51 protein-coding genes and 11 pseudogenes (2 of these 62 cut by a window edge) are annotated in these 57,671 nt (G+C 47.4%); 43 read left to right on the forward strand and 19 right to left on the reverse strand.

Annotated features, from left to right (window positions below; all coding sequences use genetic code 11):
• The 13 genes and pseudogenes from cdsA to tilS form a co-directional block, all read left to right on the forward strand.
• A protein-coding gene (gene cdsA / locus ACMZI0_RS17605) for a phosphatidate cytidylyltransferase (protein ID WP_415673921.1) crosses the window boundary here: on the forward strand, positions 1–591 show its 3' portion. The gene continues 267 nt to the left of window position 1, outside the view; the window shows 591 of its 858 coding nt (coding positions 268–858); its start codon lies off the left edge, out of view; its stop codon occupies positions 589–591.
• A gap of 13 nt (positions 592–604) precedes the next feature.
• Complete coding sequence (gene rseP, locus ACMZI0_RS17610) at positions 605–1,957, forward strand: sigma E protease regulator RseP (RefSeq protein WP_415673922.1); 1,353 nt, start codon at positions 605–607, stop codon at positions 1,955–1,957.
• A 35-nt stretch (positions 1,958–1,992) separates the two neighbouring features.
• Positions 1,993–4,422 (forward strand): outer membrane protein assembly factor BamA, encoded by a 2,430-nt coding sequence (gene bamA / locus ACMZI0_RS17615; protein ID WP_415673923.1) that lies wholly within the window; start codon positions 1,993–1,995, stop codon positions 4,420–4,422.
• A gap of 123 nt (positions 4,423–4,545) precedes the next feature.
• Positions 4,546–5,034 (forward strand): annotated as a pseudogene (gene skp, locus ACMZI0_RS17620) (molecular chaperone Skp).
• Positions 5,035–5,037: 3 nt separating this feature from the next.
• On the forward strand, positions 5,038–6,057 hold the full coding sequence (gene lpxD, locus ACMZI0_RS17625) for a UDP-3-O-(3-hydroxymyristoyl)glucosamine N-acyltransferase (protein ID WP_415673924.1): 1,020 nt from the start codon (positions 5,038–5,040) through the stop codon (positions 6,055–6,057).
• Between the two features lie 194 nt (positions 6,058–6,251).
• On the forward strand, positions 6,252–6,707 hold the full coding sequence (fabZ, locus tag ACMZI0_RS17630; protein ID WP_195315614.1) for a 3-hydroxyacyl-ACP dehydratase FabZ: 456 nt from the start codon (positions 6,252–6,254) through the stop codon (positions 6,705–6,707).
• 4 nt (positions 6,708–6,711) lie between these two features.
• Positions 6,712–7,500 (forward strand): acyl-ACP--UDP-N-acetylglucosamine O-acyltransferase, encoded by a 789-nt coding sequence (gene lpxA / locus ACMZI0_RS17635; protein ID WP_415673925.1) that lies wholly within the window; start codon positions 6,712–6,714, stop codon positions 7,498–7,500.
• 3 nt (positions 7,501–7,503) lie between these two features.
• Positions 7,504–8,667: a lipid-A-disaccharide synthase gene (lpxB, locus tag ACMZI0_RS17640; RefSeq protein ID WP_415673926.1), complete on the forward strand. Its 1,164-nt coding sequence runs from the start codon at positions 7,504–7,506 to the stop codon at positions 8,665–8,667.
• Positions 8,660–9,256 carry a ribonuclease HII gene (gene rnhB, locus ACMZI0_RS17645; RefSeq protein WP_415673927.1) on the forward strand — a complete coding sequence of 199 codons (597 nt, stop codon included), beginning with the start codon at positions 8,660–8,662 and terminating at the stop codon, positions 9,254–9,256. Before lpxB ends, rnhB begins: the two co-directional genes overlap by 8 nt.
• A gap of 87 nt (positions 9,257–9,343) precedes the next feature.
• Positions 9,344–12,826 (forward strand): DNA polymerase III subunit alpha, encoded by a 3,483-nt coding sequence (dnaE, locus tag ACMZI0_RS17650; RefSeq protein ID WP_415673928.1) that lies wholly within the window; start codon positions 9,344–9,346, stop codon positions 12,824–12,826.
• A 12-nt stretch (positions 12,827–12,838) separates the two neighbouring features.
• Entirely contained in the window at positions 12,839–13,798 is a 960-nt protein-coding gene (accA, locus tag ACMZI0_RS17655) for an acetyl-CoA carboxylase carboxyl transferase subunit alpha (RefSeq protein ID WP_415673929.1), read from the forward strand.
• A 105-nt stretch (positions 13,799–13,903) separates the two neighbouring features.
• Positions 13,904–14,293 (forward strand): VOC family protein, encoded by a 390-nt coding sequence (locus ACMZI0_RS17660; RefSeq protein ID WP_415673930.1) that lies wholly within the window; start codon positions 13,904–13,906, stop codon positions 14,291–14,293.
• A complete protein-coding gene (gene tilS / locus ACMZI0_RS17665; protein WP_415673931.1) occupies positions 14,283–15,611 on the forward strand; it encodes a tRNA lysidine(34) synthetase TilS in 1,329 nt (442 codons plus the stop codon). The genes ACMZI0_RS17660 and tilS overlap by 11 nt, the downstream gene beginning before the upstream one ends.
• A gap of 72 nt (positions 15,612–15,683) precedes the next feature.
• Here the strand turns inward: tilS and ACMZI0_RS17670 are convergent, their stop codons facing one another.
• The 3 genes from ACMZI0_RS17670 to ACMZI0_RS17680 form a co-directional block, all read right to left on the reverse strand.
• Positions 15,684–16,649, reverse strand: a complete 966-nt coding sequence (locus tag ACMZI0_RS17670; RefSeq protein WP_415673932.1) for a hypothetical protein — start codon at positions 16,647–16,649, stop codon at positions 15,684–15,686.
• A 201-nt stretch (positions 16,650–16,850) separates the two neighbouring features.
• Positions 16,851–17,111 (reverse strand): Rho-binding antiterminator, encoded by a 261-nt coding sequence (gene rof, locus ACMZI0_RS17675; protein WP_415673987.1) that lies wholly within the window; start codon positions 17,109–17,111, stop codon positions 16,851–16,853.
• Complete coding sequence (locus ACMZI0_RS17680) at positions 17,098–17,298, reverse strand: YaeP family protein (RefSeq protein ID WP_415673988.1); 201 nt, start codon at positions 17,296–17,298, stop codon at positions 17,098–17,100. The genes rof and ACMZI0_RS17680 overlap by 14 nt, the downstream gene beginning before the upstream one ends.
• A gap of 313 nt (positions 17,299–17,611) precedes the next feature.
• Here ACMZI0_RS17680 and ACMZI0_RS17685 point away from each other — a divergent pair.
• Together ACMZI0_RS17685 and ACMZI0_RS17690 are read left to right on the forward strand one after the other, a co-directional pair.
• Positions 17,612–18,158 (forward strand): annotated as a pseudogene (locus ACMZI0_RS17685) (YaeQ family protein).
• Positions 18,159–18,204: 46 nt separating this feature from the next.
• Positions 18,205–18,773, forward strand: a pseudogene (locus tag ACMZI0_RS17690) (copper resistance protein NlpE N-terminal domain-containing protein).
• 58 nt (positions 18,774–18,831) lie between these two features.
• On the opposite strand, the gene mutS reads toward ACMZI0_RS17690, so the two are convergent.
• Positions 18,832–21,396, reverse strand: a complete 2,565-nt coding sequence (mutS, locus tag ACMZI0_RS17695; RefSeq protein WP_415673933.1) for a DNA mismatch repair protein MutS — start codon at positions 21,394–21,396, stop codon at positions 18,832–18,834.
• Positions 21,397–22,176: 780 nt separating this feature from the next.
• On the opposite strand from mutS, the gene ACMZI0_RS17700 reads away from it, so the two are divergent.
• The 7 genes and pseudogenes from ACMZI0_RS17700 (at position 22,177) to ACMZI0_RS17730 (ending at position 29,450) form a co-directional block, all read left to right on the forward strand.
• Complete coding sequence (locus tag ACMZI0_RS17700) at positions 22,177–22,797, forward strand: hypothetical protein (RefSeq protein WP_415673934.1); 621 nt, start codon at positions 22,177–22,179, stop codon at positions 22,795–22,797.
• A gap of 456 nt (positions 22,798–23,253) precedes the next feature.
• Positions 23,254–23,815 (forward strand): annotated as a pseudogene (gene ecpA / locus ACMZI0_RS17705) (common pilus major fimbrillin subunit EcpA).
• Between the two features lie 64 nt (positions 23,816–23,879).
• A pseudogene (locus ACMZI0_RS17710) lies at positions 23,880–24,550 on the forward strand (hypothetical protein).
• Between the two features lie 146 nt (positions 24,551–24,696).
• Positions 24,697–26,226 carry a TcfC E-set like domain-containing protein gene (locus tag ACMZI0_RS17715; RefSeq protein WP_415673935.1) on the forward strand — a complete coding sequence of 510 codons (1,530 nt, stop codon included), beginning with the start codon at positions 24,697–24,699 and terminating at the stop codon, positions 26,224–26,226.
• A 127-nt stretch (positions 26,227–26,353) separates the two neighbouring features.
• A pseudogene (locus ACMZI0_RS17720) lies at positions 26,354–27,037 on the forward strand (CS1-pili formation C-terminal domain-containing protein); the annotation flags it as partial.
• A gap of 102 nt (positions 27,038–27,139) precedes the next feature.
• Positions 27,140–28,783, forward strand: a complete 1,644-nt coding sequence (ecpD, locus tag ACMZI0_RS17725; RefSeq protein ID WP_415673989.1) for a fimbrial adhesin EcpD — start codon at positions 27,140–27,142, stop codon at positions 28,781–28,783.
• A complete protein-coding gene (locus ACMZI0_RS17730; protein WP_415673936.1) occupies positions 28,752–29,450 on the forward strand; it encodes a hypothetical protein in 699 nt (232 codons plus the stop codon). Before ecpD ends, ACMZI0_RS17730 begins: the two co-directional genes overlap by 32 nt.
• 58 nt (positions 29,451–29,508) lie before the next feature.
• On the opposite strand, the pseudogene gss reads toward ACMZI0_RS17730, so the two are convergent.
• Positions 29,509–31,391, reverse strand: a pseudogene (gss, locus tag ACMZI0_RS17735) (bifunctional glutathionylspermidine amidase/synthase).
• A gap of 642 nt (positions 31,392–32,033) precedes the next feature.
• Between gss and ACMZI0_RS17740 the strand changes: the two are divergent.
• From ACMZI0_RS17740 to ACMZI0_RS17765, 6 genes and pseudogenes are all read left to right on the forward strand, one after another.
• Entirely contained in the window at positions 32,034–33,320 is a 1,287-nt protein-coding gene (locus ACMZI0_RS17740; protein WP_415673937.1) for an inverse autotransporter beta domain-containing protein, read from the forward strand.
• 15 nt (positions 33,321–33,335) lie between these two features.
• Positions 33,336–33,635 (forward strand): annotated as a pseudogene (locus ACMZI0_RS17745) (hypothetical protein); the annotation flags it as partial.
• Positions 33,565–33,987 (forward strand): Ig-like domain-containing protein, encoded by a 423-nt coding sequence (locus ACMZI0_RS17750; protein ID WP_415673938.1) that lies wholly within the window; start codon positions 33,565–33,567, stop codon positions 33,985–33,987. The pseudogene ACMZI0_RS17745 and the gene ACMZI0_RS17750, both read left to right, overlap by 71 nt.
• On the forward strand, positions 33,933–34,673 hold the full coding sequence (locus tag ACMZI0_RS17755) for an Ig-like domain-containing protein (protein WP_415673939.1): 741 nt from the start codon (positions 33,933–33,935) through the stop codon (positions 34,671–34,673). The genes ACMZI0_RS17750 and ACMZI0_RS17755 overlap by 55 nt, the downstream gene beginning before the upstream one ends.
• A gap of 26 nt (positions 34,674–34,699) precedes the next feature.
• Positions 34,700–36,604 carry an Ig-like domain-containing protein gene (locus tag ACMZI0_RS17760; RefSeq protein ID WP_415673940.1) on the forward strand — a complete coding sequence of 635 codons (1,905 nt, stop codon included), beginning with the start codon at positions 34,700–34,702 and terminating at the stop codon, positions 36,602–36,604.
• Positions 36,605–37,613: 1,009 nt separating this feature from the next.
• Positions 37,614–38,333 carry a winged helix-turn-helix domain-containing protein gene (locus tag ACMZI0_RS17765; RefSeq protein ID WP_415673941.1) on the forward strand — a complete coding sequence of 240 codons (720 nt, stop codon included), beginning with the start codon at positions 37,614–37,616 and terminating at the stop codon, positions 38,331–38,333.
• 51 nt (positions 38,334–38,384) lie between these two features.
• Here ACMZI0_RS17765 and ACMZI0_RS17770 read toward each other — a convergent pair whose 3' ends face one another.
• The 10 genes and pseudogenes from ACMZI0_RS17770 to ACMZI0_RS17815 form a co-directional block, all read right to left on the reverse strand.
• Entirely contained in the window at positions 38,385–38,756 is a 372-nt protein-coding gene (locus ACMZI0_RS17770) for a hypothetical protein (RefSeq protein ID WP_415673942.1), read from the reverse strand.
• The gene (locus tag ACMZI0_RS17775) at positions 38,753–39,418 is read right to left on the reverse strand and encodes a type III secretion protein (protein ID WP_415673943.1); all 666 of its coding nucleotides are present in this window, start codon (positions 39,416–39,418) and stop codon (positions 38,753–38,755) included. The genes ACMZI0_RS17770 and ACMZI0_RS17775 overlap by 4 nt, the downstream gene beginning before the upstream one ends.
• Positions 39,387–39,956 (reverse strand): hypothetical protein, encoded by a 570-nt coding sequence (locus ACMZI0_RS17780; protein WP_415673944.1) that lies wholly within the window; start codon positions 39,954–39,956, stop codon positions 39,387–39,389. Before ACMZI0_RS17780 ends, ACMZI0_RS17775 begins: the two co-directional genes overlap by 32 nt.
• Positions 39,957–40,111: 155 nt before the next feature.
• A pseudogene (locus tag ACMZI0_RS17785) lies at positions 40,112–40,417 on the reverse strand (EscJ/YscJ/HrcJ family type III secretion inner membrane ring protein); the annotation flags it as partial.
• A gap of 100 nt (positions 40,418–40,517) precedes the next feature.
• Complete coding sequence (gene sctI / locus ACMZI0_RS17790; RefSeq protein WP_415673945.1) at positions 40,518–40,628, reverse strand: type III secretion system inner rod subunit SctI; 111 nt, start codon at positions 40,626–40,628, stop codon at positions 40,518–40,520.
• The gene (locus ACMZI0_RS17795; RefSeq protein WP_415673994.1) at positions 40,577–40,831 is read right to left on the reverse strand and encodes a hypothetical protein; all 255 of its coding nucleotides are present in this window, start codon (positions 40,829–40,831) and stop codon (positions 40,577–40,579) included. Before ACMZI0_RS17795 ends, sctI begins: the two co-directional genes overlap by 52 nt.
• A 100-nt stretch (positions 40,832–40,931) precedes the next feature.
• A complete protein-coding gene (locus ACMZI0_RS17800; protein ID WP_415673946.1) occupies positions 40,932–41,129 on the reverse strand; it encodes an EscF/YscF/HrpA family type III secretion system needle major subunit in 198 nt (65 codons plus the stop codon).
• Positions 41,122–41,496, reverse strand: coding sequence for a PrgH/EprH family type III secretion apparatus protein (locus ACMZI0_RS17805; protein ID WP_415673990.1), 375 nt, complete (start codon positions 41,494–41,496; stop codon positions 41,122–41,124). The genes ACMZI0_RS17800 and ACMZI0_RS17805 overlap by 8 nt, the downstream gene beginning before the upstream one ends.
• Positions 41,418–41,801 carry a PrgH/EprH family type III secretion apparatus protein gene (locus tag ACMZI0_RS17810; protein ID WP_415673991.1) on the reverse strand — a complete coding sequence of 128 codons (384 nt, stop codon included), beginning with the start codon at positions 41,799–41,801 and terminating at the stop codon, positions 41,418–41,420. The genes ACMZI0_RS17805 and ACMZI0_RS17810 overlap by 79 nt, the downstream gene beginning before the upstream one ends.
• Positions 41,802–41,887: 86 nt before the next feature.
• Entirely contained in the window at positions 41,888–42,376 is a 489-nt protein-coding gene (locus ACMZI0_RS17815) for a PrgH/EprH family type III secretion apparatus protein (protein ID WP_415673947.1), read from the reverse strand.
• A gap of 1,125 nt (positions 42,377–43,501) precedes the next feature.
• Here ACMZI0_RS17815 and ACMZI0_RS17820 point away from each other — a divergent pair.
• The 14 genes and pseudogenes from ACMZI0_RS17820 (at position 43,502) to ACMZI0_RS17885 (ending at position 55,490) form a co-directional block, all read left to right on the forward strand.
• Entirely contained in the window at positions 43,502–43,921 is a 420-nt protein-coding gene (locus ACMZI0_RS17820) for a helix-turn-helix domain-containing protein (protein ID WP_415673948.1), read from the forward strand.
• Between the two features lie 24 nt (positions 43,922–43,945).
• Positions 43,946–45,679, forward strand: a pseudogene (sctC, locus tag ACMZI0_RS17825) (type III secretion system outer membrane ring subunit SctC); the annotation flags it as partial.
• Between the two features lie 185 nt (positions 45,680–45,864).
• Positions 45,865–46,824 carry an HrpJ domain-containing protein gene (locus ACMZI0_RS17830; RefSeq protein WP_415673949.1) on the forward strand — a complete coding sequence of 320 codons (960 nt, stop codon included), beginning with the start codon at positions 45,865–45,867 and terminating at the stop codon, positions 46,822–46,824.
• Between the two features lie 45 nt (positions 46,825–46,869).
• A complete protein-coding gene (locus tag ACMZI0_RS17835; protein ID WP_415673992.1) occupies positions 46,870–48,921 on the forward strand; it encodes an EscV/YscV/HrcV family type III secretion system export apparatus protein in 2,052 nt (683 codons plus the stop codon).
• A gap of 10 nt (positions 48,922–48,931) precedes the next feature.
• Positions 48,932–49,339 (forward strand): hypothetical protein, encoded by a 408-nt coding sequence (locus ACMZI0_RS17840; protein ID WP_415673950.1) that lies wholly within the window; start codon positions 48,932–48,934, stop codon positions 49,337–49,339.
• Between the two features lie 16 nt (positions 49,340–49,355).
• The gene (gene sctN / locus ACMZI0_RS17845; RefSeq protein ID WP_415673951.1) at positions 49,356–50,651 is read left to right on the forward strand and encodes a type III secretion system ATPase SctN; all 1,296 of its coding nucleotides are present in this window, start codon (positions 49,356–49,358) and stop codon (positions 50,649–50,651) included.
• Between the two features lie 75 nt (positions 50,652–50,726).
• Positions 50,727–51,095 (forward strand): hypothetical protein, encoded by a 369-nt coding sequence (locus ACMZI0_RS17850; RefSeq protein ID WP_415673952.1) that lies wholly within the window; start codon positions 50,727–50,729, stop codon positions 51,093–51,095.
• The gene (locus ACMZI0_RS17855; RefSeq protein ID WP_415673953.1) at positions 51,076–51,663 is read left to right on the forward strand and encodes a hypothetical protein; all 588 of its coding nucleotides are present in this window, start codon (positions 51,076–51,078) and stop codon (positions 51,661–51,663) included. Before ACMZI0_RS17850 ends, ACMZI0_RS17855 begins: the two co-directional genes overlap by 20 nt.
• Positions 51,660–51,983, forward strand: a complete 324-nt coding sequence (locus ACMZI0_RS17860; RefSeq protein WP_415673954.1) for a hypothetical protein — start codon at positions 51,660–51,662, stop codon at positions 51,981–51,983. The genes ACMZI0_RS17855 and ACMZI0_RS17860 overlap by 4 nt, the downstream gene beginning before the upstream one ends.
• Positions 51,983–52,792 (forward strand): FliM/FliN family flagellar motor switch protein, encoded by an 810-nt coding sequence (locus tag ACMZI0_RS17865; protein ID WP_415673955.1) that lies wholly within the window; start codon positions 51,983–51,985, stop codon positions 52,790–52,792. The genes ACMZI0_RS17860 and ACMZI0_RS17865 overlap by 1 nt, the downstream gene beginning before the upstream one ends.
• A gap of 108 nt (positions 52,793–52,900) precedes the next feature.
• Positions 52,901–53,260 (forward strand): annotated as a pseudogene (locus ACMZI0_RS17870) (EscR/YscR/HrcR family type III secretion system export apparatus protein); the annotation flags it as partial.
• A 38-nt stretch (positions 53,261–53,298) separates the two neighbouring features.
• Positions 53,299–54,765: a hypothetical protein gene (locus tag ACMZI0_RS17875; RefSeq protein WP_415673956.1), complete on the forward strand. Its 1,467-nt coding sequence runs from the start codon at positions 53,299–53,301 to the stop codon at positions 54,763–54,765.
• Between the two features lie 274 nt (positions 54,766–55,039).
• Positions 55,040–55,219 (forward strand): hypothetical protein, encoded by a 180-nt coding sequence (locus ACMZI0_RS17880; protein WP_415673957.1) that lies wholly within the window; start codon positions 55,040–55,042, stop codon positions 55,217–55,219.
• A 4-nt stretch (positions 55,220–55,223) separates the two neighbouring features.
• Positions 55,224–55,490: an acyl carrier protein gene (locus ACMZI0_RS17885; protein WP_415673958.1), complete on the forward strand. Its 267-nt coding sequence runs from the start codon at positions 55,224–55,226 to the stop codon at positions 55,488–55,490.
• On the opposite strand, the gene ACMZI0_RS17890 is transcribed toward ACMZI0_RS17885, so the two are convergent.
• From ACMZI0_RS17890 to ACMZI0_RS17905, 4 genes are read right to left on the reverse strand one after another with little or no spacing between them, the layout of a single operon-like run.
• On the reverse strand, positions 55,475–55,603 hold the full coding sequence (locus ACMZI0_RS17890) for a hypothetical protein (protein ID WP_415673993.1): 129 nt from the start codon (positions 55,601–55,603) through the stop codon (positions 55,475–55,477). The two genes, ACMZI0_RS17885 and ACMZI0_RS17890, sit on opposite strands and share 16 nt — an antisense overlap.
• Positions 55,549–56,220 carry a sigma 54-interacting transcriptional regulator gene (locus tag ACMZI0_RS17895; RefSeq protein ID WP_415673959.1) on the reverse strand — a complete coding sequence of 224 codons (672 nt, stop codon included), beginning with the start codon at positions 56,218–56,220 and terminating at the stop codon, positions 55,549–55,551. Before ACMZI0_RS17895 ends, ACMZI0_RS17890 begins: the two co-directional genes overlap by 55 nt.
• Positions 56,184–56,930 carry a PAS domain-containing protein gene (locus ACMZI0_RS17900; RefSeq protein ID WP_415673960.1) on the reverse strand — a complete coding sequence of 249 codons (747 nt, stop codon included), beginning with the start codon at positions 56,928–56,930 and terminating at the stop codon, positions 56,184–56,186. Before ACMZI0_RS17900 ends, ACMZI0_RS17895 begins: the two co-directional genes overlap by 37 nt.
• The gene (locus ACMZI0_RS17905) at positions 56,921–57,211 is read right to left on the reverse strand and encodes a hypothetical protein (RefSeq protein ID WP_415673961.1); all 291 of its coding nucleotides are present in this window, start codon (positions 57,209–57,211) and stop codon (positions 56,921–56,923) included. Before ACMZI0_RS17905 ends, ACMZI0_RS17900 begins: the two co-directional genes overlap by 10 nt.
• A gap of 394 nt (positions 57,212–57,605) precedes the next feature.
• Here ACMZI0_RS17905 and ACMZI0_RS17910 point away from each other — a divergent pair, with 394 nt between their 5' ends.
• Positions 57,606–57,671, forward strand: partial view of an MIP/aquaporin family protein gene (locus ACMZI0_RS17910; RefSeq protein WP_415673962.1) — the beginning only. The gene runs 630 nt beyond the window's last position; 66 of the gene's 696 nt are visible here — the first part of the coding sequence; the start codon lies at positions 57,606–57,608; its stop codon lies beyond the right edge, outside the window.

The raw sequence follows: 57,671 nt of genomic DNA on the forward strand, positions 1-57,671 counted from the left end.
TGGGTCTCTCTGGTGTGGTGGTGTGCCGCGCTATTGTTAGTGCTCTCTTATCCCTGTTCGGCCGGTTTTTGGCGCGGTTCTAAAGCGCTGCGCCTGCTGTTCGGTGTGCTGACGATTGTGCCTTTCTTCTGGGGCATGGTTGCGTTGCGGCAGCACCATTACGATAGCGATCCCTTCTTTGGTGCCTGGTGGTTGCTCTATGTTATGTTGCTGGTCTGGGGGGCAGACAGTGGCGCGTACATGTTCGGTAAACTATTTGGCAAGCACAAACTGGCACCCAAAGTGTCTCCCGGTAAAACTTGGGAGGGCTTTATCGGTGGCTTGGCCACTTCTGCGGTTATCTCCCTTGTGTTTAGCGTCTATGCACCTTTGGACGTTGCGCCTTCTACGCTGCTCATCTGCTCTGTGATTGCCGCATTGGCGTCGGTGTTGGGCGATTTGACGGAAAGCATGTTCAAACGGGAAGCGGGGATCAAAGACAGCAGCCACCTGATTCCGGGTCATGGCGGCGTGCTTGACCGCATCGATAGCCTGACTGCCGCTATCCCGGTGTTTGCCTGCCTGATGTTTTTAGTGTTTAAAACGGTTTAGGATGACCTGACTGATGATGAATGTCCTTTGGAGTTTGGCTGCATTTGTTGTTGCACTGGGCGTGTTGATCACGGTGCATGAATTTGGCCACTTCTGGGTTGCTCGTCGCTGTGGTGTCTGGGTTGAGCGTTTTTCTGTCGGATTCGGCAAAGCGTTATGGCGCTGGCGCGATCGGCAGGGTACTGAGTTCGTCATTGCCGTCATTCCGCTCGGCGGCTATGTCAAAATGCTTGATGAACGTGTAGATACCGTTTCGCCTGAACAGCACCATCTCTCTTTCAACCGTAAAACCGTTTGGCAACGTGCTGCCATCGTCAGTGCAGGGCCGATTGCCAATTTTCTGTTTGCGATTGTTGCCTACTGGCTGGTGTTCATTATTGGCGTACCGGGTGTGCGGCCCGTCGTTGGCGAAATCGTGCCCAACTCCATCGCCGCCATGGCGCAAATGTCGCCGGGCATGGAACTAAAAGCCGTCGACGGTATCGAAACGCCTGACTGGGACACAGCGCGTTTAACGCTGATCGACAAGATTGGCGATAGCGAGGTAACGATTAATGTTGCACCGCTTGGTTCTTCGGTTGTGATACGTAAAACGCTGGATTTGCGTGACTGGCAGTTTAATCCTGAAAAGCAGGATCCCGCTTCCTCATTGGGGATGGTGCCGCGTATGCCGCAAGTCGATGCGGTGTTGACGCAGGTTCAGGATGGGTCAGCGGCGCAAAAAGCCGGTTTGCAAGTCGGGGATAGGATCGTTAAAGTCGATGGGCAACCGCTGACGCGCTGGTCGCTATTTGCCAGTACGGTGCGTGATAAACCAGATGCAGATATCGCGCTCGACATTGAACGAAATGGGGAGACGCGCTCTCTAATCTTGACGCCGGACAGCAAAAAGGCCGGTGACAGGGTAGAAGGGTTTGCTGGGGTGGTACCTAAACTTATCCCGCTGCCCGAGGAGTACCGGACGGTGCGGCAATACGGGCCGTTCAGTGCGATTTATCAAGCTGCGGATAAAACTTGGCAACTGATGCGATTAACCGTCAGTATGTTGGGAAAACTGATAATAGGCGATGTTAAGCTCAACAACCTGAGTGGGCCAATCTCCATCGCTCAGGGGGCCGGTATGTCGGCGGACTACGGGCTGATTTACTACCTGATGTTTTTGGCATTGATCAGCGTAAATCTGGGCATTATCAATTTGTTCCCGCTACCGGTTTTGGATGGTGGACACCTGCTCTTTCTGCTGGTTGAAAAACTGAAAGGCAGGCCGGTTTCTGAGCGTGTGCAGGACTTTTGTTATCGTATCGGCACGGTGGTGTTGATGCTGTTAATGGGGCTCGCACTTTTTAATGATTTCTCTCGCCTCTAGGCGGGGGAGTAGGTTAGGAAAAACGCATAACAACGATGGCGATGAAAAAGTTGCTCATAGCGTCGCTGCTGTTCATCAGCGCCACCGTATACGGTGCAGACGGATTCGTAGTGAAGGATATTCATTTCGAGGGCTTGCAGCGTGTTGCTGTCGGTGCGGCACTACTCAGCATGCCTGTCCGTGTTGGCGATACCGTTAGTGATGACGATATCGGGAATACCATCCGTGCTCTGTTCGCGACCGGAAATTTCGAGGATGTCCGGGTACTGCGTGACGGTGAAACCTTGATTGTGCAGGTGAAAGAACGGCCTACTATCGCCAGCATCACCTTCTCCGGCAATAAAGCCGTCAAGGATGAGATGCTGAAAGAGAACCTGGAAGCCTCCAGCGTGCGTGTGGGTGAAGCGCTGGACCGCACCACGCTCTCTTCTATTATCGAAAAAGGGCTGGAAGATTTCTACTACAGCGTCGGTAAATACAGCGCTTCCGTGAAAGCGGTGGTGACACCGTTGCCGCGCAACCGTGTTGACCTCAAACTGGTGTTCACCGAAGGGGTTTCTGCGCAAATCCAGCAAATCAATATTGTCGGCAACAAAGCCTTCAGCTCTGATGAATTGATCGCTCAATTCCAACTGCGCGATGACGTGCCGTGGTGGAACGTGGTTGGCGATCGTAAATATCAGAAGCAAAAACTCTCTGGTGACCTGGAGACGCTGCGTAGTTTCTACCTCGATCGCGGCTATACGCGCTTCAATATCGATTCAACCCAGGTGAGCCTGACGCCCGACAAAAAGGGTATCTACATTACCATCAACATCACTGAAGGCGATCAGTACAAGCTTTCTGGTGTGACGGTGCGCGGTAATCTGGCGGGTCACTCTGCCGAGATTGAAGGGTTGACCAAGGTTAACCCAGGCGAGCTCTACAATGGCGCCAAAGTGACACGTATGGAAGAGGATATCAAAAAGCTGCTGGGCCGTTATGGCTATGCTTATCCACGCGTGGTGACACAGCCTGAAATCAGCGACGGAGATAAGACCGTCAAGCTCAATATCAACGTTGATGCGGGCAACCGCTTCTCGGTGCGCCGTGTGCGTTTCGAGGGTAATGATACCTCCAAAGATTCCGTGCTGCGCCGCGAAATGCGTCAGATGGAAGAGGCGTGGTTGGGCAACGATCTGGTTGAGCAGGGTAAAGAGCGTTTAAACCGTCTCGGCTATTTTGAAAGCGTTGACGTAGAAACGCAGCGCGTACCGGGCACCGCCGATCAGGTGGATGTCACCTACAAGGTGAAAGAGCGTAATACTGGTACGTTGAACTTCGGTGTCGGCTTCGGTACGGAAAGCGGCGTCAGCTTCCAGGCGGGGGTTCAACAAGATAACTGGCTGGGCACCGGTAACTCGGTGGGGATTAGCGGCACCAAAAACAGCTACCGGACCTATGTCGAGCTGTCGATGACCAACCCCTACTTTACCGTAGACGGTGTCAGCCTCGGCGGTCGTATCTTCTATAACGACTTTAAAGCCTATGATGCTGAGCTTTCTGATTATACCAACCGCAGCTATGGCATAGGCACGACGTTAGGTTTCCCTATCAACGAGAACAACTCGTTGCGTCTGGGTCTGGACTACGTGCACAACGATGTGTCAGATATGTCACCACAGGTGGCGATGTGGCGTTATCTGCACTCGGTTGGGGTAAATCCTGAAGTGGTGGGCTCCAATAACCACTCCAGCGCTGATTTTAGCGCTAATGATTTCTTCCTCAACGCGGGCTGGGTCTACAATAGTCTGGACCGTGGTTTCTTCCCGACTAAAGGGAGCCGTGCCAGCTTTAACGCCAAGGTGACGGTGCCGGGATCCGACAACGAATACTACAAGCTGACCTTTGATTCAGCGACCTACTATCCGGTGAGCGAAAACCACCACTGGGTGTTGATGGGCCGTGCGCGTGCGGGGTATGCGGATGGTCTGGGTGGTAAAGATGTGCCGTTCTACGATAACTTCTATGCCGGTGGTTCCAGCACGGTACGTGGCTTCCAGTCGAATACCATTGGTCCAAAAGCGGCTTACTACCGGTGTGCCACACCGCTGCCAGGCAGTTACTCTGCTTGTCCGGTAGATAACTCGGATGATGCCGTAGGCGGTAACGCCATGGCGGTGGCCAGTGCGGAACTGATCCTGCCAACGCCGTTTGCCAGCGATAAATACGCCAGCTCGCTGCGCACCTCGCTGTTTGTGGATGCCGGTACGGTATGGGATACCAACTGGAAGAACACGGACAAAACCTTGGCAGTGGGTGTGCCGGACTACAGCGAACCGGGCAATATCCGTGTGTCAACCGGTCTTGCCGTACAGTGGATGTCGCCGCTTGGGCCATTGGTGTTCTCCTATGCCCAGCCGGTCAAGAAAATCAACGGAGACAAGTCGGAACAGTTTCAGTTTAACATTGGTAAAACCTGGTAATGTAACGGCAAATAAGCTGTCTCTCTGTGAAGTATAGGGCTCTGGTAACGCGCGCCATGCGCTGACCCAGAGCTTTATGCAAGTTAATGTGTGATAAAAAAGATCAGGTTGAGGACTAATAACGTGAAAAAGTGGTTGTGTGCTGCAGGCCTCGGTTTAGCTCTGGCTGCGTCCGCTAGCGTTCAAGCGGCCGATAAAATTGCCGTTGTTAACGTTGCCAGCAGTTGCCGCAGCGTGAAACCGTTGCCAAGCAGTTGGAAAACGAGTTTAAAGGCCGTGCTTCCGAATTGCAGAAAATGGAAGGCGATCTGCAAACCAAAATGCAAAAATTGCAGCGTGATGGATCTTACCATGAAAGCCAGCGATCTCAGCAAAGCAGAAAACGATCTGATGGCGCAGCGTGAGCAGTTCTCCAACAAGGCACAGGCGTTTGAGCAAGATAACCGCCGTCGTCAGATGGAAGAACGTAACAAGATCCTGAGTCGTATTCAGGATGCCATCAAAAGCGTTGCCAGCAAAGAGGGTTACGATATCGTGATTGATGCTAACGCCGTTGCTTATGTCGGTAACGCGAAAGACATTACGGCTGATGTGCTGAAACAGGTTAAATAACTCATGGTTTCAATTCGACTGGACGCCTTGGCAGCACAGTTGGATGCGCAATTGCACGGTGATGGCGATATCGTCATCACCGGTGTTGCTTCTATGCATTCGGCGCGCGCTGGACAAATCACCTTTCTTTCGGACAGCCGCTATCGTAAGCAACTGGCCACGACGAAGGCATCTGCCGTGGTGGTGACAGAGGCCGATTTGCCATACTGCCAGGCGGCGCTGGTAGTAAAAAATCCGTATCTGACCTATGCGCGTATGGCGCAATTGATGGATACCACACCGCAACCCGCGCACGATATCGCACCCAGTGCGATGATTGCCGATGACGCTGTCCTGGGGCGCAACGTCGCCATTGGCGCGAATGCGGTTATCGAATCTGGCGCAGAGTTGGGCGATGGCGTGGTGATTGGTGCCGGTTGTTTTGTGGGTAAACACGCAAAGATTGGCGTAGGTTCCCGCCTGTGGGCCAATGTGACGGTGTACCACCGGGTCGAACTGGGCGCGCAATGCCTGATTCAATCGGGTGCCGTGATTGGTTCCGATGGCTTTGGCTATGCCAACGAGCGCGGCAATTGGGTCAAGATCCCGCAGTTGGGGACGGTACGCATTGGCGATCGCGTCGAGATTGGTGCTAACACCACGATTGACCGCGGTGCGCTGGACGACACCATTATTGGTGACGGCGTTATCATTGATAACCAATGCCAGATTGCACACAATGTTGTGATTGGCGACAATACAGCAGTCGCGGGTGGCGTCATCATGGCAGGCAGTCTGAAGATTGGGCGTTACTGCATGATTGGCGGTGCCAGTGTGATTAATGGTCATATGGAAATTTGCGATAAGGTAACGGTTACCGGAATGGGGATGGTCATGAGACCTATCACCGAACCAGGCGTATACTCATCGGGAATTCCGTTACAGCCAAATAAAACGTGGCGTAAAACTGCAGCGCTGGTGATGAGTATTGATGATATGAGTAAACGGCTGAAAGCCGTTGAGCGTAAAGTCAACCAGGATTGATCTCTCAGCGTCAGCCTTGCCACAGCAGTATGCAGGCGGCTTGATGGATACCGGTTTATACGTGTTGGTTGTCGTGGATTGCCTGTTTACGCAGGCGTAAAAATCCTTATTTGCGGCCTGCCAGATGATCCTCCTTTTGGGATCTCGCAGGCCGTGTTGTTGATGGCATCAGTTTTACGGACAGGAAGAGTATTTTGACTACTAACACTCATACTCTGCATATTGAAGAGATTTTAGAACTATTACCGCACCGCTTCCCTTTCTTGCTGGTGGACCGCGTATTGGACTTCGAGGAAGGGAAATTCCTGCGTGCGGTGAAAAACGTCTCTTTCAACGAACCCTTCTTTCAGGGGCACTTCCCCGGGAAGCCGATTTTCCCCGGCGTGCTGATTCTGGAAGCCATGGCTCAGGCTACCGGCATTCTGGCGTTTAAAAGCGTGGGTAAACTGGAACCGGGTGAACTTTACTACTTCGCGGCTGTGGACGAAGCGCGTTTCAAACGTCCGGTACAGCCAGGGGATCAGATGATTCTTGAAGTTGAATTTATTAAAGAGCGCCGTGGTGTTGCGCGTTTCAAAGGCGTCGCCAAAGTTGATGGCGAAGTGGCTTGTGAAGCGTCAATGATGTGTGCTCGCCGTCGGGAGGCCTGATAACGTGATTGATCAAACCGCCTTTATTCATCCCAGCGCCATTGTTGAAGACGGTGCCATTATTGGCGCTCGTGTGCACATTGGTCCGTTCTGCTATGTCGGTTCTCAAGTCGAGATCGGCGAAGGCACGGTATTAAAATCCCATGTTGTGGTTAATGGGATCACCAAAATCGGCCGTGATAATGAGATCTACCAATTTTCCTCCATTGGTGAGGTAAATCAGGATCTGAAATACGCCGGTGAACCGACCCGCGTAGAGATCGGCGATCGTAACCGTATCCGTGAAAGCGTCACGATTCATCGCGGTACGGAACAAGGTGGTGGATTGACTAAAGTCGGCAGCGATAATTTGCTGATGATCAACACGCATATTGCCCATGACTGTGTTATTGGTAACCGCTGTATTTTGGCAAACAATGCCACGCTGGGCGGGCATGTTGAAGTGGATGATTTTGCTATCATCGGCGGCATGACGGCGGTGCACCAGTTCTGCGTGATTGGTGCACACGTGATGGTGGGCGGTTGTTCTGGCGTGGCGCAAGATGTGCCGCCATACGTCATTGCTCAGGGCAACCACGCGACGCCGTTCGGCCTTAATATTGAAGGACTGGAACGCCGTGGGTTCGAAAAAGAGACCCAGCAGGCGATTCGTAACGCCTACAAACTGCTGTATCGCAGTGGTAAAACCTTGGAAGAGGTTAAACCGGAAATCGAAGCACTGGCGAAAGATCACCAAGCCGTTCAAGCGTTTATCGATTTCTTTACCCGTTCCACTCGTGGCATTATCCGGTAATTCATGTCAACGCGTCCCCTTGTTATTGGTATTGTCGCCGGAGAAAACTCCGGCGACATTCTTGGTGCGGGCCTGATTCGAGCGCTGAAAAGTCAGATGCCCGACGCCCGCTTTGTCGGCGTTGCCGGCCCGCGCATGCAGGAAGCTGGTTGCGAAACCTGGTATGAGATGGAAGAGCTGGCGGTGATGGGCATTGTTGAAGTGCTGGGACGTTTGCCGCGCTTGCTGTCGATCCGTCGCGACCTCACGCAGCGTTTTACCGAACTCGTGCCGGACGTTTTTGTTGGCATTGATGCGCCAGATTTTAATATTACGCTCGAAGGTCGCCTCAAGGCGCGCGGTATTCGCACTATCCATTACGTCAGCCCCTCCGTATGGGCCTGGCGCCAGAAACGCGTTTTCAAAATCGGGCGCGCTACCGATCTGGTATTGGCGTTTCTTCCGTTTGAAAAAGCGTTTTACGATCGTTTTAACGTCCCTTGCCGCTTTATCGGCCATACCATGGCCGACGCCATGCCGTTACTGCCGGACAAGCTGGCGGCGCGCGCGCATTTGGGCATAGCGCCTGAGCGCCATTGCCTGGCGTTGCTGCCGGGCAGTCGCGGGGCTGAAGTCGAGATGCTGAGCGCGGATTTTCTGCGCAGTGCTCAGTTGTTACGCCAGCGTTACCCCGATTTGGTGGTATTGGTTCCGCTGGTTAACGCCAAACGGCGTGAACAGTTTGAACGCATCAAGCAAGAAATCGCTCCTGAACTGGATGTTCATTTGCTGGACGGTCAGGCGCGTGAAGCGATGATTGCCAGCGATGCGGCACTGTTGGCTTCTGGTACTGCCGCACTGGAGTGTATGCTGGCAAAATGCCCGATGGTTGTAGGCTACCGCATGAAACCGTTTACGTTCTGGCTGGCAAAGCGGCTGGTGAAAACCCCTTGGGTATCGCTGCCCAATTTGTTGGCTGGGCGCGAGCTGGTAAAAGAGTTGCTGCAAGATGAGTGTACGCCAGACAAGCTGTCGGCAGCGCTAAACCCGTGGTTGGAAGGCGGGGATGACGTGAAACAACTGCAAGAGACCTTTTTGGCGCTGCATCAACAAATCCGGTGTGATGCGGATGCGCAGGCAGCACAGGCAGTGCTGGAATTGGCTCGAGGTGAAGTAAACCATGTATGACGTTTTTGTCTATCCGGATGCTGAGCGCATTGCTGGTGTAGATGAAGTTGGGCGTGGCCCGTTGGTGGGGGCGGTCGTTACCGCCGCTGTGATTCTCGATCCGCAACGTCCGATTGTCGGGCTGGCAGATTCAAAGCAGCTCAGTGAAAAACGCCGTTTGGCGCTTTATGATGAGATCAAGGATAAAGCGCTGTCATGGAGTTTAGGACGCGCCGAGCCAGAAGAGATTGACCAACTGAATATCCTGCATGCGACGATGCTAGCAATGCAGCGTGCAGTGGCGGGGCTGCACCTGACGCCCGATTACGTGCTGATTGACGGCAACCGCTGCCCACCGTTGTCGATGCCTGCGTTGGCCGTGGTGAAGGGCGATAGTCGCGTTGCTGAGATCAGTGCCGCATCCATTCTCGCCAAAGTGACGCGAGATCGGGAAATGGTCGAACTGGATGCCCGCTTTCCTGAGTACGGCTTTGCGCAGCACAAAGGCTATCCGACTGCTTATCACCTTGAGAAACTGGCTCTGTTTGGCGCTACTGAGTTTCACCGGCGCAGTTTCGCCCCCGTAAAACGCGTACTGGGGCTGGCATAGAGCCTGTCAACCGCGCGCAATCTGGCGTTAACATCGGTGCCTCGCTTGTAACGTGGGGCTGTTTTCGACAACTTCTAGGATCTGGATATGGCCGAACCACGTTTTGTCCATCTGCGTGTGCACAGTGACTATTCCATGATCGATGGGTTGGCAAAAGTCGGGCCACTGGTAAAAAAGGCGGCCGCGCTGGGCATGCCAGCTCTGGCAATCACGGATTTCACCAACCTGTGTGGTTTGGTGAAATTTTATGGTGGCACACACGGTGTGGGCATTAAACCCATTGTTGGCGCAGATGTTCTGGTTGCCAGCGATCTGTTGGGCGATGAACTCGCGCAGCTGACGATCCTCGCCATGGACAACGAGGGTTACCAAAACCTCACCCTGCTGATCTCCCATGCTTACCAGCGCGGTTACGGTGCCGAAGGGCCAACTATCGATCGTGACTGGCTGGTTGAATACGGTAAAGGGTTACTGCTGATTTCTGGCGCACGGCATGGCGACGTGGGCAAATTTATCCTGCGCGGTAATCAGGCGTTGGTGGAGCAAAGCCTGGCTTTTTACCAGGAACACTTTCCGGGCCGCTATTATCTGGAGCTGATTCGTACCGGTCGCCCGGATGAAGAGAGCTATCTTCATCCGACGATTGAACTCGCCATTAAACATCATCTGCCGTTGGTGGCCACCAACGACGTGCGATTTATCAGCGCTGAGGATTTCGATGCCCATGAGATTCGCGTTGCTATTCACGATGGTTATACGCTGGATGACGCAAAGCGCCCGCGCAACTACAGCGCCCAGCAGTATATGCGCAGCGAAGACGAGATGTGCGAGTTGTTTGCTGACATCCCGGAAGCGCTGGTTAACAGCGTAGAGATTGCCAAACGCTGTAACGTCACCATCCTACTGGGGGAGTATTTCCTGCCCCAGTTCCCGACCGGTGATATGACCACCGAGGACTTTCTGGTAAAACGTGCCCGGGAAGGGCTGGAAGAGCGTCTTGCCTTCTTGTTCCCTGACGAAGAGGTGCGTAAGCAGCGCCGCCCCGAATATGACGAGCGTCTGGAAATTGAACTGAACGTTATCAACCAGATGGGATTCCCCGGCTACTTCTTAATCGTGATGGAGTTTATCCAGTGGTCAAAAGACAACGATGTGCCGGTGGGGCCGGGGCGTGGCTCCGGTGCAGGCTCGCTGGTGGCCTATTCACTGAAAATCACCGACCTCGATCCGCTTGAATTCGACCTGCTGTTCGAACGTTTCCTTAACCCGGAACGTGTGTCGATGCCTGACTTTGACGTCGACTTCTGTATGGAAAAGCGCGACCGGGTTATCGATCACGTTGCTGATATGTATGGGCGCGACGCAGTATCACAGATCATTACCTTTGGTACCATGGCGGCCAAGGCGGTGATTCGCGACGTGGGGCGTGTGCTCGGCCACCCTTACGGTTTTGTCGATAGAATCTCCAAGCTGGTGCCGCCCGATCCGGGCATGACGCTGGAAAAGGCCTTTGCCGCCGAACCGCAGCTTCAGGAAATTTACGACGCTGACGAAGAAGTCAAAGCGCTCATCGATATGGCGCGCAAGCTGGAAGGGGTGACGCGCAACGCGGGTAAACATGCGGGTGGGGTGGTAATATCGCCAACCAAAATTACGGATTTCGCGCCGCTGTATTGCGATTCCGAAGGCAATCACCCGGTTACCCAGTTTGATAAGAACGATGTTGAATATGCCGGGCTGGTGAAGTTTGACTTCCTGGGTTTGCGTACGCTCACTATCATCGACTGGGCGTTGGAGATGATTAACGCCCGCCGTGCCAAGCAGGGGCTCGAGCCGATTGATATCGCGGCCATCCCGCTCGACGATAAAAAAAGTTTCGATATGCTGCAACGCTCGGAAACCACTGCGGTATTCCAGCTTGAATCGCGCGGCATGAAAGACCTGATCAAACGTTTGAAGCCTGACTGTTTTGAAGACATGATCGCGCTGGTAGCGCTGTTCCGTCCGGGGCCCCTGCAGTCAGGGATGGTGGATAACTTTATCGACCGTAAACACGGACGTGAAGAAATCTCCTATCCTGATATTCAGTGGCAGCATGAATCGCTGAAGCCGGTGCTGGAGCCGACCTATGGTATCATCCTGTATCAGGAACAGGTGATGCAGATAGCCCAGGGGCTTTCTGGTTATACGTTGGGCGGCGCGGATATGCTGCGCCGCGCTATGGGTAAGAAAAAACCCGAAGAGATGGCCAAGCAGCGCTCCGCGTTTGAGGAAGGGGCGAAGAAGATGGGCGTCGACGGCGAATTGTCGATGAAGATCTTCGACCTGGTGGAAAAATTCGCCGGGTATGGGTTTAACAAATCACACTCAGCCGCTTACGCACTGGTGTCGTATCAAACGCTGTGGCTTAAGGCTCACTATCCTGCTGAATTCATGGCGGCGGTGATGACAGCGGATATGGACAACACCGACAAGGTGGTCGGGCTGGTGGATGAGTGCTGGCGCATGGGGCTAAAAATCCTGCCGCCGGACATTAATAGCGGGCTGTATCATTTCCACGTTAATGATGACGGCGAAATCGTATATGGCATCGGGGCGATCAAGGGCGTCGGTGAAGGGCCGATAGAGGCGATCATTGACGCGCGAAATCAGGGTGGGTATTTCCGCGAGCTGTTTGATCTGTGTGCCCGCACTGATATCAAGAAACTGAATCGCCGTGTGCTGGAAAAACTGATCATGTCCGGTGCGTTCGACCGGCTGGGGCCGCATCGTGCCGCGTTGATGAATTCGCTCAACGATGCGTTAAAGGCTGCCGATCAGCATGCCAAGGCCGAGGCCATCGGTCAGGCAGATATGTTTGGTGTGCTGGCGGAAGCGCCGGAACAAGTAGAACAGTCCTACAGCACGGTTGCTCCCTGGCCGGAGCAGGTGGTGTTGGACGGTGAGCGGGAGACGTTAGGGCTTTATCTGACAGGTCACCCGATCACCCAGTATCTCAAGGAAATGGAACGCTATGCTGCTGGCTTGCGTTTAAAGGACATGCACCCGACGGATCGGGGCAAAGTAACAACGGCCGTCGGCCTGGTGCTGGCTGCTCGCGTAATGGTCACCAAGCGAGGCAATCGCATTGGCGTGTGCACGCTGGATGATCGTTCCGGTCGTTTGGAAGTGATGTTGTTTACGGAAGCGTTGGATAAGTATCAGCATCTGCTTGAGAAAGATCGGATTTTGATTGCCAGTGGACAGGTCAGCTTTGATGACTTTAGCGGGGGCCTTAAAATGATGGCCCGCGAGGTCATGGATATCAGTGAAGCGCGTGAAAAATATGCGCGCGGGCTTGCTATCTCGCTGACTGACAGGCAAATTGATGACCAGCTATTAAACCGTCTCCGTCAATCGTTGGAACCGCATCGATCGGGGACGATCCCGGTACACCTTTACTACCAGCGGGAGGATGCCTGCGCCCGGTTACGTTTTGGCGCGGCATGGCGTGTGACGCCAACCGATGTGCTGCTAAATGATTTGCGCACGCTGCTGGGGAACACCCAGGTGGAACTGGAATTTGACTAAAATAGGAACACTATGAGTCTGAATTTTCTTGATTTTGAGCAGCCGATTGCAGAGTTGGAAGCGAAAATTGACTCGCTGACCTCAGTCAGCCGTCAAGATGAAAAATTGGATATTAATCTGGACGAAGAGATCCAACGACTGCGGGAAAAAAGCGTTGAACTGACGCGGAAAATTTTTGCCGATCTGGGTGCCTGGCAGATTGCGCAATTGGCTCGTCATCCGCAACGCCCCTACACGTTGGACTATGTCAGCCATATTTTCACCGACTTTGATGAGTTGGCGGGCGATCGCGCCTATGCTGATGATAAAGCGATTGTTGGCGGCATCGCACGTTTGGATGGGCGTCCTGTGATGGTGATTGGCCACCAGAAAGGGCGCGAAACCAAAGAGAAGATTCGTCGTAACTTTGGTATGCCTGCGCCAGAAGGGTATCGTAAAGCGCTGCGCCTGATGGAAATGGCAGAACGTTTTAATCTGCCGATCATCACCTTTATCGACACCCCGGGTGCATACCCTGGCGTTGGCGCTGAAGAACGTGGTCAGTCAGAAGCCATTGCGCGCAATTTGCGTGAGATGTCCGGCCTGAGCGTGCCGATTATCTGTACGGTGATCGGTGAGGGCGGTTCCGGTGGTGCATTGGCGATCGGCGTGGGCGACAAGGTCAACATGCTGCAATACAGCACCTATTCGGTAATTTCACCGGAAGGCTGTGCCTCTATCCTGTGGAAGAGCGCCGATAAAGCGCCGCTGGCGGCGGAAGCGATGGGGATCATTGCCCCGCGTCTCAAAGAGCTGAATCTTATTGATTCCATTATTCCTGAACCGCTGGGTTCTGCGCACCGTGATGTAGAAACCATGGCGGCATCGCTGAAAGCGCAACTGCTGTCAGATTTGCGCGAGCTGGATGAACTGGATAAAGAAGCGTTGCTGGATCGCCGTTATCACCGTTTAATGAACTACGGCTACTGCTGATCCCATTAGTATTACGCTGAATAAAGCCCGCTTTCCGCAAGGAAGCGGACTTTTTGCTATTATGCGGCTATTCTCATCACCGTTTTGTCAAAGCAAGGAGCACACATGCTGGCTTTAAACGCCATCCACCATATTGCCATTATTGCCTCTGACTACGGGCGCAGTAAGGCATTTTATTGTGATATTCTCGGGTTTGCGCTGTTAGCAGAAACTTATCGGGCGGAGCGCGATTCATGGAAGGGGGACTTGACATTAAACGGGCACTACGATATCGAGCTGTTCTCGTTTCCCTCTCCTCCGTCGCGACCCACTCAGCCAGAAGCGTGTGGCTTGTGCCATCTTGCCTTTGCTGTCGCAAATATCGATGAGGCGTGCGATTCGCTGCAACGTGCGGGCGTCGCATGTGAGCCCATTCGTATGGATGAATTTACCCAGCGCCGTTTCACCTTCTTACGCGATCCGGATGGATTACCGTTGGAGCTTTATGAGCAGTGAGCAGACATTCTTGGCAATGCTACTGGAAAATGTAGCGGCGCAACTCTCTGGTTTTCAGCGCGTGCTGGTCGCTTATAGCGGTGGGCTGGACTCCAGCGTGCTGTTGCATATGCTGTATCAATTGATGCAGCAGCGCCCTGAGCTTGCTGTGCGAGCTGTCTATGTCCATCACGGGCTAAGTGCACAGGCGGATCGCTGGGCACAACACTGTGTCCATACCTGCCAGCAATGGGGAATTCCCTGCTCGGTGCTGCCGGTCAGGGTGGATGCTCGTGAGCGCGGCGTTGAGGCGGCAGCACGCGATGTGCGCTACCAGGCGCTGCGCACGCATCTGTTGCCTGAAGAGGTTCTGCTTACTGCACAGCATCTTGACGATCAGAGTGAAACGTTCTTGTTGGCGCTCAAGCGTGGCAGCGGGCCCGCCGGGCTTTCAGCCATGGGGGCGACGGGGCAGTTGGGACAGAATTTATTAAAGCGCCCATTGTTGGGCGTATCGCGTGCGCAACTTGAAGATTATGCACATCATTACCGATTAACGTGGGTTGAGGACGAGAGCAATCGTGACGATCGTTACGATCGCAACTTTCTCCGTTTGCAGGTCCTGCCGTTACTAAAACAGCGCTGGCCGTCATTTCCTGATGCAGTAGCGCGCAGTGCGCGGCTATGCGCAGAACAGGAACAACTGCTGGATGAACTGCTGGCGGCCTCTCTTCATTCTGCGTGTAACGCTGAAGGCGCGTTGGCGGTTGATGCCTTGCTCCCCCTGAGCGAACTGCACCGTTTTGCTCTGTTGCGGCGTTGGCTGAGAGAGCGTGAGGTGACGATGCCCTCGCGTGAACAACTGCTTAGGTTGTGGCAGGATGTGGCGCTCAGCTGTCAGGATGCAGAACCTCTGCTCCATTTGGGCGCAGTGCAGATTCGGCGCTTTCGTCAACGGTTGTATTGTGTTGTCACGCGCGCCAGCGTCGTCAGTCTTGTTTTACCCTGGCAACCCGAGCTGGGCGCACTGAAACTTCCTCAGCAGTTAGGCACGCTAATGTTGGCCGACCAGGGAACGCGCATTCGCCGCCCACGTCCTGATGAACAGGTGAGTGTACGTTTCGGCTTAAAAGGGAAACTGCATATTGTTGGGCGAAGCGGAGGCCGTTGTGCGAAAAAACTGTGGCAGGAATGTGGTGTTCCTCCCTGGAAACGTGAACAAGTTCCCCTGCTGTACTATAACGAGCAACCGATCGCGGCGATTGGCGTCTTTGTGATGCGGGATGGCGACGTTCAGGATGATGCCACTGCGTGGCAGGTGGCGTGGAGCATGGCCTAGCGCTGATAGCGAGAATATATCAGCGCTAAATGGGTGACCCTACGAAGCGATGCAAAACGGCATCAATGAATTTTAATTCGTTGGATTATAAGTTAATTTTTGGGACGGGATGTGATGCTGAAGTTTCAGGCTATCCACTTCTTTTTGTAGTTGCTGCACTGTTTCTTGTAACTTCAGAATTTCGTCTGTAATCATTTTTTGGGTATCAAAGGGAAACGCGTTGTGGTCGCTCAGTGCCTGTGATTCTGTTTTTCTTGCGGCTAAACTTACCATACCGATGAGTTTAATATCATTCAAATAATCGTGTAGTTTAGAAAAAGTATCAGTGAATTCAATTGCTTCCATTTTTATCGATTTCTGTGTGCATTTATTTATGGCATCGCGAATATTCAGTGATCCATCGGTGCAGGAAATCAATAACCCCAATCCGCGCAGCGCACCCAGCAATAGTGGTGCTGAAATAACCAGAACAGGAATGGCGATGGGAAGAACAAATGCGGTAGCGGCCAGCGCTATACCGACAACTGAAAGCGCGATTCCGACGATAAGCCGCCTGGAGAAAAAGCATTTTTGAGTGGCTTCACCATGAATGATTCGATCGCTCTTCTTGATGTCTGACAATGTACTGGAGAACAAATCCGTAGTTGCTTCTATCTCTTTTATTTTTTCTTTCAACTCAGGGGTAATGTGATTTAACGACGATTTGTCATAGTGCAGTGCCAGGATGTCCCCGACAAAACACAGATCAATTTCGCGCAACGTTTTCTGGCACTCCAAAATTTTTTGATACGTGGCTGGGTCACTCTCAAAATGTCGGGAGTAATCCGTTTTGATCAGCGCATCCTGTAGGGCAGGAAATCCCTCCCATTTTTGTTTGATGAATTCACTGCTGATGTTACCGATGTGCTCTAGTTTTTCTGTCCACACCTTTTTACCGGGATTTATCTGGGATGATATCTGCGTGGAGGCTGAAGCCTGGCATTCGTTTAACAACTGGTAGTTGAATAGATTATCGTGACTTATTCCCGCGGTACACATAGAACCCCCTCGTACTGATTACCTGACTTGTTCCGTATATAGATTTATCTGAGGGCAGTCTTTTGTCACTCGGGTATTTACTGGGGGGTGTTTGATTTTTCGCTATTTGGAGAAGTTAAGGCATTTTACGTTGAATGCAAAACGGACAACCTGCGTTGTCCGTTGACTGAACGTTGTATCGCGTGCTGGCTATGTTATCGATCAGGACTCACTGACCACCACTTTGCCGATACCCGGGTTACTGAAGCTCACGATATGATCCAGACGCAGCTCTCGCAGCACGCCATTTTCTTCCACCACCAGATACTCCACTTGCTTGCGCGAGACAATATCGTTGGCCTTACCTGTGAGGGTTTCGCCGTTGCGTAACTCCAGAGTCAACGTTAAGTGCTGCTGGCACGTTGCCTCAAGGCTATCGTAATCATCACAGTTGATGGGTTGATATTCGTTACTCATTGATATAATCGCTCACCAATAAGTTAGCTGCGGCAAAGGCCGCTTGTTCCCTGACGGTGGACGGCAAGTCTCCATTGGCTGCGATTCCATCCAGGGTTTGCAAAACACAACCTAATGCATCGGGTATGTAGCCCAGATTGCCGCTGGCGATCTCCGCGTATAAACGACGAACCAATTCAGAACGTTGCTGCACAATATCCTCCCTTGGGAGCTCAACACCGCAGGCTTTTGTGCTCGTTGTCGCCGCGTTGGCCTCATTTTCTTGCTGAATAAGGGGAGATAATCCCATGAAAATAAGTATTCGTTATCAAAAGGACTATAGCATAGGCATCAGCAGGATATCAGCATTCCGATGTTAAGCAATGCTTCAGTTAGCGCACACTTTTCATCTTTATATCCGCCATACTTAAGATTGAGACTGGTCTGTTTTCCGAATTATTGTCGGTATGCTGTGCGCCTCGCCGATTCTCAAGGTACACTTGTCGCAGACGGAGAAGGGATATTGGATGGCATTAAAAGCTACGATTTATAAAGCCGCGGTGAATATTGCGGATTTGGACCGCTTTTTTTTCTACGATGCCTGTTTGACCTTGGCGCAGCATCCCTCAGAAACCGAACAGCGCATGATGCTGCGGCTGCTGGCATGGATCTGCCATGTGGATGAAAATTTACGTTTCACCAAAGGGTTATGTGCCGATGATGAACCGGAGATCTGGTTATGTGATGACACTCTGGCGCTGCAACTGTGGATTGAATTGGGGCTGCCGGATGAGCGCCGGATCAAAAAAGCCTGTAACCAGTCTCCTCACGTTGTCCTGATATGTCTACGGTAAGCGTGCAGCCCATGTCTGGTGGCAATCGATGGCGCAAAAGTTGCGGCCTTATCGCAATCTTACCGTCCGCTTTTTAGACGATCGCCAATTGCAGGCTTTGGCCGCATTAGTACAGCGCACCATGATCTTACAAGCGACCATTCAGGATGGTTCAGTATGGCTGTCTGATGATAAGAATAATCTGGAAATTACTTTTGCCGAGTGGCAACCAGCCCAATAATCGTCATGATCCTGGGTGACAGGAGAGGATGGGGGAGGAAAATCGCTTGAAAAAAATGGCGCTTGGCTTACTACTGGTTTTTGTGACGGCTGCGTTGATTGGTTGCCATACGCCAAAACCGGTGCGTGAGGAAGCATTGCAGCCCATGGTACAGAGTTATCGTGGCGTACTGCCTTGTGCAGATTGCGCGGGTATTGATACCTCATTATCCTGGCAGAAAACGGCACGTTTATACTGCAACATCACTATCAAACCGATCGCCCTGGCAATCGCGTGTTTGCGACCTATGGGAAATGGGCGCGCACGGCGGATAAGATAGTAACCAAAGCGCCATTACCGACGACCCCAATGGCGATGCGCGGTTTGTACCGCTATATGGCAGATGCTGCGGTATTCGCAGATTGTTTTACCGGTGTTACCTACCCGGTGGTAAACAATATCGTGATGGAAAAGCGTTATTTGCAGGTGCGCAGTGCACCGGGAGAAGCCGTGCTGCTTACCTTCAGTGCCCATTTTGCCGTTGTGCCTTCGATGGAAGAGGGGATGACGGTAAAAAGTCTGGTACCCAGCAGTGCGCCGTTTCAGATGAAAGCGCAAGCCCACTGTAACGAGTAACAACGCCAACGTTACGAGATTAAAAAGCGGCCTCCAGAGAAAGGCCGCTCATCAAGTGTTATACCATTGCTTTCAGTTTATAGAGCCATTCTAACGCCCGACGCGGTGTGAGTGTATCAGGGTCGAGTGCTTCTAATGCTTCAACAGCCGGAGACGGTTCTTCGCTGGTTAACAGCGCCAATTGTGCGCCATCAACGTGACTGGCAGAAGCATGATTGGAAAGTGACTCCAGCTCTTTGAGTTTTTGTCGCGCACGTTTAATCACCTCTTTAGGTACGCCCGCCAGCGCAGCAACGGCAAGACCGTAACTCTTGCTGGCTGCCCCTTCTTGAACGCTGTGCATAAACGCAATCGTGTCACCGTGCTCCAACGCATCCAGATACACGTTAGCTACGCCTTCCATTTTTTCCGGTAAAGTGGTTAATTCAAAATAATGGGTTGCGAACAGCGTCATGGCTTTAATACGTTGCGCCAGGTTTTCCGCGCAGGCCCAGGCCAGTGACAATCCATCATAGGTAGAGGTGCCGCGTCCAATCTCATCCATCAATATCAGACTGTTGGCGGTGGCATTGTGCAGAATGTTGGCTGTCTCTGTCATCTCCACCATAAACGTGGAACGCCCAGAGGCAAGATTGTCTGCAGCACCAATACGTGTGAATATGCGATCAACCGGGCCAATGATGGCCTTATCGGCAGGCACAAAACTGCCGATGTATGCCATCAGTACGATCAGCGCCGCCTGCCGCATGTAGGTGCTCTTACCGCCCATGTTAGGGCCGGTGACGATCAGCATACGACGCTGCGGTGAGAGCGACAGCGGGTTGGCAATAAACGGCTCGCTCAACACTTGTTCCACTACCGGATGGCGACCCCCTTCAATTTTTAAACCCGGTTGCTCGCTGAGCGTTGGGCAAACGTAGTTCAAAGTCTCGGCGCGTTCAGCCAGATTAGTGAGGACATCGAGCTCCGCCAATGCTGCGGCACTTTGTTGCAGAGCTTCCAGGTGCGGCAGCAACTTATCAAAGAGTTCGTCGTACAGCGCTTTTTCCAGCGCCAGCGCTTTACCTTTGGAGGTGAGCACCTTGTCTTCGTACTCTTTTAACTCAGGAATAATGTAGCGTTCTGCATTCTTCAATGTTTGGCGGCGCACATAGTGGATGGGGACCAGATGGCTCTGCCCACGGCTCACCTGAATATAGTAACCGTGCACCCCGTTAAACCCGACTTTTAGGGTATCCAGCCCTAATTTTTCCCGTTCGCGCACTTCCAGGCGATCGAGGTAGTCGCTGGCGCCGTCTGCCAGTGCGCGCCATTCATCCAGCTCGGCGTTATACCCGCTGGCGATGACACCCCCATCGCGCACCAGCACCGGTGGGGCTTCTACCACTGCGCGCTCCAGCAGTTCACGCAGCTCATCAAATTGATGAATATGCTGAGAAAGCTGTTGTACATAGTTTTCGCTGCTTTCTGCCAACAGCGCATGAATGGCCGGGTATTGATGAAACGCATGGCGCATCCGAGCCAGATCGCGCGGTCGGGCGGTACGTAACGCCAGGCGCGCCAGTATGCGCTCCAAATCACCAATTTGACGTAGCAGGGGCTGGAGTTCAGCGGCCAGCGGCTGCAATGCACCGATGGTGTGCTGGCGTTGAATTAGCGCTTGTGTATCGCGGGTTGGCATGTGCAGCCAGCGTTTCAGCATGCGGCTGCCCATGGGGGTCACGGTGCAATCCAGAATGGCGGCAAGTGTATTTTCGACGCCACTTGCCAGATTTTGCGTGAGTTCCAGATTATGACGGGTGGCGGCATCCATAATGATGCCGTCTTGCTGGCGTTCCATGGTGATGCTGCGGATATGTGGCAGTGAGGTCCGCTGTGTATCTTTCGCGTACTGCAACAGGCAACCAGCGGCACGCAGGGCCAGCTTAGCCTGTTCAACGCCGAAGCCTATCAGATCGCGTGTACCAAATTGCATATTTAGCTGCTGACGCGCCGTTTCCAACTCAAATTCCCACAGTGGACGGCGACGTAATCCATGGCGGTGTTCAATTAAATGAGACGCACCAAAGGATTCCGGATAGAGCAACTCAGCAGGATTGGTACGTTGCAGTTCTGCCGCCATGGTTTCTTCATCAACTGGCTCCATGACGCGGAAACGCCCGGAGCTGATATCCAATGTCGCGTAGCCAAAACCGCGGCCATCTTGCCAGATGGCCGCTAACAGGTTGTCCTGTTTTTCCTGTAACAGCGCTTCATCGCTGATGGTACCAGGGGTAACAATACGCACCACTTTGCGTTCAACCGGCCCTTTGCTGGTGGTGGGATCGCCAATTTGTTCGCAAATGGCAACAGACTCACCTTGCTGCACCAGCTTCGCCAGGTAGTTTTCAACCGCATGATGCGGAACACCAGCCATAGGGATGGGCTCCCCCGCAGAAGCGCCGCGTTTGGTTAGTGAAATATCCAACAGCTGTGACGCACGCTTGGCGTCATCGTAAAATAACTCATAAAAATCGCCCATACGATAAAACAGCAGGATGTCAGGATGCTGCGCCTTTAGCCTGAAATACTGTTGCATCATGGGCGTATGGTCGGTGAAATCCTTGTCGATAGGTTCATTCATCTCTGTTTTACTCATTTTTAACTATTGGGGATTCAATGGACGAGCCACTCATGCTGCAAGCATCTGATTAAACCGAAAGACCCTGCCAGCAACATTTCTAATCCAAGATAGCGCATATCTTACCACTTCCCCTCGCAAGGATTCACCCACAGAGGTTTGTTATCTAGAACGTTACCAAAGCGCTAGCGGGAAATGTATCGGATTCTGGCGCTAACATCTGCGTGCGCGAAGCGGTTCGTAAGTTTATGTGAACAAGCTGCAAGCCGTGGGCACGTGTACACAGTACCGCGATAAGAATGCGACGGGTACCTGCGATTATAAATACGCATGGTTTGTTTCGAGTATGGCAGGTAAAAACTGTTGGATTTGCTACTGCTAAAGTATTGTCAATTTAGGCCGTTATTGAATGTGTGATAACAGATTTTTATCTCCTCGTGTATTAAGAAACGCTCATAATTAAAAAATGTTGTTTTTTTGCAGTGTCTATTTTGGTGCAGTCTTGTCAATTAATATGGAAAATTCTTAATGAATGGTGGAGTTTTCTTATTTTAATTTCCGGGTGAAGATTTTATTTTTCTTATGACGTTGATTTGTAACTTTTTATATATAATCTATTATTATGTGTATAATTTGTTCTTAGGAAAATTAATCTTTTGTTTTTTGGGGTAAAAGTAAAAAGGTATTGCTATATTTTTCTGTTTGCATAAAATACGAACTAATTGTTATGGTCTGGTAACTTTATAGAGAGGTAACGGGTACGACAATTCGGAAAAGCGATCGATGAATGGAAAAACTACAAAAATATTTAATGGTTTGAATTGTGTCAGTTGTCAGTTTCGGTGTGAATTACTACCTTTTCCTTCTTTAAGAACAATTAATTGCATCAAAGAGCAGTTCTGTGTATGGCCTGAAAGTAACTATTATCTAAGCATCGGGTTAATCGATGTTGTTGCTAATAGCAAATATAACTACATGGGTGGCGGGTTTGTTTCTGTCGACTTCTCATTGGCGAATATAAGAATTTTCACCAATGCCCGTTGGCTGGATTACCTCGCGCATTCTGGGTTGCGTTTGGTCCTTGTTTCTGACAAGTTAATGGAGCCTTTGGCTGCCTATTGGAAAAAGCAGGATGATAGGATTTTTTCAGTCTTATACACCAGTGATGGTTATGCGAGTATCTTGAAGTCAATAGATAAAATCTATTTGAGAAAGATGAATGCAACAAAAGCTCGTGGGAAGATGACAGAAAAGGAAGTCTCTGTTTTATTTCTGGTGCTTAATGGGTTTTCGTTGAAAGAGATCGCAGGAAAATTACAAATAGACAGTAAAAGGCTATATAACATCAAGTACTCCATTGAAAGAAAATTGGGTATTAGATTGTTTTATGCTTTTCAATTTTAAAATTTAATTTTTTCTGGTTGATGTTTTATTTCATAGTCATAATTCATGTTTATGAAAGAAACATTACGGAGAAAATTTTTTGCACGCTTAAAAAACACCATTTCAATCATTGGGCAGTATGCTTCCCAATGATGATGTTGCGTGTGATTTTAGCTTAACTGCCATGAAGTTGACTTAAAGTTGAGTTTTAAATATAGCATTGTCATAGAATATGAAGATCTGGCATGGTTTTTTTGCTATACGAAATTGACAATGTGTTTTCAGGGCTGTCTTTTTTAAGATGAGTCTTTTTAGAGATGGGTCTTTTTAGGAACGTTGTAATGAGGTTTAGCTTATTGAGAAATTAATTTTTTAATCGATAACTACTGCATTTTATAAAATGCAGTAGACGTTTGTTTTCTTTATATCAAAAATAAGCAGTAATAATCTTAAGGATTTAAGAATGAAAAAAATATTATGATGTTCGCCTTGGCAGCTGCGGTTATTAATATGAGTGCGGCACAGGCCGCTGATGTGACAGCCCAAGCGATGGCGACCTGGTCAGCAACGGCTAAAAAAGACACCACCAGCAAGCTGGTTGTCACGCCGCTCGGCAGTCTCGCATTTCAATATGCAGAGGGCGTAAACGGCTAAAGGGCTGTTTGATGTTGCGGTAGAAGGCGACACCAGCGCGACGTCCTTTAAACTTGCGTCTCGCCTGGTCAACAATACCCTGACTCAATTGGATTCGTCGGGTTCCACGCTGAATGTAGGGGTCGATTATAACGGCACAGCCATTGAAAAAATGACTGATACTGTGCTGATCGATACCGCTAACGGTGTTTTCGGTGGAAATCTGAGTGCGCTGTCCAACGGCTATAACCAGACCGGCCGCACTACGGCACAAGATGCATTCACCTTTGCCATTATTAGAGGTACGAGCGATGGCACCACGCCTGTTGCTGATTACAGCATGCTGCCGGAAGGGATTTGGAGCGGCGATGTTAGCGTTCAGTTCGATGCAACCTGGACCAGCTAAGTTTTCTCAGTGAGAAAAAGGGCGGGGTAACCCGCCTTTATTCAATGTGAAAGACGGAAGAATCATGAAGCCTGTTATTTTCATTATTAGTTTATTCTTGGTGAATATTGCACCCGCTTTGGTATTAGACGTGGGAGATATTACCTCCTTTATTCACAGCAATAGTACAACGCTCAGCAAAGAAATTAAAAATACGACGAATGATGGTCACCTGGTTAATGTCAAAGTGGAAAGACTATCTTCCCCGCTTGAAGACGGCACGATTATTCCAATGGAAAGGAAAGATGAGCTGTTGCTCACCCCTGCGAGCTTACTGCTGCCGGCGCAAAATAGTGGCGTTGTCCGCTTTTTCTATCAGGGCTCCAATGATGATAAAGAACGTTATTACCGGATTATCTGGTTTGATCAGGCACTGAGCGATGCGCAGAGTGGGTCGTCAAACAAGAGTGCTGTCGCGACTGCCTCGGCCCGAATTGGCACGATCCTGGTTGTTGCCCCAAGGAAAGTGACCTTTGACTACCACTACGCGAATGGAAAAATAACTAATACCGGGAATGCAACGTTACGAGTAATTTTGCCTACGGCCCATGTCTGAAATCTACCGATGGCAAGGAGTGTAAGGAAAACTATTATCTTATGCCGGGAAAATCACGTGCTTTTTCTCGAGTCAATACTGAGGATAAAAAAGGCTGCGTCGCTATGTGGCAGGCTGAAAAATTCGTTTCCGTTAAATAATAAATGCGCCAGACAGAATTAATACTATGTACAAATTGCAAATAAATTTCGAAACCAAAAAAATTGTAATATCTATGATGGTGTTATTTTCTGTTGCGTTTGACGTACAGGCGGCGCAGAAAACCGTTCAATAGATTGGTGGTGCAATGATCCCCCAGGCTTTCCGTAATGCACTGCAAGACGGAATGAGCATACCGTTATTTATTCATCTGGATGGCAGTGCAGAAATGCAGAACGATCAACGTATCGGTAATGCGGTTATCTGGTTGGACGGTGATAATGTGAAAGTCAAATTAGTACATCTCGAGGAAAAAGATGACAATGCCACTGTGAATGAAAAAACACGTAACGCATTAGCGTCTTTAACCGATGCGCCTTTTAATGAGAACCTGGAAATAAAAATTGCTAATGATGCGTGGCTGAAATTCAATTTGAAACAATTGATTTTGCAATTGGTGGTTCGACAAGAAGCACTCGGGACGCTATTGCGCCCGCGTAGCGAAGATATTGGCAACGCCAGCGTCGATACGGTCAGCAGCACCCTGAATTACAACCTGGGTGTGTACAACAACCAGATGCGTAACGGTGGCGATAATACGTCGAGTTATCTTTCACTGAATAATGTCACGGCATTACGTGAGCATCACATGGTGCTCGATGGTGCATTTTATGGAATGGGCACCAGCAATCGAGACAGTACGATGTATAAAGCGATGTATGAGCGTGATTTTGGCGGATATCGCTTTGCTGCCGGGATGCTTGATACCTGGAATCTCCAGTCGCTCGGGCCGATGACTGCTCTCTCTTCTGGCAAGATTTACGGTGCGTCCTGGGGAAATGCGGCAAGTTCGACCGTGTTTGACAATTCGCAATCGGCTACGCCGATCATCGTCTTCATGTCTGCTGCGAGCGAGGTGCATATTTCCCGCGAAGGCCGTCTGCTAAGTGTTCAGAACTTTGGCATGGGCAGTCATGAAGTGGATACGCGTGGGCTGCCATACGGTATTTATGATGTGGATGTCGCCGTTGTCATCAATGGCCGGATGGTCAGTCGGCGTGTCGAGCGCGTGAATAAGTTGTTTACGCGTGGTCGAGCGACTGGCGCACCATTGGGCTGGCAAATGTGGGGCGGCAGTATGCATATGGAGCGCTGGTACGAGAGCGGTAAAAAAACCAAGTCAGCAAAAGATACCTACCTGCTCGGGGGGGGATCATTGTCGGGATCCGCAGGCCTGACCAATTGGTCTGCAACCGGGTATGGCTACGACAGCGCTCTGATTGGTGAAGGTCGAGTTTCTGTACCGATTACTGAATCAATCAGCGCCAACGTACAGCAAATGGTGGCCAATGACAGTTCAGTGAGCAGCATTGGCAACGTTACTGCTGCGCTGCCCGGTGGATTCAGTTCCTTATGGATCAATATGGAAAAAGCCTCCATTGGTGATGATTTGCGCCGTAACGATGCCGATAACCGCGCGATTGGCGGTACGCTCAATATGAATGTGCTGTGGTCAAAACTGGGCGTACTGAATGTTAGCTATAATAACGACAGGCATAATAACAGTAATTATTACAATCTGGATTACAGCCAGATGTTATACAGCGGCACCAGGGGGAACGTTGGGGCTGCGTATGGGGATCCAGCGTTATCAGAATGGCTACAGCAACGGTTATAGCAACAATGGAAGCAGTAATGGATACAGTGGTAGTAACAGCAATACCGGCAGGTATATCGCGCTGGATTTTTCCATGCCACTGGGAAATTGGTTTAGCGCCGGTACGATGCATCAGAACGGTTATACCATGGCAAACCTGTCTGCTCGTAAGCAATTTAATGATGGTGCGATCCGCACCGTGGGTGCCAATATTTCCAGAGCGATCTCGGGAGACACGGGAGATGATAAATCGCTGAGTGGGGGAGCCTACACGCAGTTTGATACCAAATACTCTGCGGGAACACTGAATGTTAACAGTAGCGCTGATGGCTATGTGAATACCAACCTGACAGCGAAAGGGAATGTCGGCTGGCAGGGAAGTCAACTGGCTGCAAGCGGACGCACCGATGGAAACGCAGGCATTATCTTCAAAACAGATGTGGCTAATGATGGCAAGTTGAGTGCGAAAGTGAATGGGCGAACCTTCCAATTAGATGGGAAACGCAACTATTTGCCACTTTCGCCTTATAGCCGTTATGAAATAGAAATTCAGAACAGTAAGGACGCGATTGATAGCTACGACATTGTAACGGGTCGCAAGCGGCAACTGACGCTTTATCCTGGCAACGTAGCGGTAATTGAACCTGAAGTGAAACAGCGAGTTACTGTATTCGGTCGCATTCGCGCAGAGGATGGCACATTGTTAGCCAATGCGCGCATTAATAACCATATTGGCCGTACGAGCACGGATGAGAACGGCGAATTTGTTATTGATGTTGATAAAAAATATCCCGTTATCGACTACAGCTATGGCAATAACCAGCGCTGTGAAGCGGAACTGGATCTGAGCAACGCCAGGGGTGCCGTATGGGTTGGCGATGTGATTTGTACCGGGCTGAGTAGCTATGCCAGCAATTGTCATCTGGAGAACACCATGAAGGGTAATGGATTGGTCTTACTCAGTGCTTTCAGCGCGCTGATATTTGCGGTATCAGCGAACGCAGCCGTGACAAAAACCAACTGGCCTGATGCGCCCGCGATGCAATATGTTTTTGTTGAAAACAACGCGGATGATAACTTTTTTGTGACCCCTGCTAGAGGATTGGATCCGCGTATGACGGGCGTAAACCGCTGGACCGGGTTGAAATCTACCGGGGCGGGCGGTTATGTTCAACAAAGCCTTGGCTATATCGATAATGGTTGTAATACGGGGTTATACGCTAACTGGAAATTTGATATGTGGCTGGATAACCCACCGGTATCAAACCCGCTGCAGGGGTTGCGTTGTATCAGTTGGTATAATGGCTGTAACTTGAATACCAGCCTGATTTTACCGCAAACAACCGACACGAAAGGTTTTTACGGTGTAACGGTGCCGAGCGGTGATCAAAAATGGATGCATGGCATGATGTCGGATTCATTTTATCACTATTTGCAGCAAGTGCCGGTGGGGGGCAGTTTCACCACGACGATAAATTCCTGCATGACGTCTATATCTTATGATGCAAACACGGGAGCGCGTTGTAAAGATCAGGCTTCAGGTTATTGGTACACGCGCAATGTGACACATACCAAAGGCGCACATCTGAAACTGATTAATACCAATGCGCTGGCAGAAGTGTTTATTAATAGTGATGGTCGGCCGACGCTTGGTGAGGGAAATTCTCATTGCCGCATTCAAACCATCGGTGCTTTAACTGGGGTTAGCTGTAAAATGGTTAACTATACTCTGGCCAGCAATGGGGTAAGTAATGAGTCAATCCATGTTTTTCCGTCGATAAACCATGCTGCACTTTCTGCTGGTATTACGTTATACGATATGCAGTTCAGCCTTGATGGGAATACCTGGCGGCCAGTGAGTGGGATCAGTTATTACTTTACCTTTAATCAAATGAAATCTTCAGATTCTATTTATGTCTTCTTCTCCAGTAATCTGTTCAAGAAGATGGTTTTTTTGGGTGTTAGTGATACTAACGGTAGCGATTTGTTTAATTTCAGATTTTACAATACGACGTCCCCAGAATCTGGTTGGTATGAATTCTCAACGTCAAACAGGCTGATTATCAAGCCACGGGATTTCAGCATCAGTATTATTTCTGATGATTATGACTTCGCGCCGTCAAAAGAAGGCAAGGTAGCCAGTGATAGCCCGGCGCTGGAATTTGGCTATATTGTCACAACCAGTGGGAAAACCGCTGCTGATGAAGTGTTGATTAAAGTTAACGGGCCCACGCGAACGATTGCTGGTCGACCCTATTGTATTTTCTCTTCACCGGACGGTGTGACGCAGGTGCCTTTCCCTGCATCGCTGGCCTTTACCTCCAGGTCGGGGACTGTGACATCCTACGATGTGGGGTGTGACGGCAACTGGCGTAACATGACCGATGCGTTATGGCTCAGTACGCCTTGGAGCGATGGCTCCGGAGATGTTGGCCTGCTGAATAAATCAACGGTAAAGTTTTCTATCCCGATGAATAACCCGATCTCGCAGAGAACGGTGAATAATGAGGGGTGGTTTGGCGAGGTGAGTGCCTCTGGAGAAATTCATGTGCAAGCAACCTGGCGTAACGTTAATTAGATATCTTTGTTTGATTGTTGCCTTGACCGTTTTTTACGGCCCACATACGGCTCATGCGGTTTACATTGGCAATCTTACCTTTTCTTTGCCACAAGATGGCGCCTTTACGGCTAAGCGATTGCTGAATAACAACGATTCGGCTCGAATCTATACGGTTTCTGTCATTGGTATAGACCGGCCTGGAGAAAAAGAGATTCGCACGCGCCCTGCTGATGGGGAAGTGCTTTATTCGCCGAAAACGCTGACATTGCAAAAGGGAGAAGGCGATTATTTTAAATTCTTCTATAACGGACCTCTCGACGATAAAGAGCGGTATTATCGCATCTCGTTTCGGGAAATTCCTGCCAAAGCGATTAATGCCAAGAGAGATTCTGGATCATCCATTACGCTTGAGCCGATTGTGGTGATTGATGCCATCTTTGTTGTTCGACCAAAGAAAATACATTTTGAATGGGCATTTGACAAAGGCAACGGGGTATTAAAAAACGTGGGGAATACCTTTTTCAAGTTTATTGTCAAACCCAACTGTCAAGCGACGAAGGATGAAGGGCGTACTTTTTATTTGCGGCCAGGGGACGTACTACGCGATGCCTATTTAAAGAAAAATGGGAGCAAGTTTATCATTTATAACGATAAGTTTATTAATATCTCTGAAGATTGCCTTTGATATTGCATTGATGAATGAGAGGAATGCCGCGAAGCGCAGCATCCCTCTTTTTTACGTATTATTGACTCAGTCGGATATCCTCTGCTGACAGAACAATACGCGGTTCGATATCACTTTCCTTTTTTATCACCAGGGTGTCATCGCCACGTAAACAAGCGCCGCCATAACTGCCTCCGATGGTAAAGGTACAAACCTGAAGATACTTTCCATCCACCTTCGGCAGACACCAGAGCTGCTGATAGATGTTTTTTCGGTCAACAAACTGGCCATGGGTTTGACCCAGCAGTTCATCGTGCCGATTGATCAGGTTGATGTTATTGCCACAACGACCTGAAATGGGTTTTACCGCATAACCTGTTTGCGCCAGTTCATCATTCACCACGAAATCGGTATCCAATAAGTAGCGATGATGGGGAAACAGCGACCACAAGACAGGTAGAATCGCTTTGTTGCCGGGGATCATGGTCCACAGGGGTTCAAAGACTTGCACTTCTGGGCGCAACAGCACGTCAATAAGACGCACCTTGTTTTGCGGATGGCCAGTACGAATCGGGAGCGCGGCATATTCGGTATCGCTCACTTCATTCACGAAGCTGCTCAATCACGGTTTCCCATGCCCAGGTTTTCCACACACAGTTAACGGGGCGATGTTCGCTGTCAATCAGTTGTCCTGCGCTATCCCAGCCCAATTCATCCAGACCGTAGATGATTTTGCTGTCAAAGCCTGCTTGCGTTAGCGCACGTTGCATAAATTGTGCGTGATAGCTCTCTTCCACATCTCTATCCTGCATGATGTGAACGAAGGGAGCGGCATGGCTGTGCTGCCAGGCGCCGGACAATTCATCAAGCAGGTCTTCCGAGGGGTTGTACCCCGCCGTGATGTTACCCTGCTTCAGCCATTGCTCAAGAATCAACCCGCCCTCGGTGTGGCATGATGCGGAATCGGCGTTGTATTCATAGACCTTGAGGCCACGTTCATCCATACAAAAATCCAGTCGCCCGGTGATCATATGATGACGTCGGCGTTGCCAGGAGAGTCGCAGGCACGGCCACAGGATTCTGGGAATATCAAACAGCGCCAGCAGATCGTCATCTTTTAAAACCTTATCCGTCGTATGCAGATACATTAAATGCAGTTCGTTGGTCGCCTTGATCAGTTCCTGTTCGGCGCGTTCCGTCATGGTGAAATAGCGGTAGGGGTCGGCATTGATTCTGTGGTCGTTTGCCTGTACATAGGCGTTCTGCAGCAAAGGATCTGCCTCATTGAGCCATTTGCCGTCATACTGCCCTTTGTTTTCAATCCGAACGCTGCCGAGTGCTAATGCAACTGGTGGAACAGTCGGTTGCGGCAGACTGTGCTCCGTGTTACTGGTTTGGATCATCCAACCCAGGATGGTGGTATTGCTGAAGGTATCTTTGATGGTGTAGTGACCCTCGTTCAATTCCAGCGTTAATTCTCGCGTCCACTGCTGGCCGGGCGGTAACGGTGTATGGTGAACGTTCTGCTCAGCAATCCTGACCTTATTGCCCAGCAACTGGGTAATTACGGCTACGTGACCCGTGTGCCTGAACTCGTCCCCTTTCTGCCAGATCAGTAATGCACTGGCCACGGGAGGACGTGGGGAACCGTTGGCGAAAGCCTGAAGGGGCGGTTGTCGTTAACCACTTGGCGTAGAAAGCGTAATGAGAAGATTTCATAGGCCATCCCGACATCGGTAAAAACGGAGCCATAGTTGAGGAATAAAAAACGACGGGCAAACTCCACGCACTGCCATTTATGCCCCATATATTCATTACCGATGTAGCTACGGAAGCTGGCATCACGGTGATCGTGTTTGGGTGGCAATGTGCTGTAATTCGAAGAATAAATCGCTACGCCACCGGGCGCATATCCTAATAGCGTGCAAACGGGGCATCGCTACCTGTTGACGCTGTACTCATTAGTCAGACCTCAGATGTATGCCTCTCTGGCCGCTGCGGTTGAAATCCCTCTTTGTCATTCAGCCAAAGGTGCATCTCAGACAGATGTAGCTCCATGATAGCACTGATTATTCCTGCAAAGAGGAAATGCTGTTTACCAAGTGTGTAACCTGATGATGCCGTGATGGTAAAGAGAGGGGAAAGTCAGTACGTGAAAACATACTGAAATGATATGCATTTTCTTTTTATCTATTTCTTTTATTTGAGTTGAATTTTTGTTTAGGTACTTGTTTTTTATTTTTAGGAAGAGATGTATCGAAATTAGGAAGATAGTCCATGAGGTTGTATGTTGAAATTATCTTCCTGATGTGGCATTAACCTATTCGTCTCTTTTTTGGCGTATTCCGCATTGTCGTATTCTGGTTTTTTTAATTTTTTTTAAATTGTTTTTTGATGAATAAATAGGCTTTCACTTCAGATGGCCATGTTTCTATTTTTTTGGATTTTGTGATTCGTTTTTTATTTTTTTACGGTAAATAAAGCATGCACATTCATTCCCAGAGAAAAATATCACTCTGTCTGAAACTATTTGCTTGGGCAAATATAGCCATTCAGACATGCCTTCCGATTTTCAGCACTTTTTTACCTTACCGTTCATTCGCGATGCCTGCCCCCACGGTTGTATCCGCTGATGCCCATGAGCAGACGGTGGCGGAATGGGCTTCTCGGGCAGGAGGATGGTTAAATGGCCGCCATCGGACCGACTCTGCTGATATAGCCCGTGATATTGCGGCTGGACGGGCCAGCGAGGCCATTACGCAATGGCTAAGTCCTCATGCATCTGTCAGAGCTCAGTTAGGCGTAGATCGGGATTTTTCGTTGAAGAGATCTCAACTCGATGTGCTTTACCCCCTACAGGAACATAAAGACCGGCTGATTTTTATGCAGGGAAGCTTACATAATAATGATGATACTCCTCAGGCGAATTTCGGGCTTGGCGTGCGCTATGGCTTAAATGGCCATCTTTGGGGAGGGAATACCTTTTTGGATTATGACCTGTCACATTCCCATGCACGTATAGGTTTCGGCCTGGAATATTGGCGTGATTTTTTTAAATTTGGCCTCAATAGCTACTTGCGTATGAGCAGTTGGAAAACGTCACCAGATGTTGTTGATTATCAGGCTCGCCCCGCGAATGGCTGGGATATTCGCGCCGAAGGATACTTGCCTGTTTGGCCACAGCTGGGCGGTAAACTGGTCTATGAGCAATATTATGGTGATGAGGTGGCGCTGTTTGGCAAAGATGACCGTCAACGTAATCCTTATGCTTTCACGATAGGGACCAGCTATACACCGTTTCCGCTTTTGACGCTGAATGCTGAGCAGCGTCAGGGAAAATCAGGCGAGAATGAGATGCGATGGGGACTGGAATTTAATTATCGCTGGAATGAACCGTGGCATCAGCAGGTTGATCCTGGTCAGGTAGCTGCTCTGCGTAGCGTTTCTGGCAGTCGTTTTGATTTTGTCGATCGTAATAATCAGATTGTGTTGGAGTATTGCAAATCGCACCTTCTGCATCTGTTTACTCCGTCTTTACTTATGGGATATGGCGGTGAACAGAAGACATTACCCATCTCAGTCAATAGCAAATATGCCCTGGCGCGCATTGACTGGTCTGCCCCCGCATTACTGGCTCAGGGGGGGGATATTATCAAAGAGAGCAAAGATCGTTTTAGCATCCAACTTCCGCATTTTCGTCCGCACGGCGAAAATACCTATAACATGAATGCTGTCGCGGTGGATATACAGGGTAATATCTCTCGCAGTGCGATGACGCAGGTGACCGTATTACAAGCAGAAGCGAGCGCATTAAACAGCACCCTTGAACCAGAAAATATTTCGCTACCCGCCAATGGTAAAGCGCAACAGCGCTTAACGCTTAACGCTTAACGCTTAACGCTTAAGGTAAGAGATCAGCGCGGAAATCCTGTCGATCTGGATCTTGAAGAGATTAGTGTCACCTCAAAAAGGACGAAGCGCAGTGCTGATGCCTCTACCGTGTCTGCATTTCAACGCCAGTCTGCGGGTGAATACGCTGCGACGTTAACGGCTAGCACGCAGCCTACGGTGTTTACGATTGAGCCTTCCGCGCGCGATATCACGCTCGCGGCGGCGCATGTCACATTGACGGCTGATGCTGCCAGCGCAGCCATCAGCCATCAGCCGTCTGGCGGTGGAGGCGAACAATGCCGTAGCAAACGGTGAAGCGGCTAATGCCATCAAAGTTACTGCCACGGATGCTGGTGGGAATCGGGTTTCTAATGTGCAGATACACCTTCGGGCTGACAATGGCGCAACAATAAGTTCCACGGTACTCACTGATGCCCAAGGAGAAGCGCGGGTATCACTGACCAGTACCCGTGCCGGCAACAGTACTGTGACAGCAAATATCAATGGTTCAGATGCTCATCAGGTTACGCTGGTTTTTCAGCCCGACCGCAAAACTGCACACCTGGTCTATTACCTTCCGCAGGGCCTTATGTCGCAGATGGTCAATCGCCGGTGCATTTTCGTGCGCAGATTAGGGATACTAACGGTAACCCTGTCCCGGGTGTGAAGGTTGATTGGTCTTCAAACAGAGATACCAGTGTGGTCAGGTTTAGCGAGGTTCAGAGCCTTTCAGACAGCGAGGGGAGGGCTGTGACATCCGTAACCAGCAGCCAGGCGTTTGGTGTTGCTGTAACAGCATCGATCCCACTTTCGCCGAGCATGACGGAGATGATCACCTTCACGACTGATGAGTTATCAGAGGCGCGCTCTTCTTTGCGCCTTCATCCTACTACCATTGTTGCAGGCAAAGAAAAAGCAGTCTTGATATTGGTATTACGCGACAAACACGATAACCCGCTGACAGGGCAGCGGGTTGTTCCTGTTAGCGACAAACCCGGCATAGTGTTTGGTGAAACGAAAGAATTACCCGAAGGACGCTATCAGATTGACGTGAGTTCGACGCAAGCACAAGAGCGGTTGCTTTCTGTGCGCGTCAATGAGGTGCCGCTCAGCTTTACGGAACGTTTGGTGGTGAGCGGCGATGGCAGCCAGGGGAGGATTGGCGCAGTGGGTGTCAACCGGACACAGATGATTGCGGGAGATCTGCTTGGGGTTACTTACAATGCAACTATCGTCGACCACAATGGCAATCCGCTACCGGGCATGATGGTATTCTGGCAGCAGGAGGGGAATGTTGAAGGTGGGGGCACATTACGAGTACGGATGCTAACGGGGTCGCTCATATCATCGTGAAAAGCCAGACGGCAGGTACGCTACGTATGACGGCGTATCTGAACGATCAGAACCGAAAAATGGCTCCCGATGTTACGATTGACCCTGCAGCCATTGATCCCAATGTTTCGTTATTCCAAGCGGATAAAGCTGAGATTGGCTCAGACGGCAAAGATGCGGCATTGTTGAGTGTGATGTTACGTGATGCCTATGGTAATGCAATTTCGGGTAAAACCGTGATGTTTCATGGTGCAGATTCACTGCCTGGATTCGCGATTACTCCGGTGCGTGATAACAACGATGGTTCCTATCAGACGAGAGCAACATCAATGGCAAAGGGGAAAGTGTCCCTGAAGGCGATCGTTGAGGGAAAAACTATCGGCAAGGGGGTGATTCTCTCTGTAGGTGCTGTGCTGCCAGAGTTACGGTTCGACAATGCGTTACAGCAAGTGACGTTTACTCACCAATTCCGTCACTCTCAGACGGTAAAAGGAGTCCCTGATAATCTGCAACAAATGTGGTCAAGCTCAGATCCTGCGATTGCATCGGTTGCAGGTAGCTCCGGGCAAATAACGCTGCACAAAGCGGGGCAAGTGACCATCACGGTGCAAACCGCCGAATACCATCCCGCAAGTGCGAGCTATCGACTTCAGATTGCGAAAGCCTCTCCTGGGCTACAAGCCAGCACGAAACAGATTGAGGCTGTCTGGGGAGAGATTGACACGCACTCTGTGCAAGGCCTTTTCACGAATCCGGATGTAGGCACATCGTTACCCTTGAGGTATCAGAGCGAGCGTGAGCAGGTGGTTCAGGTAACGGATAGCGGGGGACTCCGTCCGATCAAGCCGGGCAGTGCGATGATTGCTGTCCGGTCACCGGAAACGGAGCAATTTATCGCTGAGACGGTAAATGTTCCATACCTGCTAAGTAAGGGAAACGTATCTGTTCGTTTTGCATCGGATGTTGTAAACACAACCGATCAAGCCGTTTTCACGCTACAGAAACCGGCTAATCTGCCCACAGAGGCAAAATTTGATTGGAGCTCAAGCGACCAGGAGGTCATTGCCATTACTCCTCAAGGGCAAATTTCAGGGCGATTAAAAAAGGGCAAGACTCAACTTCGGCTAACGATTCGGGAAAATGAGTTTTATACAACGAGCACCAGGACTTACGATGTGCTGGTGTTCACTGCGCCGAAACCCAGCGTGTCGGGGGTAAAATATGGGAATAATGGCTCTCTTGTTGAATCGGGGCGTGTATGGGCTCCGGTTTTCACCGAGGATAAACTGCGAGTTACCTGGTCGGTCAACAGCAGCACGCCGTATGATAGAGCGCGTTATGTCGAAGTAAACTTACTTGATGAAGGAGGCCGCAAGCTAGAGCATCGGCGTATTGATTCGCCGACGGGAAGTGTCGAAACTGTTTTCAGCCCGCAAGAGCGTTATATCGGCAAACGCATACATGTGGATGTAATCGCTTATGGCAATGATGCTTTGCAAGGGAAAACATCCACTGCTGAGATAAGCGTCAATCCAACCAAACCGACGCAAATAGCTGGCAGTCATTTGGCTACGACCCATACCTTGCGCAGTATCATTACCAACACAGGAGAGTACGATGATGCTTGTCAGGGGAGCTATTTCGGCAGAACGCACCATATGCTTGTGCAACCTAACACTCGTTTTGATTTGGCCGGTCAAAGGAGGCTCATGGCGCCTTTGACCATCGAACACAAGATTGTTAACGCGCAAGGGGATACGCGTAATGTTGATTATCCTATTTCTGCGGGGGTCTTATCCAGTGCCAGCGTGGGCTATAGTGGGAAATCCCATGTCTATGCGCTTAAGGAAGAGTGTTGGTCAAGCCATTCAGGCTCAGGCGTATTGCAAACGCGCTTGACCTTTACCGGCGTGTCAGAGATCACCAACAAGGCTTTCCGGTGGCATGGATAAGTCCACGTTTGCGTCCTGGTTGCGATTGCCTGGACGCAATCATTGGTCTGCATGGCGTATAGGGCAAGGAATTCCTGCAAGAATCGTTTTTTTTTGCAAGAGCAAGTATGCCTGGAAGATTATAGTGCCATATCATAAATGAATCATATCTTGTAAAAACCGAGTGACTTATATATGCATGTCTAACTAGCATAATGAAATAAGCGCCATACTAAAATTGTGTTTTATTATTTTTATTGACTCTGCTGGCTTTTCAAAATTACAGGTATTCTGAACCGTCCATGATGAAGTATGCATTGGCTTGGGGGCAATAACACGCTTTTAAGAATTATTGTTGTATATGTATTTTCTTGTTTTTATTTGTTTATTATTTGCGCGTAAAGATTTTTACATGCTAGCATAGTGTTGAGAAATAGATTGGCCAGCGTTGGTCTGTTTGCAGGAATTTCGGTCAATGCTTTTGAGTGGAATACGTAGAAATAATGTAATGTGATTAGCGATTTCTTAGTCACGAGCTTCTGATATTTCAATGTGTTGGGTGTCATTCTTCTCCATGCATTGATCATTCAGAACAAGCGGTTTTTAGAAATGGCATTTTGTTGATATTTTATTGTGACGAGTATTTTCTTTTCTCTAAGAAAGTGAAAATAATAGTTACACTTGGTTATTAAATGCCATTTTTTTATGCTGGAAATGATTTGTCTCATCGATTGGATGCAATGTTATTAATAGTTTAAAACAGTTTTTAATTCCGTGCATTTACAATGATCATGTACGCATTACATTGAGAAAAAGCAATGCGTCAGAAACTAAAACATCGTTTTTATTATTTCAATTCGCGTTTTTATAAAATATTTTTTTTCGTTGCTGCATGTTCAAATCAAGGTGCATTTTTATGATGGATTATCATAAGGATGAATGATGATAATCTTGGTGGCTAAAATTTTAGGAGGAGTGGTAATCACTGCCACCATGGTCTGTTGCGAGAATTCCCTGATGGTGGATTCCTTTGTTAGATAAATATCAGGCGGATATGAAAATGAACATTAGCTTAATGAATGATGGCAATATCTACTTTCTTGGCTTCATTTTTAGCCCCAAGCTCAGGATATTAAGCTGTGGTGATACCCTATATCAATTAAGGAAAAAGGAGTCAGATGTTTTGGCTTTGCTTTGCGAGAGGTATCCTCACCCTGTATCTCAGGATGATTTTCTGTCATGTGTATGGGAGGGGGGCTATGTAACACCGCAAAGTATCGCACAGGTGATTCGTGCACTGCGACGTAATTTGCAGGATAAAGATAAGCAAATCATCGTGACTATCCCCAAACTGGGGTACCGTTTTGGGGTGACTCCGTCTTTTGATGAGCCTCAAGAGTGTGTGGTTGAGAATGTCTTCAGCACGCATTCTGAAGTAGAAACGATCTATACGGCTCAATATGACACCTCGTGTGGGCAGTTTGTCTATGATCGTATCTCATTGATCAATCTGACACCTATCTCTGTCAATTCATTGGCTATTTCTCCTTGTGTCCGGCCAAAGAAAAAAATATACGTTTTAGAAATGTTGTACTGGTTGTCGTATGTATCGTTACTGTTTACCTTTTATGGTATTGCACAAAAGGTTCGACTATTTCTACCTATTCCGTTGTTACAGAGCCGCATGGCGAAGCCCGGTCGTCGGAGTGGGAGGCTCAACGCTAAGCCACCGTTTCTTGCCACCTTTTAAACGGTGACGTTTGTCGAGTTTTTTATCGATTAACCAATGCATTGATTATTATTACCATTTCTCCGGTTTGATATTCTCCTCATCTGTAGGGAAAAATATTTCATTCATCATATTTGTGTAAAACATATTTGTACCTATAAGTTGCATGGCTTTTTTGTAGAGAATCTTATTAGCATATTCTTGATGTGCGGGATCATCCCGCATTTTTGCATTGATAGCATTCATCGCGTTACTGAGTGTTATTAATGTCAACGGCGAGTTCGGAGAGAGCGCTTTCAGCTTTTCCAGAATACTTTGTAGATTGCCCTCTGGGTGATTTGCCTTAAGGTAGTGCAACACTTTGGCATCGAAGTTATCATTTTCTGTCTTAGTCGCATTAACTGGAACGGTACCTATATTGTTGCTATCAGTGCGCGATATCATTCATCTTCCTCCTTAACTGTGTTTGTGAAAGTTAACATAGCCTGTTGCAGTATTTTTATAATGTCTTGTAGGGTCGCGGGAGTTAATGCATTCAGTTGCAGCGTGAGTTCTTGTGTTGCAGTATCAGCCTGCGCCATCCACTGCTGGCACGGAGCTTCAATGGGGAAGCGTAACGCACGTGTACCGCATTGCAGCGTAATGTGATTTTCTTGGGTAGATAGGTACGTTATGTGCGGCATCAGATCAGGTACAGGCAGAGCATCGGGTAAGATAAGTGTCATGGAGTCACTGTAGTTGCAGTGCTCTTTTAATTGCATAATTGCGTATTCAACGATGACCGGATCGTGCAAAGTTTGAGTTAGCGCCTCTTGTAAATGTTGACGTTGTTTTGTCCAGCGCTCATGTTGTAGCGCTTCATAGTCGTTCAGCATGGAAAGTATCGTGGTGAAGAAGAGTTGAAAACCGGTGGAGAAACCCTCTCTTTCTTGCTGCTTTTTTACCTCTGCTGACGCCCGCTTTTGCTCATCATGAATCTCCTGACAACGGCGTAACGTATGCTCAATGGCATCCTGTGAACGGCACAGCCGTTTGCGAGTATCGGATTTGATAAGTACAAGATTGCGGCAATCTTCAGGCAACTCTGCCAGAGAAACAGTTCGCATAGTGAATGGCCATATTGAATAAGTTGATATGTTCGGGGGCACGAGGCGCGCGTATCTTTGGGAGAACGATGTCGGTGGAGAACAGCAGCATAAATCGCTGTTGTAGCGCCAGCGGTAAAGAATTGCATTGGCTCAGGATAAAAGCAGCACCTAAGGCCTGCGTAGTAGGCTTTCCTGGCTTCTGTGGGGGAATTTCCACAAGGTGTGCCATTGGCAATGCAATAAAAGTACGCAGTTGTGGATCAGAAAATAGCGTTAAGCTTTGAGCTGACATTGCTGATTTGAATAGGTAGCCACCTAACAAATGCGCAATGTTCAGCATGCGATACCACTGCTGCATTACCGCTGTCACCACTGTGTCTGATGTTCTCCAGGACGTTGGTAGATCGGTAAGTTGGTAATGCCTATGAAGCCAGTAATTCAGTAATGGCTCACAGGTTCGCTCATCAGCTTGCCAGGTTTGCGGCAGATGAGAGCGGTGGGTGTAGGCTAATGGATGATACAGAATACGAAAGAGCTGTTCATGGCAAATGCTCATGCCGGCGGCTCCTTATCTGGTGTTGTTGCCATTGCGGCGCTACTACGTGATGAACGACGCATTATCCTTGTGATGAAATAAATCCCGACCATGAGTGCGATGAGCAAAACTAGCATTAATGCTCCTTGTCAAACGGAGAACTCGGCAGAACAGACTTTGGTCGGTGGAACATATTGAATGGATGGTGCGGAGAAGAGCACAACGGAAATATTTTCGTAGCGAATATTACTAAGACTGTTTTTTATCAGCGACTTTACCTGTGAAATAAATACACTTTCATCAATATTGCCCTTATGAGTAATGATCACACCAACATGATCGGTGGTAAATTTATTTGCTGTATCATTATTAAATAACGGATAACTGATGTGGACTTTCGCATTTACCACCTGGCTAATGATGCGCAAGGATTGTTCGAGGCGCTGTTCTTGCAGTGAGATTACCTTGGCTTGCTCCGCGTTACTTGGTTTGCTTGTTGCTGAGTTAAATTTTCAAGCAGTTGGTTCTCATTACACGCCATGAGCAACATGGCCAGCATCGCTTTTGCATATTTCCTAAACATTATTGCGCTTTTTCCAGAGTTTCTATTGTGGCCACCCCTTTACGCGCCAGTGTGCTAATTAATGAAACATAGTTACTGTACTCCCCAAGGTAGCTTTGAAGTTGTAACAATGCCTCGGGATTACTGGTAAACTACTTATGGCGTTTATCGCCTGTTTAAATTGCTCATCTGTCTCACCCATTTGTTTGAACATATTAGATACGAGCATTGTAAATGATTGATCGTGGATGCGGGTTGATGCTGTTTCTGTCTGAGATGTCTCTTTCGGCGTAAGTTGTGTCAACTCAAGTAACGCTTTGTTTGTCAGCTCCATGCTACTTCCTCTAATGTAATAAAAGGCAATCAAGACAGTGTTAACGGAAGTTCTGAATAATGGCTGCGCCGATATCCTTATAGGCTTTTATCGTGCTTGTTTATGCGTTTCTAAAAAGCGTATAAGCTTGTAATTTTGACTGGTATGCAGCTAAAACGGATGGGTTAGAAGGATCTGCGGTGAGAGCTTCCTTGGCTTCGTTCAAATAATTCATTAAGGTTTTTGCTCCGTTTTCAAACTCGCCAGACATCTTGTCGAAAAAAATATTGTCAATGTGTTGGGGGGTATAATCAGCCATAATTCATGTCTCTTTTGTTAAGTGGAAAATACCAGTATTGAGGGGATATAAAGAGATATCCCTCTTTTGCATTAAGGTAAGATTTGTTTTTTAGGATGTTTTCATTCATGTTGATCGAAAAGTCAACGATCTGATCTCCCCATTGATTATAAAAATCAGAGATAAAAATGTTTAGCGAGTTTATTGTATTGTCACTGAGATCATCTCTCACAATCAGCGCAAATCCGGTGTCAGTCGTAACACAGCGATAGGGAATCTGAATACGTTCAAGTCCATGCTGAGCTTGCTTTACGAGAGATTCCTTATCTTTAAAAAAACATCTATACGCTTTGCATAAGGTAGTATCTGATGTGCCTGTGTTTTCAATGACGTTTCCTGTTCACTATTTAGTTTTCTGTATGTATATAGCCGAGGATATTCGGGTTGGGTTAAATCTAATCGTAAAGCAGGAAAACCCTTGGAATGTAAATTCTTTACCACCTCTTTTCGTGTTTTTTGCGCCCAGATTGGTGTAACATTGTTGACTTCATTCAGTTTATAGAGTACCTCATGTAGCCAAGCGATCTCTTGATATCCCTCTCCGAAAACATAAATATTATTGTTGGACTTTATTATCTTTAACGGCACAGGGGAGCCTGCGAGTGCCGCGTTGAGCGAAAAAACCTTGTTAATCTGCTGTGAGTATTTATACTAAGCGATAAGACCGAAAGTAAATAGTATTGTCAGAGCAAAGCAATAACATAAATATGCTTTAAATTTTATTGGTTTTTTCCTTTTACAGCTATTTCAGATGTTGAAACTGTTTTATCGACTTTGGACCAACCACAGCTTAATATTTCCTCAGACCAAGGGGTGTCATGTTTTTTTAATGCTAATTGTATGTTTTTATGTTGAAAAACAATATTTTCTTCAATGAGCGCTGATTGTGAATCCTCGGGATTAAGTATATCAACCAGATATCCGGAGGTGCCATCAGTTTCCAATTCTTTCGTCAGGTGTAGCAGCAAATTGGGGGAGTTTATGTCGCAAGGTATGTATAACGTTTTGCAAGTAAAGGATGCCATGTTCGCAACTTCTTCTTGCGTATCTATACTTACGTTATGCTGGTTTATTCCAGGATGAATATTAAAAAAATAGTCATCAGCTGGCAGGCTCAACTCACAACCAAACATCGGGCTAAAAAGAATTTTTAGTGTAAACTGTTCTGTATTTAATACTGCATCATCATCAATGTATTTCTCATCCATAGGGTTACCCTAAATAGTTTGTTCTTTAATTTGATTAGTGGCGACGCTTAAGGTGCCTTACTCTTCATGCACAATAATGATGTCATGCGAGATAACAATGATGACTTTCTATGTGTGAAGAAAAGTGTTTTCTATTTCAGTTCTGCTATTCTTATTTTTCTCGGTATCATTTATCCAAAATATAATTCTGATGTTCTGCATGTTACTCGAGGTTTAGGCAAAAAACGTAGGAACATAGTAGCGAGATAATCTAATATGGCCATGATATACTGCTAAGTTTTTTTGATATTTTTATTGTTTGTTCTATTGAATTAATTATCAATTTTTAATTGAGTTTTAATGTGATGCTTTCTTATTTTTTATTTTAATATCAATTAGTTATTTCTGGCTATCATCCTGCTTATATAAATGTAAAATTTCATGATTACTGGATTTGGATGTGTTTTTATTGTATGGGTGGAAATATATTTATGATATTTATATTATCTTGATTAATTTATTTTTACATTTTTTGATGTCTCTTGACCAACTTTTTTTAAGTGAATATTCTCGCTCTACAGAACCGCACCCATTTCTGTCGTGGGCTCACTATTATTCTAGCGCGTATGAGCTGCGCCGTTCAGTATGGCTGACGCAATTTTCTATAAATGTCATGCGAATTAAACAGAGGTCACTATGTCTAGAGAACTTCAGAATAAGAGTATTGCTACTAATACAAGCTTCCCGAATTGTAAATACAACCCTGGGTATAATGCAATGGTTGAAGACTCGGTAATTACTGATGAAATCTTGAAAGTTAATGATTCATTATTCTTCATTAGACCATTATCACCGGAGTCATCGTTCACCTTTTCAATTATGAATGGTTGAGAAAGAGTAACCTTTACGGGGGAGCAATCTGCGGTGTTGGTGTCGAATAGTGCTATTGAGTTATCGCTTCATGGGAAATGGTTAGTCGGAAGATCATTGATTACACAACTGGCGACCTTTTTAGCTTTCACTGAGTATCGGTTCAAAGAGTCTTCACGACTATGGGGTGCTAATGTTGCGCCTTTACAACATAAGGTTTTATTCGAAACAGAAAAGAGCTTCTGCGCAGTCATTGACAACGCGTAAATGAGCTTTATGGATTTGGTGTTTTGCCGCGACTTTATCAGTGATACGGATGTTATCAATAAATTATGTCATTTTATTCGCAGTATTGAGAGTTATTGGGTTGCCCAGTTCTTATTGGATCAGGTTCTTGATAATAGCAAAAGTATGAAGTCACATAAACTCTACAACTCATGTAAGGAGTATGGGGTTTCCGAATCCTATTTTAGAAAACTTTGTTATAACGCTTTTACCTGTGGCTCGAAAAAACAACTCAGAATGTGGAGAGCTGCATACAGCGCATTACAACTGATTGAGAATGATGAATCCATTGCTACCGTGGCCTGGAATAATGGCTATGCGTCGTCATCTCATTTTTCAACGGAAATTAAAACACTTTTTGGTATTACCCCCAGGGAGTTCAAGAATTTAGAAGGCTTTCTTAATGAATAGAATGGGTAAAATGGATTTTTATGTATTGTTGCTGATTACAGGAATAAGTATCGGTTTTCCTGTCTCGGGGCACTCCCGGTAAAGAGTTCGGCGCTCAATGATGAACTGAACAGCAGGGACGCTTTTTCAGCAGATAATACAACGACCTATGTTGCTAATAATAATAGTGTGCAGCAGCTTTTCTATGTGCTTGGTGGTGTTCTGGAAAAACCCATTATTGTTAGCACTGAGGCTGCAAAAAAACGTATTTCCGGTAACTTTGATTTGACGAATCCGCGCCAGTTGTTAAATGAATTGTCAGCGCGTATTGTATTACTCTGGTATGACGATGGTAGTTCTATTTATATCTATGATGTCAATGAGATACAGAGTCGTGTCATTAAGCTTGCTTATGCTCCATTTAATCGTCTGGAAGCCTACTTACAGTCGACTGGATTGTATGACTCTCGTTTTCCTCCCCGCTCCCATAGTGGAGCGGGTTCATTTTATTTATAGGGGTCTCCCGTTTATGTTGAATTAGTGGCAGCAGCAGCAAAATATATTGATGGCACTTATTCTCAGCCAGGAACAGGGGCGAGTGTTATCCGAGTTACCACGTTGAGAAATACCTTTGTCAACGATCGAGTATTTTCACTGCGAGATGCACCGATAACTATTCCCGGTGTTGCTACAGTATTAAATCAATTGCTCAATAATGGAAAAAAACAAAATAGTGCTAATATAACCCTGTCCGGTTTTCCTGTTACTGCGCAAAGCGAAGTTCGAGACCTCCGTGAAGGAGAATATCTCCGTCGAATGGGGGATTTACTTCCTGTATCTAATGGTAGGGTGAATCCGCAGACTCGCCAGGATGACATGTCAAACAGTACAGAAGGAAATGCAATCAATATTGTTGCTTATACGGATACAAATAGTTTACTTATCCAGGGAACAGAAAAGCAGGTTGCCTTTGTTGAAGATCTAGTTAGTGCTATTGATATTACTAAACAGCAGATCCAATTGTCACTATGGATTATTGATATCTCAAAAGATGATATTGAAAACTTAGGGGTGGCCTGGCAAGGTTAAGCAAATATAGGAAGTGTTGGTATTAATTTTAATGGTGCCACGAGCGCATTGAATCCAACGAGCAGCATGAACTTTCTGACAAAGGTGAGTGCGTTGATTGCAAAAGGGAATGCCCAGGTAGTTTCTCGACCAGAGCTTTTGACTCAGGAGAATGTTCCTGCACTGTTTGATAATAACAGTAGTTTCTATACTCGCTTGTTGGGGGAGCGTTATTCATCCTTAGAGAAAGTGACTTTTGGCACCATGATCAGTATTATTCTGCGTTTGGGCAAAAAAAGCCAAGAAATAGAGATGATACTTAATATTCAAGACGGAAAAATACCACAGGTCAATGGGCTCATGGAGACTATCGATACGCTTCCTGTTGTGAACAATACGCAAATAAGTACGACTGCACGGGTTCCAATGGGATACAGCTTATTGATTGGTGGTTATAGCCTTGAACAGGATGAACAACACGGTATGGGAATCCCGTTGCTAAAAGAGATTCCTTTATTGGGAGAGTTGTTTGATTACACCTACATCAGCCATAGAAACATGGTACGGCTTTTTCTGATTCAGCCACGATTGCTGGCGCACGGTGAAACCTGGCAAGGGCGCTGGGAGAATAATCCTGTATTGGGCCGAAACCTTGCCGGTGAGGATACGGCAACATTGCAGTCAACCGTATCCATGCTGCGGCAATTTATGAACAGCACTAAGGAGTACCGATGGAGATTCCTTCCCTTGGACGCACTGGCCTCCCGCGCATGGATTTCAGGGAGGAGGACAGCAATGGTAAGGTGCCGGAGACCACCAGTGATGATGGTGAACACCTGCCCATTACTAATCTGTAAGAACAGATCAGTAATGCTGCGGAAGAGTTTGCCGATGTATTGAGCACATTCGGACGTTTCAGCCGAACGGGACGCAGAAATGACAATGTTGATAATGACTTTCTTTCTTCCATGTTAGAAGAAAAGGCCGACGAAAAGAATGATGCTTTGATTAAGCAAGTCTCTAAGTTGTCATTAAACCGTGATGGGCTGCTGATATATGGGAGAAGCCTTTTTCCAAATGACAGCGATCTGATGCTGGCATTACGCGAGTTGATGCTCAGCCGCCAACTCTCTGCCGTGCAAAAGAAAAGGATAAAAGAGGCGATGGCCGATCTCGAAAAGTTCGCAGATTGTCCTAAAATGCGTTCCGGTATGAACATTGGTCGTCTCGCCAAACGATTTAGCAGACATGACGGTCAACAACATCTCTTTGCTCGAGAGCTGCGTGCCTGTTACTTACGTTTCTTAGAATTGGATCTGCCTGGCAGCTTTGTTTATCAGGACTGGATAGAGCAATACGGGTGTCATAACAGGCAGCGCTTATTGGCTTTCACCATAAATGCACTTATTGCAGATATGAAATCAACCGAGCCAGGCATCCATTTTGATGAATTTGGCCCGCTAAGTGACAGAATATCTGATGCAAGAACCATTCATACATTGGATTTACTATTAAATGAAAAAATTTCTGTGCTGTCGTTTCGTGAAAGTTTAAAAAATGAAATTAGAATAATGGATGAAAATGATATTGTCATGCTTTATCTGAATGGCATTGTTGAAAGTCACAAATTTGAAGAGTCACTTTATTCATTTAACCATGATTTTATGCGAAGTTTGTTGTTAAAACAAAGAGCAACGGTGATACAGATATTGAGAGGGATCTATAATAAAACACCAGAAAGAATGTACATTGATCCTACATGTCGTCAGTACCTATTGAACTTTATTTCTTCTTTGCTCACTTCTTTTCACGAAAAAGAGCGGAGACAAGGGCCGTGGTCTGATTACTGTACCTGATGCGAATATCCGCTTACTTTAATACATTCATGGCGTTGAAAGATGATGCTATACAATTTTATTATCCAGATTAGAAATCGTCCTGAACTCATTATTTTATTGATAATGATTCTTGTAGTGGTTATGCTCATTATTCCTTTGCCTACATATGTGGTCGATTTTCTCATTGGTTTTAATTTGACCATGGCATTGATGATATTTTTAGGATCGTTTTACATCAACCGGGTTCTCGATTTCTCTTCGTTTCCTGCTATTTTATTGATTAGTACTATTTTTCGATTGGCAATATCTATCAGTACAAGCCGTTTAGTGTTGATGAATGCCGACGCGGGGGAAATCATTGCCAGTTTTGGTGAGTTTGTTATCGCTGACAACCTTATTGTTGGCTTTGTTATTTTCTTTATCGTCACCATTGTTCAGTTTATCGTTATTACTAAAGGTTCGGAGCGTATTGCTGAGGTTGCTGCGCGTTTTTCTCTCGATGCGATGCTTGGGAAACAAATGAGCATCGATGCCGATCTTAAAGCAGGAGTAATTGACGAAAATGAAGTGAGGCAGCGGCGAACAGTATTAGAGGCAGAAAGTCAACTTTATGGGGCGCTTGATGGTGCCATGAAGTTTATCAAAGGTGATGCAATTGCAGGGATCGTTATCATATTTGTTAACCTATTGGGCAGTATTTCTGTTGGGATAATGCAGCACGGAATGAGTATGTCGACAGCGCTCTCCGTCTACACTCTGTTGACGATAGGTGATGCGCTGGTTGCGCAGATACCTGCACTCCTGATTTCTATCAGCGGTGGTTTGATTGTTACTCGCGTCAACAATAACGAAGACAATAATCTGGGATCTAAAATTATCCAGGATATGTTTTCCAATAAATTTATCCTGGTCGTTACCGCTGTTCTCGCGATTGCGCTAGGTCTGCTGCCTGGTTTCCCATTACCCATATTTATATTATTGGCAGCACTGCTGTTGGGACTCTATATAAAACATAGACTGAATGAAAAACGGCGAGGAGATGTTACATCAAATTTAGATCAGAGAGATAACGAGGCTGAAGAGAAGGGTAAACCGGTTGTGATTGATGGCGAGTTTATACCTGAAACCATTCCATTGATTGTTACTGCGTTTTCTGGACATGAAAGGATATTGGATCAATATGGTTTTTCCTCATATTTGAAACGCCATTTTTTTATCGAGTATGGGGTCCGTTTACCTGACATTGTGATGAATTATAAAAGTGATACCCCGCCTAATACCATAGTTATTTCGATTAATGAGATTGAGGCAGCCACATTCCCACTCTTTCCTGGTATGCACAAGATCCTGTTGCGCAGGGATGAGTATCAGGTTCTGGACAGCAGTGTTCAGGTTAATGAAATTGATCAGGTGAAAACTTATTGGCTACCGGAAATGCAGTGCAAAAAAGCGCATAGTCTTGGGTTCTATACGCGTAACGCACAGGATGAATTTTACGTTTGTGCATCGACTCTACTGGCGCGAAATATTACCGAGTTTTTCGGCATTCAAGAGGCAAAAATGCTTCTTGACGATCTTGATAAGAAATATCCAGAATTACTCAAGGAGTGTTACAGGAATAATACTGTTCAACGTATTACTGAGGTTTTTCAACGATTGCTACAAGAACGTATTTCAATCAGAAATATGAGGTTAATTCTTGAAGCATTGGTACAGTGGGCACCGAAAGAAAAAGATCCCATAATGTTGGTAGAACATGTACGTGGTGTTTTATCTCGATATATATCGAATCGTTTTTCGACGGAAGGGAAAATTCGCACGTTTGTGATGTCGCATGAGATGGAAGCGGTAGTACGTAACGGTATCCGGCAGACATCAGGAGGGACTTTCATCAACCTGCCACTACTAGAAACCGAGCGAATTATGCATTGTTTGGAAGAAAGTATTCATGGCAACGGCGTCAATACCAGAGATATTATTTTGATGGTTTCTTTGGATATTCGACGATTTGTGAAAAAATTAGTTGAAGAACATTATCCTGAAATGGATGTACTCTCATTCGGTGAGATTTCACAAAGCGTGGACATTGATGTGATTGGTTTACTACAAAATTAAAAGGTGAATTATGCAATATGATGTTGTCGCGTTGCTGACCGAGATTTTAGCTAAGGTTGGAATGTCAGATGTTTTTGATAAAGATCTGAATAATCATTCAACGATATCGTTGCATATGAAAGATGATATTCCCACGATCCATATCAAGAACAATGATGAAGAAATTTGGGTTTGGGTACAATTGGGGGAAGTAAATCTTTCCACACTCAGTTATTGCAGCGCCAACTTGTTCCCATTGCTACTGGCTCATAACGAGGACATCTTTCATGCTGGGCATCCTTGTTTGTATCAAGTTGATAATGCTTTAGATCTTCGAGCTCAGGTAAAAGAAAAGCATTTTGAATCGGCATCGGCATTCATGGAGATGCTTGATAGCTTTTTAACCGTGCTGCAGCAGTACCGTACGGCACTAAATTGATAATGGGAGTGCAATCATGGTCGCTCAAAGCTTTGTCCATCTTGCTCACCCAGTAAGAATTCAAGGGAATGTGATAGAAGCCTATTTACCTGATACCTATATCGGTGAGGTGTGCGAGGTTCAGTATTCTCTCCAGGATTCAACGAAAGTAGGGCTTGCGCAAGTAATTGGGTTTAATCATGAGTACACGCTACTAAGTCTTCTAAATGACAATCAGGACTTTTCTCGTTGTAATGTACTCTACCCAACAGGTAAACCGTTCAGGATTGCGCTTAATGACGATATTGCTGGCGCTATTCTTGACGCTATGGGGAATGCCCGAGGTCGACTGGATGCAAAAGTATTGCGTGAACCTGTCGTGAATGACGTGCTGGCTGTTCAGGGAGAACCTAAAGATTTTACCCAGCGTTGGTCCATTGATACGCCGTTAGTGACTGGTATACGTGCTATTGATGGACTGCTCACTTGCGGCTTGGGCCAACGAATGGGAATTTTCGCCGCTGCGGGCTGTGGTAAAACGTCATTAATGAGTATGCTGGTTGAACATTCCGAAGCGGATATTTATGTTATTGGCCTTATCGGAGAACGCGGGCGTGAAGTTACTGAGTTTATTGAAACATTAAAACAATCCTCACGATGCTCGCAGATTGTGCTGGTATATGCCACATCAGACAGATCGTGTATTGAACGCTACAATGCTGCGCAGATAGCGACACGTGTGGCGGAATATTTTAGTGCCAAAGGAAAACATGTTCTGTTATTTATTGATTCAATTACTCGTTATGCTCGCGCTCTACGTGATACAGCGCTTAGTATGGGGGAAATGCCGGCCAGGCGTGGTTATCCTGCATCTGTGTTTGAAGCTTTACCCAAATTGCTGGAACGACCTGGACGTTTTCAATACGGTTCAATAACAGCATTTTATACAGTATTGATTGAAAATGAAGAGGAGCCGGATATTATTGGTGATGAAGTTCGCTCTATTCTTGATGGACATATCTATCTGAGTAATAAACTTGCCGCTCAAGCGCATTATCCAGCGATTGATATTTTACAAAGTGTCAGCCGAGTGTTCCTTAATATCATACAATCAAAGCAGCAGCGTGCTGCCGCACGTTTCCGAGAATTGTTGTTTCGGCAACGTGATATGCAATTGTACTTGGATCTGGGTGAGTACCAGCCTGGAGATAACGTTGAAAATGACACTGCGCTGAATAAAAAAGAAGGTATGGAAAATTTTCTTAAACAGGACATGAATCAGAAAACAGAGATAACAATCTGTTTGGATAATCTGTATGAATGCCTGGCGTAAAGGAAACGCTTTTCTGGCTTTGCTGGGACATAAACAGGAACGTGCCAGACATGATAAAAAAAGAGTGAAGTGCTATTGGAAAATGTTACTCAGGATATTTGTAAATATCAACAAAATTATAAGGAAATAGATAATTCGATTGCTCAATTGATGTCACCGGGGGTTCTAAGTCGTAGCGAAATGTATCAGCGTATTCGTCAGCAAGGTGTATTGCTGAGCTGTCAGCAAGATATTGCTCAACGCATTATTGATTTACAGAATGATGCGGAAATTGAAAAACAGAAAATAGAGAAATATCAGAATGCGATAGTCGAGTGTGAAAAAAGGCAGCGCAATATTGCACGTAATCTTCAACGCATACGGCGTGACGTGCTACGGCGAGCAGATATAAATGCTGAAAATGATATTGAGGAGATCGTGAGTTATGGAGATAAAAACAGGTGAAGCATCAATAGAATTACAGATGTCATCGGAAATAGCCTCTGAGAGCGATATATCCATTGAAAAGAGGGTCGAGAGTAAGAAGAAAAAGAAGGAAATACAAGGCTCAGAGAATGTTACATGCTTGCATTACTACACAGCAATTTTGCATAACAAGCCGTTGAATCTGAAGAAGGATGGCGTACTGGTGCAAGAACAGCAACAGAAGCACCTGGTGCAAGATTTGCGAACCCGCCAGTACGATATGCCCGATTCATCCATGGTACTAAATCACAAGGGAACCAAGGTAATAGCACCTTTAGTACAAGGCCTTCATACCGCAGATGTCGGTGCGCCTAAGCCTGCCACTATTGTAACTGCTGCGGCTGCAAGCGGAGACGAACAACTAAGGTCCGCTTCTTTTTTTAACCAACTGAATGGCAAGGCCCCAGAGATAACTGATGTTGCAGTGTTGGACAAGTCGTATTCTCGAATGTTTTTACCCAAGGGGAATCTGTGCTTGCTGTGCGTTCAATGCATGACATCACCGTGCAATATGATGTTTCTCGCCCTCAGCGTAATGAGCAAGTGACCACACCTTTTGCCTCGGTGACACAACAAGAAAGATTGAATGCACTGCGGCTTGGAGAGCGTAGTGACGAGCAAACGGTAAGGATCAATTATCCGTTCCAACGTTGGTTTGGTGAACATTCAGTCAAGGTGTCGCTACGACGTGACAGTCTGTATGAAGGCTTGATGACTCTACAACCGTCAGATGTGCGTGCGTCTGACGCATTATCAAGACAACTTGAGCACTGGCCAAAGCAGACACCGCACATTTTGCCCCCTGACTGTATGGGAGATGAACAGGGGGAACGACAGCAGCAACGAGACCAGGAAGAGGAGCAATAATGAATTTACGGGACCGGTTACGTCGAAGAGCACGGCAGGTTACTGTGGCCCGGGGAAATGCCATACATGTTCCTGGCAGTGAAATTGCGTTGCCTAGCTCCTCTCGACGTTACCTTAGCCTTGATTTGACTGACGAGGAACAAAATTACGCACAAGCATGGGTGGATGCTGACGACTGGGCTGCGTCGAGTGGGTGTGAATTGCCTGGTATTGCTTGGGGGCAAGTGCCACTTGGCTATCTTTCTCGTTGGCTATGCCATCACCAATCTGAATGGTGGGTTGCGGATAAACGTTGGGCAATTCAACAGGTATCGATCTCAGAATCGTTGTTGCCCATTTCACTCACGCGATTACCGGCTAAACCCTGTTCTTTACTTTGTTGTACCTGGTCTGAGGATCAAGATGAAGCGCTACGTATATCTCGACCCTGGCTTGAAAAACCCCCTTTTACACTGTGCTACATGTTGGGCAGTAGTCGCTTGGTGCTCACTCAATTGGTGGGAGTGGAGCAGGGCGATCTGATTCGTATTGAATATTACAATCCCATGTTGCTTATTGAGCGTTGTCCAATTGCCCATTTTTGTTTAACTCAGAACCTGGAGGTTTTTGTGGGGGAATATTACATCGCGGATTCAGATGATGCGCTGAGAGAAGACGATGAAATGACATTTGAATGGATGAACTTGCCTGTGAATATCGAGTTTGTATTAGACACCGTAACACTTACTGTCGGCGAATTGGATAGCCTGCAACCGGGCGCGCAGTTACCGTTAAATAATAATGCAGAAAAAAAATCAGAATCTACCTGAATCGCAAACTGTTTGCTCGCGGTGAGTTGGTTGTATTGGATGACGGCTCGTTGGCAGTTGAGGTAAATAGTATGCACGGCGCTGCAACGGGGCAACTGGATTCAACTTATGCTGAGTAATGATGTTTCATTAATTATACTTCTTTCCTTTTTTACACTGCTACCTTTTATTATCGCCGGTGGAATCTGTTTTATAAAATTCTCCATTGTGCTTATCATGGTTCGTAACGCGTTGGGAATTCAACAAGTTCCTTCAACGTTAACCTTGAATGGCATTGCTTTGATTATGACTGCCTTTGTTATGATGCCTGTAACACAGAATATGTTGAGGTTTGTCGAAAATAATAATATCAATTTTAATGATACATCGTCAGTCACCTTGTTTATGGATAAAGGGTTGGAAAGTTACAGGAGCTATCTGGTTCATTATTCTGAACGCGATCTTGTTCGTTTTTTCTACAAAGTCCAGGTTTCTGGCGATATATACAGGCTGATGTGTATCATCGAATGAATAGAGAATTATCCCAGCCTGAAAATATAACTGATAATATTGCTGGGTGTGCTAATGAAGATGTTGCACTAGCCGTGAAGGATTTCATTAAAGCCCCAGATAAAGTCGGATGCGTATATGGTTTCATCCATACTCAGTCGCAGGCCTCGCTTCCTGAAGAGTTACGTGATGCCAAGACGACAGTTGAATCTCGTGAGATTTTTAAAAGTATATTGGGTATGCTTTCTACTAAGGCTGAAAATTTCTCATCCACAGAAAAAGTGTGTTATCAAAAATTATGTGACCATCTTTCTTCCGAAATAAAAAATGAACAGAATGAAACAGACACAAAAATCAGTCTAAAAAAGCAGATAAAAAATATTAGCAATGATGATAAACAATTTTGGGTAGAGGTTTCTCCGCTGCTTCAAACCTACGGCAAAGAGATATTGGAAGACCTCACCGCGCATATGCTCAATCAATCGATCAATGCCTGGTGTGAGTATCATAACGTCACCGATCGTGACGAGGCACGCGAGAATATTGAGCAGATTTTTGATACCACTATCCGTATGTGTTTTAACATCATTGATGATGAGGTCATGGGGATTGCCAAAGAGGCAAAATCTGCTATTCAGGATCGCGAGGAAATCCATGGGGCTTTTATGCGCTTTGGGTGCATGAAGGTTTTTGATGCTGTCGCATCGATCCCATTGGCACTACGGCGGCAGGCTCCTATTGGTGCCGGAAAACCGAGTACTTCGGAAAAAGCGGCAGGAACGGCAGACGCAGAGAGCAACATAAACGGACACCAAACACCGAAAATGTCGTCCTCACCCGGAAATATTACTGTTTATGGTGGTAATGCTACGGCGACATCTTACGGTGGGAATACACCAACTACGCCGCCCGATCCTTGGAGTTCGATGACAGAAAAGCTTTTGGCATCAGATAAACTTAATAAAGATCAATGCTTTTTGTTTTTAAAAGATCTGATTGCCACGATGGGCGAGCGCCGCGAGGCCTCGCCGAGTTTTTTTAGTCGCTACCCGCTGCTAAGCCGCTTGAATGGTATCAGTTCGCAAGATTTACCGGCATACTCGACGCTGCCTAATGGGCATGGTGCTACTCACTCCTCATCGGACAGTCAGCTTGATGCGCAGCGCGTCCCCAACATGGTGTTACCCGCAGCCTATTCTTCATCATTGAACGCTGCTGTGGCACAGGCCTTCTCCCAGGAAACTGGTAACGTGGAGCCCTCAGCTCCGACGGTTGAAAGGGATTTTGTACCTGACAGTCAGGTCAAACGACGTCCTTCAACCAGTAGTTCTATTGGCTCCGGTATATCGACCATGTCGCCGCCGCGTTCGCCACTGGAGAATTTCAACATTGGTACGCTGTCGCGCAAGCAGAACATTAACCCCCTGGCATCACTGGGAACGTATCGTAGAATCAGGCACCGATCTTTCCGCTGCGATTGCTGAGAATGGGCACGCGGCGAATGATGACCTTCACCTGACAGAGACAGCGAGTCGTTCGGATTTAGCCTCTTCAGCGGGGAGTTCCTCATCAGGTATCAACATGACTGATTTAACATTGCTTAAACGCTGACTTGGCGAAGAAGTTAAGGAAAATGAAAAGGAAACGGCGAGCATTAATAAGCTGATCCTGAAGGCGGGCGGGCTGTATACCCAAACGCTGGAGCACTTCCTGGAACGGGCATTCCTCGCCGAGGCCGGTACTGAAGTACAAAGTGATATGCAGCAGGCCTATATCAATGAATCATTTCGTAAGATGCAATTGCATGAAGACTTTTTCCAACTGAGCCGTAGCGCTCAAGCGCTGGTCGAGAAATATGGGCTAAAACGCGGTTCTCGGGTTTTTACCACCACGCCGGGAGTAAGGCGCTCCTTATCAACGCAAATGTCACGAGGATGAGGGTGTGATAAACGGGAGTAACAATGAGCACCTGGTAAAGGAATTGATTTATCAGGTGAGCGGCATCCCTATTGACCGCATTGGGTTGGAGGACAGTTTACTCGTCACATTGGGATTGGATTCGGTCGAGATGATCGATTTATTGATGCGTCTTGAAACATTCAGGGTGACTATTCCGTCGACGCAGATTACCGCTGCGCTTAGGGTACGCAATATCGTTGAATATCTTGCAGCGGCTTCCTGCCCTGAGGGTGTTCAACGTGTCTTGTAATCAGCCAGATTGATACTAAACAGTTTGAGTTTACGCCACAGGGATGTGCGGCCGATTTTCAACGTTGAAGCCATTTGCGAGGCCTTATCCCGGCAGCGAACAGCCGCCTGAATAAGTGCATCTCGTTCCATATCTTGCAACGAATGGGGCTGAAGGTTGGTCTCTTGCGCTCCCGTAAAGCAGGCACATGAATATCGAACGATTGCAACTCGTACAGCAGATGACGGCGAAAGCGGTTTTCCTCAACAAACTGATTGATGTCCACATCTGTGGTGGTGCTCAACCTGACATCCAGTGGCACCAGCATCTGGTTCGCTTTGTTGAGCAGCCCGGTTTTCAACAATTGTAATAACGCCGTTTGTACTTCATGTGTCAGATACTCGACATTTTCTAATAGCAAGGTGCCGCCTTTAGCCAATTCAAATTTTGAAATAGACGGTTTATCCGCATAAGCCTGACTGCCAAGAAATTCGCTCGCCATTGCCTCACGCGGTATGGCCTTGCAGTTGATGGTAATAAAGGGCCTGTCCCGACGCTCGCTCGCATTATGAATGGCCTGCGCCAGATAGGCTTTGCCAAGCCCCTCTTCTCCATGTAGCAGCACGGAACCACGTCCCTTGGCTGCTGGTTGGGCAAGGCGTACCACACGCCGAATGGCGCTGGATGTGCCGACATAATCAAGATCGTCAAATGTCAGACGCGCATAAGCACCGCCGTGGCGATGAACCAATTCTCGAATGTGATCAATCGGGTGCAACAGCGCGATGTAACGATCGGGGTATTGGCAACGCCTTTAACAATTTTAAGCGACATCGCCAGCGCGATGAAAGCGCCCTGGAATTCAACGGCGGTTTCGAACAGGTAAACATCCCGGTTCTCTGTGATGGCATGGGTGATACGCTGCGGTAATGTCAGCGTATCTTGAATGTTTTTCCCCAATAACTTCTCACCCTTAACATTGAGCAGGTCGCTGCCATTTTTGTTCAGATAGAGGATTGTGCCCTTATGATCCCAAGCGAGAACGCCTTCTTCAACACCATCCAGTAAGGCGTGCACTTCACTTAAATGTTGGTTGGATTCCGCCAGAATCATATCAGCATGCAATTTTGCACTGATTTGCTGCGCGGTAGAATGCACCAGTGCCGAAACTGTGTCGCTTTCGTCCAGCAGAATCAGCCCAACCGCGCCCATCACAGCGCTGTAGCTGTCGAAAATTGGGGTGGCGAAACAGGCGAATTGGTGCAGGGACTGATTGAAATGCTCATATCCTTGCAGACTCACAGGTTCATGCAACAGAAGTGCCGTAGTGACGGCATTGTTCCCCATCATACCCTCCCGCCAGTAAATGCCCTCACCAATCCCTAACGCCATCAGCCGTTGGCTCATGGCGGGGGTTGCGTGAAAGCTCAGTGTGCATCCCGTTTCATCGGTCAGCAGCAAGGCACATTCCGTGGTAGTGAGATAGGCAAAATGTCCTCCAGTATCGGAGAAGAGATATTGATCATTTCGGCACGGTTACGGCACAGAGACTCGAAAGTAATGCCTTTGGCGTAGAGTGGCGTTGACCAATGATCATGGCGCTGTTGTCGGCGGCAACGCAGCCAGGATTCGGCGATGTAGGGTTTTAGCGTGAGATGTTCCATGCTGGCGGCATCGGCATATTTTATCGGATCGGGTGTGATGAAATCGTGCCAAAGGGTTTTCAATTCAGAGCGTGTCACAGGTATCTTCTTTAGCGCGTAGCCAGTGGAAAATATGTAGCGTATTTATGTTTCATTTTAGAAATATTTCGTTTGTTCTGTGACCTGTGTCGTCAACAACGAGTGACTGTTGCATAAAAACAATAGCTATGCTTAATTAATTAAATTTCATTGTTTTTATTTTTTACTCTGCAAGAGTGTGAGCCACTACACAACTTTTGTCACAGTTTGACTGGCATCAAATAAAATCGCGTTTCGCTCTTTTTATGTTTCTTATTGGAACGTTTTTATATTCAGGAATGTTCCTGAATTGAACATAAAAATATTTTTTACAGGCTAGATTCGGCTTCCTACTCTCATCGTGTTCGTTAAGTCACGTGGGTAACCCCTCAACCTAAAACGAAAGGAAACAGCGATGAACATTTTTCTTGCAGAATTGATTGGCACTATGGTGCTGATACTGCTTGGCAACGGTGTAGTG

The organism is Symbiopectobacterium sp., assembly GCF_047692315.1.
Taxonomy (GTDB): Bacteria; Pseudomonadota; Gammaproteobacteria; order Enterobacterales; family Enterobacteriaceae; genus Symbiopectobacterium.

Coding starts and splice junctions, on each gene's coding strand:
- dnaE (WP_415673928.1), top strand. CDS start 9,344: ATGGCCGAACCACGTTTTGTCCATCTGCGTGTGCACAGTGACTATTCC.
- rnhB (WP_415673927.1), top strand. CDS start 8,660: ATGTATGACGTTTTTGTCTATCCGGATGCTGAGCGCATTGCTGGTGTA.
- accA (WP_415673929.1), top strand. CDS start 12,839: ATGAGTCTGAATTTTCTTGATTTTGAGCAGCCGATTGCAGAGTTGGAA.
- ACMZI0_RS17815 (WP_415673947.1), bottom strand. CDS start 42,376: ATGGATGAGAAATACATTGATGATGATGCAGTATTAAATACAGAACAG.
- ACMZI0_RS17750 (WP_415673938.1), top strand. CDS start 33,565: ATGCTGCCAGCGCAGCCATCAGCCATCAGCCGTCTGGCGGTGGAGGCG.
- ACMZI0_RS17875 (WP_415673956.1), top strand. CDS start 53,299: ATGAATAGAGAATTATCCCAGCCTGAAAATATAACTGATAATATTGCT.
- tilS (WP_415673931.1), top strand. CDS start 14,283: ATGAGCAGTGAGCAGACATTCTTGGCAATGCTACTGGAAAATGTAGCG.
- ACMZI0_RS17880 (WP_415673957.1), top strand. CDS start 55,040: ATGCAGCAGGCCTATATCAATGAATCATTTCGTAAGATGCAATTGCAT.
- ACMZI0_RS17840 (WP_415673950.1), top strand. CDS start 48,932: ATGCAATATGATGTTGTCGCGTTGCTGACCGAGATTTTAGCTAAGGTT.
- lpxD (WP_415673924.1), top strand. CDS start 5,038: ATGGTTTCAATTCGACTGGACGCCTTGGCAGCACAGTTGGATGCGCAA.
- ACMZI0_RS17670 (WP_415673932.1), bottom strand. CDS start 16,649: ATGTGTACCGCGGGAATAAGTCACGATAATCTATTCAACTACCAGTTG.
- ACMZI0_RS17775 (WP_415673943.1), bottom strand. CDS start 39,418: ATGCGAACTGTTTCTCTGGCAGAGTTGCCTGAAGATTGCCGCAATCTT.
- ACMZI0_RS17780 (WP_415673944.1), bottom strand. CDS start 39,956: ATGAGCATTTGCCATGAACAGCTCTTTCGTATTCTGTATCATCCATTA.
- ACMZI0_RS17800 (WP_415673946.1), bottom strand. CDS start 41,129: ATGGCTGATTATACCCCCCAACACATTGACAATATTTTTTTCGACAAG.
- ACMZI0_RS17730 (WP_415673936.1), top strand. CDS start 28,752: ATGTGCAAGCAACCTGGCGTAACGTTAATTAGATATCTTTGTTTGATT.
- ACMZI0_RS17770 (WP_415673942.1), bottom strand. CDS start 38,756: ATGATATCGCGCACTGATAGCAACAATATAGGTACCGTTCCAGTTAAT.
- ACMZI0_RS17855 (WP_415673953.1), top strand. CDS start 51,076: ATGGAGATAAAAACAGGTGAAGCATCAATAGAATTACAGATGTCATCG.
- ACMZI0_RS17865 (WP_415673955.1), top strand. CDS start 51,983: ATGAATTTACGGGACCGGTTACGTCGAAGAGCACGGCAGGTTACTGTG.
- ACMZI0_RS17795 (WP_415673994.1), bottom strand. CDS start 40,831: ATGGAGCTGACAAACAAAGCGTTACTTGAGTTGACACAACTTACGCCG.
- bamA (WP_415673923.1), top strand. CDS start 1,993: ATGGCGATGAAAAAGTTGCTCATAGCGTCGCTGCTGTTCATCAGCGCC.
- ACMZI0_RS17835 (WP_415673992.1), top strand. CDS start 46,870: ATGCTATACAATTTTATTATCCAGATTAGAAATCGTCCTGAACTCATT.
- ACMZI0_RS17660 (WP_415673930.1), top strand. CDS start 13,904: ATGCTGGCTTTAAACGCCATCCACCATATTGCCATTATTGCCTCTGAC.
- ACMZI0_RS17760 (WP_415673940.1), top strand. CDS start 34,700: ATGACGGCGTATCTGAACGATCAGAACCGAAAAATGGCTCCCGATGTT.
- ecpD (WP_415673989.1), top strand. CDS start 27,140: ATGAAGGGTAATGGATTGGTCTTACTCAGTGCTTTCAGCGCGCTGATA.
- ACMZI0_RS17820 (WP_415673948.1), top strand. CDS start 43,502: ATGGATTTGGTGTTTTGCCGCGACTTTATCAGTGATACGGATGTTATC.
- mutS (WP_415673933.1), bottom strand. CDS start 21,396: ATGAATGAACCTATCGACAAGGATTTCACCGACCATACGCCCATGATG.
- ACMZI0_RS17700 (WP_415673934.1), top strand. CDS start 22,177: ATGAATGGAAAAACTACAAAAATATTTAATGGTTTGAATTGTGTCAGT.
- ACMZI0_RS17740 (WP_415673937.1), top strand. CDS start 32,034: ATGCCTGCCCCCACGGTTGTATCCGCTGATGCCCATGAGCAGACGGTG.
- sctN (WP_415673951.1), top strand. CDS start 49,356: ATGGTCGCTCAAAGCTTTGTCCATCTTGCTCACCCAGTAAGAATTCAA.
- lpxB (WP_415673926.1), top strand. CDS start 7,504: ATGTCAACGCGTCCCCTTGTTATTGGTATTGTCGCCGGAGAAAACTCC.
- ACMZI0_RS17715 (WP_415673935.1), top strand. CDS start 24,697: ATGATCCCCCAGGCTTTCCGTAATGCACTGCAAGACGGAATGAGCATA.
- rseP (WP_415673922.1), top strand. CDS start 605: ATGATGAATGTCCTTTGGAGTTTGGCTGCATTTGTTGTTGCACTGGGC.